49 protein-coding genes (2 of these 49 running past the window's edge) are annotated in these 57,671 nt (G+C 61.1%); 36 read left to right on the forward strand and 13 right to left on the reverse strand.

The genetic code is table 11. The features are described from left to right. From nadB to JFN91_RS06935, 7 genes are all read left to right on the forward strand, one after another. Positions 1-1,422, forward strand: partial view of an L-aspartate oxidase gene (gene nadB, locus JFN91_RS06905; RefSeq protein WP_199388482.1) — the 3' portion only. 174 nt of this gene lie to the left of the window's left edge; the window shows 1,422 of its 1,596 coding nt (coding positions 175-1,596); its start codon lies beyond the left edge, outside the window; it ends in the stop codon at positions 1,420-1,422. A gap of 10 nt (positions 1,423-1,432) precedes the next feature. After that, positions 1,433-1,708: a chorismate mutase gene (locus JFN91_RS06910; protein WP_199388483.1), complete on the forward strand. Its 276-nt coding sequence runs from the start codon at positions 1,433-1,435 to the stop codon at positions 1,706-1,708. Between the two features lie 14 nt (positions 1,709-1,722). Then, the gene (locus tag JFN91_RS06915) at positions 1,723-1,932 is read left to right on the forward strand and encodes a hypothetical protein (protein WP_183346446.1); all 210 of its coding nucleotides are present in this window, start codon (positions 1,723-1,725) and stop codon (positions 1,930-1,932) included. Beyond that, positions 1,932-4,616 carry a [protein-PII] uridylyltransferase gene (gene glnD, locus JFN91_RS06920; protein ID WP_199388484.1) on the forward strand — a complete coding sequence of 895 codons (2,685 nt, stop codon included), beginning with the start codon at positions 1,932-1,934 and terminating at the stop codon, positions 4,614-4,616. Before JFN91_RS06915 ends, glnD begins: the two co-directional genes overlap by 1 nt. Continuing rightward, positions 4,616-5,494, forward strand: coding sequence for a site-specific tyrosine recombinase XerD (gene xerD, locus JFN91_RS06925; protein ID WP_199388485.1), 879 nt, complete (start codon positions 4,616-4,618; stop codon positions 5,492-5,494). Before glnD ends, xerD begins: the two co-directional genes overlap by 1 nt. A gap of 306 nt (positions 5,495-5,800) precedes the next feature. Further along, positions 5,801-7,000, forward strand: a complete 1,200-nt coding sequence (locus tag JFN91_RS06930) for a cofactor-independent phosphoglycerate mutase (RefSeq protein ID WP_199388486.1) — start codon at positions 5,801-5,803, stop codon at positions 6,998-7,000. Between the two features lie 270 nt (positions 7,001-7,270). After that, positions 7,271-8,575 carry an aminotransferase class I/II-fold pyridoxal phosphate-dependent enzyme gene (locus JFN91_RS06935; protein ID WP_199388487.1) on the forward strand — a complete coding sequence of 435 codons (1,305 nt, stop codon included), beginning with the start codon at positions 7,271-7,273 and terminating at the stop codon, positions 8,573-8,575. A gap of 333 nt (positions 8,576-8,908) precedes the next feature. Here the strand turns inward: JFN91_RS06935 and lepB are convergent, their stop codons facing one another. Both lepB and lepA read right to left on the reverse strand, forming a co-directional pair. Then, on the reverse strand, positions 8,909-9,580 hold the full coding sequence (lepB, locus tag JFN91_RS06940) for a signal peptidase I (RefSeq protein ID WP_199388488.1): 672 nt from the start codon (positions 9,578-9,580) through the stop codon (positions 8,909-8,911). Between the two features lie 55 nt (positions 9,581-9,635). Further along, positions 9,636-11,435, reverse strand: a complete 1,800-nt coding sequence (gene lepA / locus JFN91_RS06945; RefSeq protein ID WP_199388489.1) for a translation elongation factor 4 — start codon at positions 11,433-11,435, stop codon at positions 9,636-9,638. Between the two features lie 243 nt (positions 11,436-11,678). Between lepA and JFN91_RS06950 the strand changes: the two genes are divergently transcribed. Then, the gene (locus JFN91_RS06950; protein ID WP_199388490.1) at positions 11,679-12,971 is read left to right on the forward strand and encodes an L-cysteine desulfidase family protein; all 1,293 of its coding nucleotides are present in this window, start codon (positions 11,679-11,681) and stop codon (positions 12,969-12,971) included. Between the two features lie 159 nt (positions 12,972-13,130). On the opposite strand, the gene JFN91_RS06955 is transcribed toward JFN91_RS06950, so the two are convergent. Continuing rightward, on the reverse strand, positions 13,131-14,774 hold the full coding sequence (locus JFN91_RS06955; RefSeq protein ID WP_199388491.1) for a methyl-accepting chemotaxis protein: 1,644 nt from the start codon (positions 14,772-14,774) through the stop codon (positions 13,131-13,133). A gap of 209 nt (positions 14,775-14,983) precedes the next feature. On the opposite strand from JFN91_RS06955, the gene JFN91_RS06960 reads away from it, so the two are divergent. Together JFN91_RS06960 and rocF are read left to right on the forward strand one after the other, a co-directional pair. Then, positions 14,984-16,093 carry a putative NPN-dependent ornithine cyclodeaminase gene (locus JFN91_RS06960; protein WP_199388492.1) on the forward strand — a complete coding sequence of 370 codons (1,110 nt, stop codon included), beginning with the start codon at positions 14,984-14,986 and terminating at the stop codon, positions 16,091-16,093. Between the two features lie 18 nt (positions 16,094-16,111). Further along, entirely contained in the window at positions 16,112-17,002 is an 891-nt protein-coding gene (gene rocF / locus JFN91_RS06965) for an arginase (RefSeq protein ID WP_199388493.1), read from the forward strand. A gap of 192 nt (positions 17,003-17,194) precedes the next feature. Here rocF and JFN91_RS06970 read toward each other — a convergent pair whose 3' ends face one another. The 7 genes from JFN91_RS06970 to rsmD form a co-directional block, all read right to left on the reverse strand. After that, positions 17,195-17,584, reverse strand: coding sequence for a hypothetical protein (locus JFN91_RS06970; protein WP_215907321.1), 390 nt, complete (start codon positions 17,582-17,584; stop codon positions 17,195-17,197). Positions 17,585-17,801: 217 nt separating this feature from the next. Then, a complete protein-coding gene (locus JFN91_RS06975) occupies positions 17,802-18,344 on the reverse strand; it encodes a beta-class carbonic anhydrase (protein ID WP_199388495.1) in 543 nt (180 codons plus the stop codon). Between the two features lie 111 nt (positions 18,345-18,455). Continuing rightward, a complete protein-coding gene (locus JFN91_RS06980; RefSeq protein WP_199388496.1) occupies positions 18,456-20,705 on the reverse strand; it encodes an NADP-dependent malic enzyme in 2,250 nt (749 codons plus the stop codon). A 64-nt stretch (positions 20,706-20,769) separates the two neighbouring features. Next, positions 20,770-21,333 (reverse strand): helix-turn-helix domain-containing protein, encoded by a 564-nt coding sequence (locus JFN91_RS06985; RefSeq protein WP_199388497.1) that lies wholly within the window; start codon positions 21,331-21,333, stop codon positions 20,770-20,772. 550 nt (positions 21,334-21,883) lie between these two features. Further along, on the reverse strand, positions 21,884-22,075 hold the full coding sequence (locus JFN91_RS06990; RefSeq protein ID WP_199388498.1) for a DUF1858 domain-containing protein: 192 nt from the start codon (positions 22,073-22,075) through the stop codon (positions 21,884-21,886). A 100-nt stretch (positions 22,076-22,175) separates the two neighbouring features. Then, positions 22,176-22,667: a pantetheine-phosphate adenylyltransferase gene (gene coaD, locus JFN91_RS06995; protein ID WP_199388499.1), complete on the reverse strand. Its 492-nt coding sequence runs from the start codon at positions 22,665-22,667 to the stop codon at positions 22,176-22,178. Next, on the reverse strand, positions 22,658-23,239 hold the full coding sequence (gene rsmD, locus JFN91_RS07000; protein WP_199388500.1) for a 16S rRNA (guanine(966)-N(2))-methyltransferase RsmD: 582 nt from the start codon (positions 23,237-23,239) through the stop codon (positions 22,658-22,660). The genes coaD and rsmD overlap by 10 nt, the downstream gene beginning before the upstream one ends. A gap of 223 nt (positions 23,240-23,462) precedes the next feature. Between rsmD and JFN91_RS07005 the strand changes: the two genes are divergently transcribed. Then, entirely contained in the window at positions 23,463-24,611 is a 1,149-nt protein-coding gene (locus JFN91_RS07005; RefSeq protein ID WP_199388501.1) for a deoxyguanosinetriphosphate triphosphohydrolase, read from the forward strand. A 119-nt stretch (positions 24,612-24,730) separates the two neighbouring features. Then, positions 24,731-25,138 carry a bacteriohemerythrin gene (locus tag JFN91_RS07010; protein WP_199388502.1) on the forward strand — a complete coding sequence of 136 codons (408 nt, stop codon included), beginning with the start codon at positions 24,731-24,733 and terminating at the stop codon, positions 25,136-25,138. Positions 25,139-25,214: 76 nt separating this feature from the next. Here JFN91_RS07010 and yhbY read toward each other — a convergent pair whose 3' ends face one another. Continuing rightward, entirely contained in the window at positions 25,215-25,511 is a 297-nt protein-coding gene (gene yhbY / locus JFN91_RS07015; RefSeq protein WP_199388503.1) for a ribosome assembly RNA-binding protein YhbY, read from the reverse strand. A 491-nt stretch (positions 25,512-26,002) separates the two neighbouring features. Between yhbY and pyrR the strand changes: the two genes are divergently transcribed. The 11 genes from pyrR (at position 26,003) to JFN91_RS07070 (ending at position 39,756) form a co-directional block, all read left to right on the forward strand. Beyond that, positions 26,003-26,536 (forward strand): bifunctional pyr operon transcriptional regulator/uracil phosphoribosyltransferase PyrR, encoded by a 534-nt coding sequence (gene pyrR, locus JFN91_RS07020; protein ID WP_199388504.1) that lies wholly within the window; start codon positions 26,003-26,005, stop codon positions 26,534-26,536. Between the two features lie 197 nt (positions 26,537-26,733). Next, positions 26,734-27,666, forward strand: coding sequence for an aspartate carbamoyltransferase catalytic subunit (locus JFN91_RS07025; protein WP_199388505.1), 933 nt, complete (start codon positions 26,734-26,736; stop codon positions 27,664-27,666). 173 nt (positions 27,667-27,839) lie between these two features. Continuing rightward, positions 27,840-29,114: a dihydroorotase gene (locus tag JFN91_RS07030; protein WP_199388506.1), complete on the forward strand. Its 1,275-nt coding sequence runs from the start codon at positions 27,840-27,842 to the stop codon at positions 29,112-29,114. A gap of 176 nt (positions 29,115-29,290) precedes the next feature. Next, the gene (gene carA / locus JFN91_RS07035; RefSeq protein ID WP_199388507.1) at positions 29,291-30,415 is read left to right on the forward strand and encodes a glutamine-hydrolyzing carbamoyl-phosphate synthase small subunit; all 1,125 of its coding nucleotides are present in this window, start codon (positions 29,291-29,293) and stop codon (positions 30,413-30,415) included. A gap of 256 nt (positions 30,416-30,671) precedes the next feature. Beyond that, complete coding sequence (locus JFN91_RS07040) at positions 30,672-31,583, forward strand: radical SAM protein (RefSeq protein ID WP_199388508.1); 912 nt, start codon at positions 30,672-30,674, stop codon at positions 31,581-31,583. Positions 31,584-31,732: 149 nt separating this feature from the next. After that, positions 31,733-34,978, forward strand: a complete 3,246-nt coding sequence (carB, locus tag JFN91_RS07045; protein WP_199388509.1) for a carbamoyl-phosphate synthase large subunit — start codon at positions 31,733-31,735, stop codon at positions 34,976-34,978. A gap of 105 nt (positions 34,979-35,083) precedes the next feature. Further along, complete coding sequence (greA, locus tag JFN91_RS07050) at positions 35,084-35,560, forward strand: transcription elongation factor GreA (protein WP_199388510.1); 477 nt, start codon at positions 35,084-35,086, stop codon at positions 35,558-35,560. A gap of 66 nt (positions 35,561-35,626) precedes the next feature. Then, positions 35,627-35,824: a DUF1858 domain-containing protein gene (locus JFN91_RS07055; protein WP_183346418.1), complete on the forward strand. Its 198-nt coding sequence runs from the start codon at positions 35,627-35,629 to the stop codon at positions 35,822-35,824. A gap of 47 nt (positions 35,825-35,871) precedes the next feature. Beyond that, complete coding sequence (gene recG / locus JFN91_RS07060; protein WP_199388511.1) at positions 35,872-38,184, forward strand: ATP-dependent DNA helicase RecG; 2,313 nt, start codon at positions 35,872-35,874, stop codon at positions 38,182-38,184. Positions 38,185-38,203: 19 nt separating this feature from the next. Then, the gene (locus JFN91_RS07065; protein ID WP_236015016.1) at positions 38,204-38,971 is read left to right on the forward strand and encodes an ABC transporter ATP-binding protein; all 768 of its coding nucleotides are present in this window, start codon (positions 38,204-38,206) and stop codon (positions 38,969-38,971) included. Further along, entirely contained in the window at positions 38,971-39,756 is a 786-nt protein-coding gene (locus tag JFN91_RS07070) for an ABC transporter permease (RefSeq protein ID WP_199388512.1), read from the forward strand. Before JFN91_RS07065 ends, JFN91_RS07070 begins: the two co-directional genes overlap by 1 nt. Before the next feature lie 397 nt (positions 39,757-40,153). Here JFN91_RS07070 and JFN91_RS07075 read toward each other — a convergent pair whose 3' ends face one another. Together JFN91_RS07075 and JFN91_RS22255 are read right to left on the reverse strand one after the other, a co-directional pair. After that, positions 40,154-41,206: a threonine aldolase family protein gene (locus JFN91_RS07075; protein ID WP_199388513.1), complete on the reverse strand. Its 1,053-nt coding sequence runs from the start codon at positions 41,204-41,206 to the stop codon at positions 40,154-40,156. A 107-nt stretch (positions 41,207-41,313) separates the two neighbouring features. Next, positions 41,314-42,210, reverse strand: a complete 897-nt coding sequence (locus JFN91_RS22255) for a DMT family transporter (RefSeq protein ID WP_328746085.1) — start codon at positions 42,208-42,210, stop codon at positions 41,314-41,316. A 196-nt stretch (positions 42,211-42,406) separates the two neighbouring features. On the opposite strand from JFN91_RS22255, the gene JFN91_RS07085 reads away from it, so the two are divergent. The 13 genes from JFN91_RS07085 to JFN91_RS07145 all read left to right on the forward strand — a co-directional run. Next, entirely contained in the window at positions 42,407-43,150 is a 744-nt protein-coding gene (locus JFN91_RS07085) for a basic amino acid ABC transporter substrate-binding protein (RefSeq protein WP_199388515.1), read from the forward strand. A gap of 139 nt (positions 43,151-43,289) precedes the next feature. Further along, positions 43,290-44,075, forward strand: coding sequence for an amino acid ABC transporter permease (locus JFN91_RS07090; protein WP_199388516.1), 786 nt, complete (start codon positions 43,290-43,292; stop codon positions 44,073-44,075). After that, on the forward strand, positions 44,062-44,808 hold the full coding sequence (locus JFN91_RS07095) for an amino acid ABC transporter ATP-binding protein (RefSeq protein ID WP_328746088.1): 747 nt from the start codon (positions 44,062-44,064) through the stop codon (positions 44,806-44,808). Before JFN91_RS07090 ends, JFN91_RS07095 begins: the two co-directional genes overlap by 14 nt. Positions 44,809-44,962: 154 nt before the next feature. Further along, positions 44,963-46,273, forward strand: coding sequence for a porin (locus JFN91_RS07100; RefSeq protein ID WP_199388517.1), 1,311 nt, complete (start codon positions 44,963-44,965; stop codon positions 46,271-46,273). A 154-nt stretch (positions 46,274-46,427) separates the two neighbouring features. Beyond that, positions 46,428-47,621: an ABC transporter substrate-binding protein gene (locus JFN91_RS07105; RefSeq protein ID WP_199388518.1), complete on the forward strand. Its 1,194-nt coding sequence runs from the start codon at positions 46,428-46,430 to the stop codon at positions 47,619-47,621. Between the two features lie 452 nt (positions 47,622-48,073). Continuing rightward, positions 48,074-48,934, forward strand: coding sequence for a zinc metalloprotease HtpX (gene htpX / locus JFN91_RS07110; protein ID WP_199388519.1), 861 nt, complete (start codon positions 48,074-48,076; stop codon positions 48,932-48,934). 163 nt (positions 48,935-49,097) lie between these two features. Next, a complete protein-coding gene (locus JFN91_RS07115) occupies positions 49,098-49,850 on the forward strand; it encodes a TerC family protein (protein ID WP_199388520.1) in 753 nt (250 codons plus the stop codon). A gap of 148 nt (positions 49,851-49,998) precedes the next feature. Further along, a complete protein-coding gene (locus JFN91_RS07120) occupies positions 49,999-50,268 on the forward strand; it encodes a hypothetical protein (RefSeq protein WP_199388521.1) in 270 nt (89 codons plus the stop codon). 115 nt (positions 50,269-50,383) lie between these two features. After that, positions 50,384-51,679 carry a TolC family protein gene (locus tag JFN91_RS07125; protein ID WP_199388522.1) on the forward strand — a complete coding sequence of 432 codons (1,296 nt, stop codon included), beginning with the start codon at positions 50,384-50,386 and terminating at the stop codon, positions 51,677-51,679. After that, positions 51,676-52,908, forward strand: coding sequence for an efflux RND transporter periplasmic adaptor subunit (locus JFN91_RS07130; RefSeq protein WP_199388523.1), 1,233 nt, complete (start codon positions 51,676-51,678; stop codon positions 52,906-52,908). The genes JFN91_RS07125 and JFN91_RS07130 overlap by 4 nt, the downstream gene beginning before the upstream one ends. Positions 52,909-52,922: 14 nt before the next feature. Continuing rightward, positions 52,923-56,027 carry an efflux RND transporter permease subunit gene (locus tag JFN91_RS07135; RefSeq protein WP_199388524.1) on the forward strand — a complete coding sequence of 1,035 codons (3,105 nt, stop codon included), beginning with the start codon at positions 52,923-52,925 and terminating at the stop codon, positions 56,025-56,027. A gap of 723 nt (positions 56,028-56,750) precedes the next feature. Continuing rightward, positions 56,751-57,626, forward strand: coding sequence for a branched-chain amino acid ABC transporter permease (locus JFN91_RS07140; protein WP_199388525.1), 876 nt, complete (start codon positions 56,751-56,753; stop codon positions 57,624-57,626). A gap of 5 nt (positions 57,627-57,631) precedes the next feature. Further along, a protein-coding gene (locus JFN91_RS07145; protein ID WP_199388526.1) for a branched-chain amino acid ABC transporter permease crosses the window boundary here: on the forward strand, positions 57,632-57,671 show its 5' portion. The gene runs 860 nt beyond the window's last position; 40 of the gene's 900 nt are visible here — the first part of the coding sequence; it begins with the start codon at positions 57,632-57,634; the stop codon falls past the right edge of the window.

Below are 57,671 nucleotides of genomic sequence, written 5' to 3' on the forward strand. Positions count from 1 at the left end.
TTCGACGCGCACGTGCAGGACACCCTGGTCGCCGGCGCCGGCGTCTGCCACGAGGACGTGGTGCGCATGGTGGTCGAGGAAGGGCCGCAGGTGATCCGCAACCTGATCGACTGGGGGGTGCAGTTCACCAAGAGCGGCGATGCCTATGACCTGACCCGCGAGGGCGGCCACAGCGCGCGGCGCATCCTGCACGCCGAGGACATCACCGGCCGCGAGATCGAGCGCGCCCTGGTCGAGGCGGCCAAGAAGCACGACAACATCACCATCTACGAAAACCACATCGCCATCGATCTCGTCACCGAGTCCAAGGTGATGAAGCAGAAGCTGGAGCACAACCGCTGCCTGGGCGCCCACGTGATGGACAAGGAGTCCGGCGAGGTGAAGACCTTCGCGGCCCGCATCACCCTGCTTGCCTCCGGCGGCGCCGGCAAGGTGTATCTCTACACCTGCAACCCGGACGTCGCTACCGGCGACGGCGTCGCCATGGCCTACCGCGCCGGCGCCACCATCGCCAACATGGAATTCATGCAGTTCCACCCGACCACGCTCTACCACCCCAACGCCCGTTCCTTCCTGATCTCGGAGGCGGTGCGCGGTGAGGGTGCCATCCTCAAGCGCCGCGACGGCACCGCCTTCATGGAGAAGTACCACCACCTGAAGGACCTGGCGCCGCGCGACATCGTGGCCCGCGCCATCGACAACGAGATGAAGACCTACGGCGACGACTGCGTCTACCTGGACATCAGGCACCGCGGCGCCGAGTACATCACCTCGCGCTTCCCCAACATCTACCAGACCTGCCTGGAGTACGGCATCGACATGACTACCGAGATGCTCCCGGTCGTCCCCGCGGCGCATTATCTGTGCGGCGGTGTGCAGGTGGACTTCAACGCCGAGACCGACATCAAGCACCTCTACGCCATCGGCGAGGTCGCCTTCACCGGCCTGCACGGCGGCAACCGTCTGGCCAGCAACTCGCTGCTGGAGGCGGCGGTCTACGCTGGTCGCGCCTATGAGCACGCGGTGCAGGTACTTAAAGATGAAACCTTCTCGTTCCCGCAGATCCCGGAGTGGGACGCCGGTACTGCGACCAACTCTGACGAGATGGTGGTGGTCTCCCAGAACTGGGACGAGATCCGCCGCTTCATGTGGAACTACGTCGGCATCGTGAGAAGCGACAAGCGTCTCGCGCGCGCCATGCGCCGCATCGAGCTAATCCAGGACGAGATCGAGGAGTACTACTGGAACTTCATCGTCACCTCGGACCTGATCGAGCTGAGGAACATCGCCACCGTGGCCCAGCTGATCGTCGCCTGCGCCCAGATGCGCAAGGAATCGCGCGGGCTCAACTACAACATCGATTACCCGGGCGTCGACGACGTGAACTGGAAGCGCGACACCCACATCAAGAAGAAGTTCTGAGGACGCCGCCATGGGCATTGACGACATCAGGAACGAGATCGACCGGCTGGACAGCGAACTTTTGCGCATCTTCAACGAGCGTGCCTCCCTTGCCCTGAAGATCGGGGAGATCAAGAAGGGGCTCGACCTGCCGGTGTACGACCCGGCCCGCGAGAAGCGCATCTTTGCCCGGATGACCTCGGAGAACCATGGCCCCCTGGACGACCAGGCCATCGTGCGTCTCTTCGAGAGGGTGATCGACGAATCGCGCCGCCTGGAGCGCATCATGACCCGCGGCGAACACTAAAGGGAGGTTTGCAGGTGCTGATCGTTATGCGTAAGACGGCCGACGAAAAGGCCCAGGAAGAGATCAAGTCGTTCCTCATCGAGCGTGGCTTCGACATCCACCAGTCCACCGGCGCGAACCGGGTCATCATCGGCGTCATCGGCGACACCGAGAGTCTCCCCGAGGCTGACATCAAGGCCTTCCCGGGCGTCCTGCAGGTAGTGCGTATCGCCAAGGAAGAGTGATGCGCCTCAACATAAACGCATACCTCTCCGAGTCGATGAAGGGGGACGGCAAGAGCTTCGAGGAGAAGCGCGGCGCCTACCTCGCCGCCGCGCGCGAGTTCCTGGAGCATTTCCGCGAGGAGTCCAAGCGCTCGCACCGGGAAGGGGAGGATGGCATCTCGGTGGTGCAGTCCATCACCGCCATGACCGACGCCCTGGTGACGAGGCTGTTCACCGCGCTCTCGGACGACCTGCAGATGCACAAGAGCGGCCAGCTCGCGCTGATCGCCGTGGGCGGCTACGGGCGGCGCGAACTGAACCCGTATTCCGACCTGGACCTGCTCTTTCTCTACAGCGGCAAGGACTCCAAGGTGGTGGAGGAGGCGGCCAATCGCCTGCTCTATTTCCTGTGGGACCTGCGCCTGGACGTCGGCTACTCGGTGCGCACCATCGCCGACTGCGTCGACATGGCTGCCAACGACATCACTGTCAAGACGGCCCTGTTGGACGCGCGCCTTTTGACCGGCAGCCAACACCTCTTTAGCGAGCTGAAGAAGACGATGGTGAGCCAGGTGCTCGCCAAGAGAAGCGACTCCTTCATCAACGAGAAGCTGGAGGAATTGAGGAAACGGCGCGAGAAATACGGCTCCAGCGTCTACATCCTGGAACCCAACATCAAGGAAGGGGAGGGGTGCCTCAGGGACCTGCACACCGCGATGTGGGTTGCCAAGATCAAGTACAAGGTGGATGAGCCGCGCGAGCTGGTCATGAAGGGGGTCCTCTCGGAAGAGGAGCTCGGCATGTACTACAGCTCGCTCTCCTACCTCTGGCGCATCCGCAACGAACTGCACTACCTGGCCGGCCGCAAGAACGACCAGCTCACCTTCGAGGCCCAGACTACCATCGCCCGTTTCTTCGGCTACGAGGACAAGGGGAAGACCCTGGCCGTCGAGCAGTTCATGCAGGACTTCTACCTGCACGCCAACCGCGTCGAGCACTTCAGTTCGCTGCTCATCACCAAGTGCAGCCAGCGCGAGGACTCAACCCGCAAGATACTGGGCTACTTCACCCGCCGCCCGGTGGGGGACGGCTTCTACGTCATGAAGGGGGAACTGGTGGTCCCGGATGAAACGGTGATCGCCAAGGACCCGGTGCGGCTCATCAAGATCTTCGAGCACGCCCAGAAGCAGGGGGTGGCCTTGAGCCTCGCCACCAAGACCCTGATCCGCAACAACCTGGACCTGGTCAACGACAAGTTCCGTCGCTCCAAGGAGGCCAACGCCTCCTTCATCAACATCCTGCAGTCCGAGAAGAAGGTCTACGACACGCTGCAGCAGATGCACCACCTGGGCTTCCTGATCCGCTTCATCCCCGAGTTCGAGCGCATCTACTGCAAGGTGCAGCACGACGTCTACCACATCTATACGGTCGACACCCACACCCTCTTCGCCGTCGAGGAGATTGCCAAGCTGTGGCGCGGCGAGCACAAGGACACCCTGCCGCTTTTGACCCAGCTTGCCATGGAGATCGACAAGCGCTGGCTGCTGCTCCTGGCCGTCATGTTCCACGACATCGGCAAGGGGGGCGGGGGCGGGCACGCGGAGGTGGGCGCCGAGCTGACCAAGACCATCGCCCGCCGCATGGGGCTCATCAAGGAAGATTCGGAGCGGCTGCAGTTTTTGGTGCGTCAGCATCTCCTCTTGGCCCACATCGCCCAGCGCCGCGACCTGCACGACGAGCGCATGATCATCCAGTTCGCCCGCCAGATGGAGAAGAGCGAGAACCTGAAGATGCTCTACCTCCTGACCTACGCCGACATCAAGGCGGTGGGGCCGGAGGTGTGGACCGAGTGGAAGGCGCTTTTGCTGCAGGAGCTTTACGAGAAGGCCTTCACCGTGCTGGAGCGCGGCGACTTCAAGCTGGAGGCGTCCGGGGACCGGGTGCGCCGGGTCAAGCGGACCGTGTTCGATCTGTTGGCGGACGACTACCCGGGGCAGCTCATCAAGGACGAGTTGCAGGCGCTCACCACCAGACACCTGCTCTCCTACACGCCGGAGGTCCTATCCGGGCACGTGCGCACGCTGCTTGAGATGCCCAAGAATCTGTTGGTGCTGCAGTTGTCCCACGAGGTCGAGCGCGGCTACACCAACTGCACCATCTGCACCTATGACATCCCGGGCCTCTTCTCCATGATCACCGGCGTGATGGCTGCCAACGGCATGAACATCCTGGGGGCGCAGATCCACACCAATACCAACGAAAAGGTGCTGGACATCCTGCAGGTGAACTCGCCCCAGGGCTTCGTGATCACCGAGGAAAGCCGCTGGAAGCGTTTTGAGACCGACCTGAGGCAGGTGCTGGAAGGCAAGGTCCGGGTGGGGCAACTGGTGGCCAAGCGCAACCGCCCCAGCATCCTCACCGAGAAGGCGAAGCCGACCGTGCCGGCGCGGGTGGAGATCGACAACGAGGTCTCCTCGGACTACACGGTCATCGACATCTACGCCCACGACAAGGTGGGGCTTTTGTACTCGATCACCAGCACGCTCACCAGGCTCGGGCTCTACATCGGCGTGTCCAAGATCTCCACCAAGGTGGATCAGGTCGCCGACGTGTTTTACGTGAAGAACATCTTCGGGCAGAAGATCTCTGAGCCTGCCAAGCTCGAGGAGATCCGCACCGAGCTGCTCGCCGCCGTGGACGGCTAGTGGACCGCTACCTCGACCTGTTTCTGAATTACCTGGTGGTCGAGAAGGGGGCCGCCGCCAACACCGTGGCCGCCTACAGCAGGGACCTGACCCGTTACCTCGCCTACCTCGGGGAGCGGGAGCCTGCGCAGGTGAAGGCGAGCGACGTCACCGGTTACCTCGCCAGGCTCAAAGGGGAGGGGATCTCGCCCCGGAGCCGCGCCCGGGCGCTCTCGGCGCTTCGGATGCTGCACCGATTCCTGGTGCGCGAGGGTTACTGCGAGGTGAACCCGACTGCCATCGTGGAGGCGCCCAAGGGGCTGCAGAAGCTGCCGGGCGTGCTCAGTTCGCGCGAGGTGGAGGCACTTTTGGCCTCGCCGCTCGACACCGGCGCCATAGAGTTGCGCGACAAGGCGATGCTGGAACTGCTCTACGCCACGGGGCTCAGGGTTTCCGAGTTGGTGGGGCTGAAGATAGGGGACGTCAACATCGACGCCGGCTACCTGATGACCATCGGCAAGGGGGACAAGGAGCGGTTGATCCCGATGGGGGCGAGCGCCTGTCACGCGGTGGGGGAGTACCTGGAGCAGGCGCGCCAGGAGTTGTTGAAGCAGAAGAGTTCGCCGCTGCTCTTTCTGAGCCGGCTGGGCGAGGGGATGACCCGGCAGGCCTTTTGGAACATCATCAAGAAGAGGGCGCTGCAGGCGGGCGTCAGGAGCGGCATCTCGCCGCATACCTTGCGGCACTCGTTTGCCACGCACCTGCTGGAGAACGGCGCGGATTTGAGGAGCGTGCAGATCATGCTGGGGCACGCGGACCTCTCCACGACCCAGATCTACACCCACGTGACCCGGGAACGGCTGAAGCGTCTGCACGAAAAGGCGCACCCGAGAGGGTAACGCAAAGGCGCAAAGATCAAAAAGCCTCAACGCAAAGACGCAAAGGCGCGGAGACGCTAAGAAAGCCTTTTAGGGGGTACACCTTTAGTCGGTTTTGAACTTTGCGCCTCTGCGGCTTGGCGCCTTTGCGTTGATGGTTTAAAAACGAAACAAAAAACACAAACCTATTATTTAACGCAATGGCGCTAAGACGCTAAGAGAACCTTTAAAAGCTTTTGAATTGTTTTACCCTTTGCGCCTTTGCGGCTTTGCGTTAACAATAATGTTTTTAACTCAACCACAGATTACTGATAAAGGATGGATGCTATGAAGTACATTGTGTTGCTCGGTGACGGGATGTCGGACCAGCCGGTCGGGGCTTTGGAAGGAAAAACGCCGCTGCAGGCGGCTAAGACGCCTAACATGGATTTTATGGCCAAGCGCGGCACCCTGGGCCTTGCCCATACGGTGCCGGAAGGCTACGCTCCGGGCTCGGACGTCGCCAACCTCTCCATGTTCGGCTACAACCCGGTCGATTGCTACACCGGCCGCTCGCCGCTTGAGGCTGCCAGCATGGGCGTGTCCCTGGGACCGGACGACGTGGCCTTCCGCCTCAACCTGGTGCACCTGGAAGCGCGCGGCGGCAAGCTGATCATGGAAGATTACTCCGCCGGCCACATCTCCTCCGCGGACGGCCGCGAATTGGTGGAGGACCTGCAGCGCCAGCTGGGCAACGAGGAGTTCTCCTTCCACCCCGGCGTCAGCTACCGGCACCTCATGGTCTGGCACGGCGGCAGGACTCAGATCAAGATGACCCCGCCCCACGACATCTCCGGGCAGTCCGTCACCGAGCACATGCCGTCCGGCGAGGGCGCGGACAAGCTCATCTACCTGATGAACGCATCGCAGATGATCTTCCACAACCACCCGCAGTACAAACGCCGCGCCGCCGCAGGCGAGGTGCCGGCCAACTCCATCTGGCTCTGGGGACACGGCAAGGCCCCGGCCATGGGTACCTTCGACGCACGCTTCGGCCTCACCGGCGCCGTTATCTCGGCGGTCGACCTGATCAAGGGAATCGGCGTCTACGCCGGCCTCGACATCATCAACGTCCCCGGCGCCACCGGCTACCTCGATACCAACTTCGACGGCAAGGCCCAGGCGGCCATCGACGCACTGAAGACCCACGACTTCGTCTTCGTGCACGTGGAGGCCCCGGACGAGGCGTCGCACTCCGGCAAGCTCGCCGACAAGATCAAGGCCATCGAGCTCTTCGACGAGAAGGTGGTGGGGGCGGTGCTGCAGGGGGTGAAACAGTTCGGCGACTACCGCATCCTGTGCGCGCCAGACCATCCCACCCCGATCGCCCTGATGACCCATAGCTCGGATCCGGTTCCCTTCGTGATCTATGCTGGAGAGGAAAAGGAGAAGGCGGGTGTAGCCGGCTACGACGAGATCGCCGCCGCGGCGACCGGCCTCAAAGTGGAGCCGGGGTACAGGCTGATGGAGATGCTGCTGAACCGCTAAGGAGTTCTTTCCTCACTCCGATCTCATCCCCTCCCCCCGGAGGGGGGAGGTCGGGAGGGGGGAGCTTGCATTCGACATCCGTTTCCCCCTCCCTAACCCTCCCCTCCGGGGGAGGGGACTGGTGCTCAACAAAATCAGCGCCACTCCGGCCCCCCTTCACATTAAGCGTTGACAACTGGTTGGCCTCGGGTTTTAATGGCCAGTCTGTTACTTCCTATTCTCATCGGTCCTGCCCTCGGGCATATCACATTAAGCTTCAGGAGGAATTTGATGAATCCATTAGCCGCGGAGTTAAACGAGTCTCTAGCCCAGCACAGCCCCCATGTCCTGGAGATGCTGTCTGATCTCGGCAAGAACCTCTTCTTCCCCAAGGGAATCCTCACCCAGTCGGCTGAAGCCAAAGAAAAAGCAACCAAGTTCAACGCCACCATCGGCATCGCCACCGAGAACGGCGGCCCGATGTACCTCTCCTGCATCCAGGACAAGCTCTCCTCCTTCGACCCGAAGGACATCTATCCGTATGCACCGCCGGCAGGCAAGCCGGAACTGCGCGCCCTGTGGCGCGAGAAGATGCTGCGTGAGAACCCGAGCCAGGTAGGCAAGCACTTCAGCAGCCCCATCGTCACCAATGCACTGACCCACGGCCTCTCCATCGTCTCCGACATGTTCGTCGACAAGGGTGACCACCTGATCCTGCCGGACATGCTCTGGGGCAACTACAACCTCACCTTCGGCACCTGCAGCGGCGCCATCGTGAAGAAGTACCCGACCTTCACCGCTACCGGCGGCTACGATGTCGATGCCTTCAAGGCCACCCTGCAGAACTCGGCGGAAGAGAAGGGCAAGGTCATCGTGCTCCTAAACTTCCCGAACAATCCGAGCGGCTACACCCCGACCGTCGCCGAGGGTGATGCCCTGGTCGCCGCCATCAAGGAAGTCGCCGAGGGGGGCTGCAACGTGGTCGCCATCACCGACGACGCCTACTTCGGTCTCTTCTACGAGGACAGCCTGAAGGAGTCCCTCTTCGGCAAGCTGGCCAACCTGCACCCGCGCATCCTGGCGGTCAAGCTGGACGGCGCCACCAAGGAAGAGTTCGTCTGGGGCTTCCGCACCGGCTTCATCACCTTCGCCGACGGCAACGAGTACGAGAACGCACCGGTGATGACCGCCCTCGAGAAGAAGGCCATGGGCATCATCCGCGCCCGCATCTCCAACTGCCCGCACCCGTCCCAGACCTTCGTCATCGAGGCGCTGCGCTCCCCCGAGTTCCTGAAGCAGAAGGAGGAGAAGTTCCAGATCATGAAGGGGCGCGCGCTGAAGACCAAGGAAGTGTTGAACAGCGGCAAGTACGACGCCGCCTGGGATTACTACCCGTTCAACTCCGGCTACTTCATGTGCCTGAAGCTGAAGACCGTGGATGCCGAGAAGCTGCGTCTGCACCTGCTGGACAAGTACGGCGTCGGCGCCATCTCCACCACCAAGACCGACCTCCGTATCGCCTTCTCCTGCATTGCAGAGCAAGACATCCCGGAACTGTTCGACATCATCTACAAGGGTGTGCAGGACCTGGCTTAAACGGCAGAACCCGTTCAACGTTCAACGTTAGAAGGTTAGAACCTGAAAAACAAAAGCCCCTGACCGCATGCGCGGCAGGGGCTTTTTCTTGTTGCTGATGTCACGGAAAGGCGCAGGCGCAAAGAAAGAACGACAACTAACAGGGATGAAGGGGATTAAAGGGATAAAACAAAAAAACAAGGGGGACAGGCACCTGCGGAGCCAGTCCCCTGGTCGTTATCCCCTTCATCCCCTTAAATAGGATGGGTCACAAAAGGAAAAGGGCACCTCTTGCTGCAGAGGAGCCCTTTTTGAGGAGAGGTCTAACGTCGAACGTTGAACGTTGAACGGCCGTTAGTCGATGAGCTTGCCGATGGCGCCGAAGCGGGGGCGCATCTTGTCCTTGTCCCAGGACCAGTACTTGATGAAGGCCAGACCCTTGATCTTGTCGTTCTTCACGAAGCCCCAGAAACGGCTGTCGTAGGAACGGTCGCGGTTGTCACCCATGACGAAGTAGGAGTTGGGGGGGACCGTGACGGGATCCTTGAAGTCCCTCGGGTTGTACTCCTTGGGAACGGTGTCAGGCTCCTTGTGCACCTCGTGCGGATTGGCGTACAGCTTGCCGTTCACGTAGACGCGCTTGTTCTTTACCTCGACGACGTCGCCGGGGACGCCGATGACGCGCTTGATGAAGTCCTTGGTCGGATCCTCGGGGTACTCGAAGACGATGACGTCGCCCTGCTTCGGGTCGCGGAGCTTGAGGAAACGCCCGTCGAGCCCGGGGATCTTAGTGCCGTAGATGAACTTGTTGACCAGCAGATGGTCCCCGATGGCCAGGGTGTCTTCCATGGAGCCGGAGGGGATCTTGAATGCCTGCACCACGAAGGTGCGGATGACCATGGCCAAAAGCACCGCGATGATGATCGACTCGAGGTACTCGCGGACGATGTGCTTGCCCTGGGCGGGTTTCACTTCTTTGGCCTGTTCGGCTGGTTTATCTTCGACAACGTTCTTGTAATCTTCCATGCGCTGTTGCTTCCTTTTGGGTGGATGGGAGGGCGTATGCCGACCTTGATTACGGCTAACCTTCGACTTTAAGGATGGCCAAAAACGCCTCTTGCGGTAGTTCCACGTTGCCTACGTTCTTCATGCGCTTCTTCCCTTCCTTCTGCTTCTCCAGGAGTTTGCGCTTTCTGGTGATGTCGCCGCCGTAGCACTTGGCGAGAACGTCCTTCCTCATCGCCTTCACGGTCTCGCGGGCGATGACCTTGGTGCCTACCGCCGCCTGGATGGCGATCTCGAACATCTGGCGCGGGATCAGTTCCTTCATTTTGGAGACCAGTTCGCGGCCTCTGTAGTAGGCCTTGTCCTTGTGGATGATGAGCGACAGGGCGTCGACCACCTCGCCGTTGATCATGATGTTGAGGCGCACCAACTCGCTCTGGCGGTAGTCCAACAGTTCGTAGTCGAGCGACGCGTACCCCTTGGTGATCGACTTCAGGCGGTCGTAGAAGTCGAGGACCACCTCGTTCAGCGGCAGCTCGTAGACCACCATGACGCGGGTCGGGGTCAGGTACTTGATCTCGCGCTGCACGCCACGCTTCTCCTCGCACAGTGCCAGGATGCCCCCCACGAATTCGTTGGGGACGTGGATCGAGGCGAGGATGAACGGTTCCTCGACGTAAGCGATCTCCTGGGTCGGCGGGAGCTGGTTCGCGCTCTGGATGTGGGTCATGTTGCCGTCGGTCCCGTGCACGCGGTAGACGACGGTGGGGGCGGTGGTGATCAGTTCAAGGTTGAACTCGCGCTCCAGGCGCTCCTGGATGATCTCCATGTGCAGCAAGCCAAGGAAGCCGCAGCGGAAGCCGAAGCCGAGCGCCAGCGAGGTCTCCGGGTCGTAGGAGAAGGAGGAGTCGTTCAGCTTGAGCTTCGCCAGCGCGTCGCGCAGGCTCTCGTACTGCGAGGTGTCGATCGGGTAGAGCCCCGAGAACACCATCGGCTTCACTTCCTTGTAACCGGGGAGCGCCGCGTCGCAGGGGTTGTGCACCAGGGTGACGGTGTCGCCTACCTTCGCGTCGGCCACTTCCCTGATCCCGGCGATGATGAAACCGACCTCGCCGGCGGTGAGCGCCGCCACTTCGCGCATGTCGGGGGAGAAGACGCCGGCTTTCAGCACCTCGTAGTTCTTCCGGTTCGACATGAGCTGGATCTTGTCGCCTTTTTTCACGGTGCCGTCGACGATGCGCACCAGGATGATGACCCCCTGGTACTGGTCGTACCACGAGTCGAACAACAGCGCCTTGAGCGGCTTGTTGGGGTCACCCTGCGGCGGCGGGATCTTCTTGACGATCTCTTCCAGGATCTCTTTGGTGCCGATCCCTTCTTTCGCGCTGGCGAGCACGGCGTCATGGGTGTCGAGGCCGATGATCTCCTCGATCTCGGCCTTGACCCGCTCCGGCTCGGCGGCGGGGAGGTCGATCTTGTTCAGCACCACGAAGACCTCGAGGTTCGCGTCCAGGGCCAGATACACGTTGGCCAGGGTCTGCGCCTCGACCCCTTGGGAGGCGTCCACCACCAGCAGGCCGCCTTCGCAGGCGGTCAGCGAGCGGGAGACCTCGTAGGTGAAGTCGACGTGTCCCGGGGTGTCGATCAGGTTGAGGACGTAGTCCTTGCCGTCTTCGGCCCGGTAGTTGAGGCGGACGGTCTGGGCCTTGATGGTGATGCCGCGTTCCCGTTCCAGGTCCATCTTGTCGAGGAACTGGTCCTGCTTCTCGCGTGCGGAGAGGGTGCCGGTGAATTCGAGAAGACGGTCGGCGAGGGTGGATTTGCCGTGATCGATGTGGGCGATGATGGAAAAATTGCGGATATGCTCGAGTACCATATTGTCCTTTATCGGGCGGAGATTAACTCATGAAATATATAGATTCGACCTCTGATTGTAAAGTTATTTCTGGGGCTTCGAGCCGTAGCGCCGGCTGTCCTCGCGAGGCTGGTATTTCCACGTTGTTTGGGTGGAAATGCGTTGCTTTTGCCCTCACCTTGCAGGTATAAAGGGAGCCGCAAAGAGCCAGGTCAGTGCTCGCTGAAGCGGTCGGTTTGAACCCGCAGTGCGTTAGGAGAGGATATGGGGATGTATCGAGAAGTGATCAAGCATGAAGTTTTCCCGGCGCTGGGGTGCACCGAGCCGATCGCCGTTGCCTATGCCGCGAGCCTCGCCGCGGCGCAACTGGACGGGGAACTGGAGCGGGTGACGGTGAGCGCCGATGCCGGCGTTTTCAAGAACGGCTTCGCCGTTACCGTCCCGGAGACCGGCGGGGTGAAGGGCAACGTGATCGCGGCCGCGCTGGGGGCGCTGATCGCCCGCCCGGAGCTGAAGATGGAGATCCTGTCCGGGACGCGGCCGGAGTTGTTGCAACAGGCGAAGCTGCTGGTGTCGGGCGGGCAGGCGTCGGTGTCCCTGGCCGAGGCGCAGCGCGGCTTCTACATCGACGTCACCGTGGCAAAGGGGGGGCGGGTGGCACGGGCGGTCTTGGCCGGTGGCCACACCAACCTGGTGCGGCTGGAGCGCGACGGCGCCGTTCTCTTGAGCAGCGAGCAGGAGCAGGGTGGAGAGGATAGTCACCAGTACCGCGCAGCTCTGAAGGCGATGACGCTGGCCCAGTTGGTGGACCTGCTGGCGGACGTGGACCAGGAGGACCTGGCCTACCTGAAGCGGGGCGTGGAGATGAACCTGCGGGTCGCCGAGGCGGGGAAGGCACTCACCAAGGTGGGCTACTACGTCGAGGACCTGGTGCGCAAGGGCTTCCTCCTCTCCGACGTGGTCTCTTCCAGCAAGATCCTCACCGCCTCCGCCTCGGATGCACGCATGGCGGGACTCTCCTACCCGGTCATATCCAGCGGCGGCAGCGGTAACCAGGGCATCGTGGCCATCCTGGTTCCCTATAACGTTGGGCTCTTCTTCCGCATCCCGGAGGAGACCATCTTGAAGAGCATCGCGCTTTCGCACCTGGTGAACGCCTACATCAAGTGCCACACCGGCGACCTCGCGCCCATCTGCGGCTGCGCCATCGCGGCCGGTGTCGGGGCCGCGGTCGCCATCGTGTACCAGCAGGCGGGCAAGGACCTCGCCAAGATGAACCTGGCGGTGAACACCATCATCTCCGACATCGGGGGGATGCTCTGCGACGGCGCCAAGGGGGGCTGCGCCCTGAAGGTCGTCAGCTCGACCGATGCCTCCATCCGCGCGGCCTACATGGCGCTGTCCGGCCACGGCATCACCGAGGAAGAGGGGTTCGTGGGGAGGAGCGCAGAGGAGACCATCCGCAACCTGAGCCGGATCACCGACCATGGCATGGCCTTGGCCGACCAGACCATGCTGCACATCATGCTGGAAAAGCAGGGGGGCGCGCCCACGTAGCACATCCCTGTCACCCTGGTACTCCATCGGCAAAGTTGGAGTGCATAACCAAGGCGCCGGCAACGGTAGTGCCTTCCCAACCCTTGCAACGAAAACAGCGGCCGGATGAGGATCGACTCCCCATCCGGCCGCTGTCTTTCGTGTCAGCCCGTAATTAAATCAGGCCAGCCTGAATTGACCGACCAGGCGCTGCAGGTCCTGCGAGAGCGAAGCGAGGTTGCTGGCGGCGTTGGCGCAGGTGTGGGCGCCGCGCGAGGTCTCCTGCACTACGTCCGTGATCTGCATGATGTTGTTGGTGATCTCGCCGGTGGTCGCGGTCTGTTCCTCGGCCGCGGTGGCGATCTGGTTCACCTGCTCGGTCACTTCGCTGATCTGGCGCAGGATCTCCTGCAGCGACTCGCCCGACTTGGCCGCCTCGCGGGTACCGTTTTCGACCTCGCGCACACCTTCCTCCATGGCACCCACGGCTTCCCGGGTCTCGCTCTGGATCGACTTGATCATCTCGCCGATCTCGCGGGTGGCGCGGGTGGTGCGCTCGGCGAGCGCCCGGACCTCGTCGGCAACCACGGCAAAGCCGCGCCCCTGCTCGCCGGCGCGCGCCGCCTCGATGGCCGCGTTCAGGGCCAGCAGGTTGGTCTGGTCCGCGATGTCCTCGATGGTGCCGATGATGGCGCCGATCTGGTCGCTGCGCTCGCCAAGACCCGCAACCGTGGCCGCCGAGGTCTGCACCTGGGCCGCGATCCGGTTCATCACCTGCACGGTCTGCTCCACGACGGCCCGGCCGGCCTGGGCGCGCCCGGTCGCCTCTTCACCCCCGGAGGCTGCCCGGTGGCAGCTCTGGGCGATGTCGGCGGAGGTGGCAGCCATCTCCTCGCTGGCGGTCGCCACGGTACTGGTCTGGGACGCGACCTCCTCGGCGCCGGTGGCGATCTGCTCCGAGGTGTTGTGCAGGTCGTTGGCCGCCGAGGCGACCTGGAGGCTGTTGGCCACCACCTGGTTCATGGTGTCGTTGAGTTTCTGCGCCATCTCGTTCACTTCCGCCGCCAGCATCCCCATTTCATCGCGGGTCGTGATGCTGGAGCGGGCGGTGAGGTCGCCGCCCGCGACTTGGGCCAGGGTGTCGAAGACCATCTTGAGCGGCTTGCTGATGGAGTTGGCGATGAGCAGCCCGATCACCGCCAGCAGCAGCGCGGCGAGGGCGGTGAGGCCGACCATGAAGATCTGGGAGGAGTGGTATGCGGCGAGGTCCTGCTGGTAGAGGTCCTTGGCGCTCTTTTCGTTGTCGGCCACCAGTTCGCTGATCGCATCAGCCGGCTTCTTGTACAGCGGAGCCACCGAGCTGGTCGCGAAGTTCACCGTGTCCTTGCGCGCCTCCGGGTTGCCTGCCGATTGCTGGGTCAGTTGCTGCAGCTTGGCTCCCTGCATCAGGTACTCGTCGTAGCCCTGCTTGAAGGTCGCGATGAGACTCTTCTCCTTGGCATCAAGCTCGTACTTCAGGAACTTGGCCTGGGTCTCCTCAATGCGCTGCTTCCTTTTTTCCAGGTCGTCCACCCGCTCCTTGATCTTCGCGGGGTCTTCGAGCAGCATCATGTAGACCAGGTCCAGCCTGATGGCCAGCAGGTCGTTCTTCAGGTCGTTGAGCATGCCTACGTGGATGACGGAGATGTTCATGGCCTCCTGGTCATCCGACATGACGCGCATCTTGTGCAGACTGGCCCCGGCAATGACAACCAGCGTGGCCACGGCTATGGCCACAAGACACAACGACTTCGTTTTTACCTTCAGGTTCATCCAAAAACTCATAACAGTCCCCCTGATGCTGTGCTTCTGGTGTAGGAATGTGGCAGATATTGAGCCCTATCGGCCATATTCATACAAACTTTAGGATGTAATCGGTATACTTGATAAAGGCGCGACGAGGTGTGAGCGGGACGTTGTAACCGGTTGGTTGCGTGCTAAAGTTTCCCTTCGTCCTGTCAGTACTCCCACACCCGTTGCCAAGGAGCATGCTCATGTCTCATCATAGCGACGTCATCCCTTCCTATACGCCTCCCGAGTTCCGCCGCCCCAAGCTGGCCGCTGCGCCCGCGGCGACGTTCGTGCCGGCTCCTGCGGACGGCGTCTTGCCCGAGAACTTCCACGCCACCTCCAACCACCCCGAGTACGTGCACCTCGGGGGAGGTGAGTGGCTCCTTGCACCGCAAAGCAGGATGGACTGCGTCATGGTGCTGCGTGGCAGAGAGCTCGACGTGGTGGAGCCGCGCCGGGTGCGCAAGGGGGATATGGTGGCCGTCGGGCGCACCGAGAACGGCGAGGAGGGGATCTACCTCCACATCGGCGGGTTCCTGAACCTGGCCGAGCCCTTCGCCGACAAGTTCTCCTTCCGAAGCCGCGGCACCAGGGAGACCCCCTTTAGCCGCTCCTACGATGAACTGTACCAGGTGCTGCGCCACGACCGCGATCACGGCTACATCGTCTGGGTGCTCGGCCCCGCGGTTGCCTTCGACATGGATTGCAGAAACGCCATGCAGGGGCTCATCGAGTCGGGCTACTGCCACGCGCTTTTGGCCGGCAACGCCCTGGCCACCCACGACCTGGAGGCGGCCCGCTTCCGCACCGGCCTCGGGCAGAACATCTACACCCAGGCCATCATGCCCATGGGGCACTACAACCACCTGGACATCATCAACGAGGCGCGCCAGGCGGGAGGGATCCCGCAGACCATCGAGAAGCTGGGGCTCGACGACGGCATCATGTACGCCTGCAGCAGGAAGAAGATCCCGGTGGTGCTGGCCGGCTCCATCCGCGACGACGGGCCGCTCCCTGAGGTGATCCACGATGCGTACCAGGCCCAGGACGCGATGCGGGTTCATGCCCGGCAGGCGACCGCGGTGCTGGCCATTGCCACCCAGCTGCACTCCATCGCCTTCGGCAACATGGTGCCCAGCTACCGCGTCGAGCCGGACGGACGGGTGCGCCCGGTCTACTTTTACGTGGTGGACATGGCCGAGTTCTCGGTGGACAAGCTGGCCAACCGCGGCTCGGCCCAGGCGGTGGGGCTTTTGACCAACGCGCAGGACTTCGTCGTCAATCTCTGGAACCACCTTAAGAAGCTGGACTGATCGAGGAAGAGGGAAGTCATGGAAAACGGCATCAGGATGATAGGTGTACCGGTCGACCTGGGGCAGGAACAGCGCGGCGTTGACCTGGGGCCGGGCGCGCTGCGCTACGCGGGGCTTTCGGCGCGGCTTTCGGGGCTGGGCTATATCGTGGAGGACATCGGCAACCTGCCGGTGCCGGTGCGCGACGTGCTGGGCGCCGAGCGGGAACTGCGCTACCTCCCCTCGATCCGGCAGGTCTGCGAAACCGTGTACCAGGCCGGGCGCAGCGCCGTCAGCCAGGGCTTCATGCCCATCTTCATGGGGGGGGACCACTCCATGGCGGTAGGGTCCATCGGCGGGGTGACTGACGAGCAGCCCGCGGCGGTGATCTGGGTGGACGCCCACGGCGACTTCAATACGCCCCAGAGCAGCCCCACCGGCAACATCCACGGCATGGCGCTGGCGGCGCTTTTAGGGGAAGGGTTTCCTGAACTGGTCAGCGTGGGGCGCCCCGGACCCAAGCTGCATGCCTCGGACATCATCCTGATCGGCCTGCGCGAGCTCGACCCCGAGGAAAAGCTGCGCCTGCGCGCCTCGGGCATCAAGGGGTACACCATGCGCGACATCGACGAGCGGGGCATGGCCGCCATCGCGCGCGAGGCGCTGGGGCGGCTCGCCCACCGCACCCGCCTGCACGTGAGCCTGGACCTGGACGGGCTGGACCCGCTCGAGGTGCCGGGGGTGGGGACCACCGCGCCCGGGGGGATCACCTACCGGGAGGCGCAACTATTGATGGAGATCATCGCCGACACCGGGCTGTTGCGGTCCATGGATATCGTGGAGATCAACCCGATCCTCGACAACAGTAACCGCACCGCCAAGATCGCCGTGGAGCTGACCGCCTCCGCCTTCGGGGCCTCCATCCTGTAGAGAGGCTGCCGCACCAAATTGAAAACCCGATCAGGCAGGATCTTACGCCCGTTCCCTCTCCCAGAGGGAGAGGGGATTTCGTGCAGCACTGCGAGGCGAACATAAGTCTGGTTCCCGGAATTCCCTGATGAACCAAAAAAAAGCCTGTCCGAGTGCCGGACAGGCTTTTTGCGATTGAGGGGGGGTGCCGTTTTACGAAGCGGGCAGCTCAGCTTTGATGTCGTGGTGCTTCACCACCTTGAGCTTCTCGGCGATGAACATGTACCCGGTGGGGTACTTGGTGAACTTGCCGGTCGCCTCGATCTCGTCGCCGACCTTGGGAGCCTGGGCAGGGTACTTCACCGGGATGAAGAGCTTCTGGCATCCGTTTTTACACTGTGCTTCCTTGGTGTCCATGATGCCGATGACAGCCTTGTCATACGGGGACACGCCGGCCATGACGCCGGTGATGGTGATTTTGTCAGTGTAAAGCTGCGGGTTGGTCCCCACCTCGGCGACGGTGAGCGTCTTTACCTGCCCGACCTTGCCTGCCGTGACGGCAAGCGCCACGCCGAAGACGAGGGCTACCGCGATGATGATCATTTTTTGCACGCTGATTCTCCTAATGAACTAGTGTGGCCCTGCCAGTGTCACGATGCTCACTTTATGAAGTTTCCTTCTTTATTGTCAAGCTGAAAAAACGCCCGATTCAGTCGCGAAAATCCCTGATTGATACAGGGGGGGGAGGTGACAAAAAGCCCGCGTCCCCTAGAGGAGATCGCGGGCCTCTGAAACAGTTGCGGGAGGTGGCGGGGAAGATCTAGTACCCTGCCACCACGACTTCGAGGTGTCCGTCGTTGGGGCAGAAGATGAGTCCGTGCACCGGCACGTCCTTGGGGATCAGCGGGCTGTTGCGGATGATGCCGGTGACCCGCTCCACGTTCTCTTCGGGGCAGCTGAAGGCGCCCACCCACTGGCCCAGGTCCGGGTCCAGGGCCTCGATGGCCGCGGGATCGACGCCGCGCTCCATCATTTTCACCTTGAGTTGTTCAACATCCACGGACCCCATGCCGCAATCCTTGTGGCCGATGACGAAGATCTCCTCGACGCCGAGCAGGAACACGGCCGCCACGAGGCTGCGAATCACGCCGCCGTTGGGATCGACCAGGGTGTTGCCGGCGTTCTTGATCACCTTGGCGTCGCCGCGCTTGACCCCCATGGCCGGTTCGAGGAAATCGACCAGCCTGGTGTCCATGCAGGTGAAGATGGCGAGCTGCTTCTTGGGGTCTTTGGGAAGGGGAGGGAAGGCTCCCGGGCGGACGAATTTTTTATTGTGAGTCAGGACTTTGTCGAGAAGAGTCATGGTTCTCCGTTTCCTTGTGGTTAGATGTGCAAAACGGTTTTTTAAGCCGAAACTCCGCTCAAGTCAAGGAAAAGAGGCCTCCGCCCGGTATACGTGCGGAGGCCTCTCTGTCTAGGCGTTCTGCACGTCCACGACGGCAATGGCGGCCATGTTGACCACGTCGTTCACGTCGTCGCCGCGCTGCAGCACATGCACCGGCTTGTTCATCCCCATCAGGATGGGGCCGATGGCCTCGGCGCCACCCAGGCGGCGCAAAAGCTTGTAGCAGATGTTGCCGGAGTTGAGGTCCGGGAAGATGAGCACGTTGGCCGGGGTCTTCAGCTTGGAGAAGGTGAAGCCGTCCAAAAGCTCCGGCACCACGGCGGTGTCCGCCTGCATCTCGCCCTCGACGATCAGGCTGGGCGCGCGCTCCTTGACCAACTCCACGGCGCGCTTCACCTTCCGGGTCTGCGGGTGGTCCACCGAACCGAAGTTGGAGAAGGAGAGCATGGCGATGCGCGGCTCGATGCCGAGCATGGCGACCTTCTCGGCGGCCAGGATGGCGGTCTCGGCCAGCTCCTCGGCGGTCGGGTCGATGGTCACCGTGGTGTCGGCCAGGAAGTAGACCTCCTTCTTGAACACCATCATGTAGAGACCGTGCACGCTGGAGAGGCCGGCCTGCTTGCCCAGCACCTGCAGCGCCGGACGGATGGTCTCGGGATAGTGGGTGTCGATGCCGCCCAAGAGGGTGTCGGCGTGTCCCTGCGCCACCATCATGGTGGAGAACTGCACCCGCGATTTGCGGCGCATGATGCGCTGGCACTCGGTGAGGGTGAGCCCTTTTCTCTGGCGCCTGCGGTAGAGCTCATGGGCGTACTCCTCGGTGTGCTCGCTCTCGGTCGGGTCGACGATGGGGACGTCGAGATCGAGGTTCAGGTCGTCCATTTTCTGCTGGATCTTCTTCTTGTCACCCACGAGGACCGGCTGGGCGATTCCTTCTTCCACCAGGATCTGGGCGGCGCGCAGGATCTTCTCGTTGTCACCCTCGGGGAAGACGACCTTTTTCGGGTCGCTCTTCGCCTTGTTGATGATCATGCGCATGACCTCTTTGGAACGTCCCTGGGAGGATTCGAGCTGCTCGATGTACTTCGCCATGTCCTCGATGGGCTGGCGCGCCACGCCGGTGTCCATGGCGGCCTGGGCGATGGCCGGCGCCACGTGCAGGAGGACGCGCGGATCGAACGGCTTGGGAATGATGTAGTTCACGCCGAAGGAGAACTTCTCGTTGCCGTAGGCCTTGGAGACCGAGTCGGGCACCTCCTCCTGGGCGAGTTTCGCCAGCGCGTGCACCGCCGCAAGCTTCATCTCCTCGTTGATGGCGGTGGCGCGCACGTCGAGCGCCCCGCGGAAGATGAAGGGGAAGCCGAGCACGTTGTTGACCTGGTTGGGGTAGTCGGAGCGGCCGGTCGCCATGATCACGTCGCCGCGTACCGCGTGCGCCTCCTCCGGGGTGATCTCCGGGTCGGGGTTGGCCATGGCGAAGATGATCGGGTTGGGTGCCATGCTGCGGATCATCTCCGGGGTGAAGGCCCCTTTCGCGGAAAGGCCGAAGAGGACGTCGGCGCCTTTGGCAGCCTCCTCCAGGGTGCGGAACGGGGTGTCGGCGGCGAAGAGCTCCTTGTACTTGTTCATCCCCTCCACGCGTCCCTTGTAGATGACCCCCTTGGTGTCGCACATGATCATGTTGTTGGGTTTGACACCCAGTGCGATGGCGAGCTTGGCGCAGGAGTTGGCCGAGGCGCCGGCGCCGTTCACCACGATGCGGATGTCCTCGATCTTCTTGCCGGTGAGCTGCAGCGCGTTCAGCAGCGCGGCGGAGGAGATGATGGCGGTGCCGTGCTGGTCGTCGTGGAAGACCGGGATGTTCATGGTCTTTTTCAGTTCTTCCTCGATGTAAAAGCACTCGGGCGCCTTGATGTCTTCCAGGTTGATGCCGCCGAAGGTCGGCTCCAGGAGCTGGCACGCCTTGATGATCTCATCCGGGTTCTCGGTGTTCAGCTCGATGTCGAACACGTCGATGTCGGCGAAGCGCTTGAAGAGGACACCTTTCCCCTCCATGACCGGTTTGCCGGCCAGCGCCCCCAGGTTGCCCAGGCCCAGGACCGCGGTGCCGTTGGAAACGACGGCGACCAGGTTCCCCTTGGCGGTGTACTTGTAGGCGTCGTCCGGGTTCTCCTGGATGGCGAGGCAGGGTTCGGCGACACCCGGCGAGTAGGCGAGCGACAGGTCTGCCGCGGTCTGGCACGGTTTGGTGGCAATAACTTCTATCTTCCCTTTTCTACCAGTGGAGTGGTAGTCGAGTGCTCCCAGTTTCTTGCTCATGTACGTCCTCCTTTGACTCATAGGATGAGCGGCTGCCCGCCATTGAATCCATACTGCTGGTTATTTATTTCGTCACGACCACCAGAACCTTTACCTCTTTGCCGTCGTGGCTCAGAAGCCGGTGCCCGATGCTCGATTCGAAATAGAGTGAGTCCCCTTCGTGCAGGGTGATCTTCTTGTCGTCCAGGAGAAAATCGGCGTTGCCCTTCATGACGTAGACGAATTCCTCGCCGTCATGGCTGTAGGTGTTGGCCTCCGGCGCTTTCTCGGTCAGGGTGACCATGAATGCGTCCATCTTCTTGTTCTGCTTGTAGAAGGAGAGGGATTCGTAGAAGTACCCCTGCTTGGTCCCCTCCTTGGAGATGACCCGGGGCACGATGCGCCGTTCGTGTGCGCGCACCACCTCCCACTTGCGGTCATCCTCGTCCTCGCTGAACAATTGGGCCAGCTTGATGTCGAAGAACTTGGCGATCTTGGAGAGGGTGGCTATCGGGGGGGAAACGTTGTCGTTCTCGATCTGCGAGATCAGGGCCGGGGAGAAACCGGTCTCGTTGGCCACCGCCTGCAGGGTCAGCTTTCGGGCCTGTCGCAGTTTCTTCAGTCTCGACCCGATGTTGTACTCTGACATGACGCTGCTCCTGTGGTGAATAATCCACCGTTTTACTTCGGCTAAAATTATTCAGTTTTGGTAAAAAGTCAATTTAAATAGTGAATACAAGAAAAAATTAATGTTACCGGTAAGATCGCGAGGTGACTGAGGGTAGCACGTTCGGAGGCCTCCAGGCAAGGGTGCTTTGGGGGGATGATAAATCACTTCACCCTGTTTTAAAATCACGTTTACTGATATCGAACCGGCGCCTCTGTAGAGGTTCTTTAGAGAGTTCCCGGAGCACGAAGAATGCACCTTGCGCAGCGCCGCACGTGCACCAGTGTCCCCCCCTTTGCGAAGGGGGGGCAGGGGGGATTTGTTTTACTGAGATTGATCTCGTTCCCAAGGTCCACCTTGGGAACGCAAAGCCTCTCCGAAGCTCCAACGTCCCTCGGATGCAAAGCTGGAGCTTTGCACCATATGGGGTTCCCAAGCTGGAGCTTGGGAACCAGGAGCTTGGGAACCAGGAAATACCAGCAGCATTCTAATAGAGCCTTGAGAAAGGGGGGGCGGGGGGGATTGGACGCCTTCAGGAGATGCTCTTGTTCAGCTCCTCGAGCAGGGCCTTGAGATCGGCCTTGTGCACGGTAGCGCCATGCTCCAACTGCTCGAAGTCGGCGATCTGGCAGTCGAAGCAGTCCAGGCCGTAGCGCTCGAAAATGGGGAGGGTTTGCGGGTAACGCCTGAGGATTTCGCTGATGGTCATGTCCTTGCTGATCATACGGCCTCCTGTGACAGTCCTGCGGGGATGAAAAAAGGCGCTGCTATCCGCATGCGCCTTTCCTTGTTATCGAACGTGATCTCCCTGGCAGCCGGCCATGTCAGCGGCCCAGCCTGAACTTGGCGTCCAGGGCGCTCTTCACCAGCGGCGGCACCAACTTGTCCACCGGGCCGTTCAGGTGGCTCACTTCCTTGACGATGGAGGAGGAGAGGTAGCTGTAGGGGACCGAGGTCATCATGAACAGCGTCTCGACTTCGCGGGTGATGTTGCGGTTCATCTGCGCCAACTGGAACTCGAATTCGAAGTCGGAGACGGCGCGCAGGCCGCGGATGACGACGGTGGCACCGGCGCGGCGCACGTAGTCGACGAGGAGCCCCTCGAAGGTCTCCACCCTGGCCTGGGGACGGTCCTTCAGGATCTCGGTGAGCATGTCGATCCGCTCCTGGACGGTGAACAGGGCGTTCTTCTCGGAGTTTCTGGCCACGGCCACGATCACGCCGTCGAAGATCTTGAGGGCACGGTCGATGATGTCCAGATGGCCGTAGGTTACGGGATCGAAGGAGCCGGGATAGACAGCCACTCTCAAGGGCACGGTTCACCTCTGTCAGAAAGGGTCAGGAAGGAAAGGGCGGTGTCGCCGTAGACGCGGCGCTCGCTTTCAGCCAGCCTGCCGAAACGCGTTGGTACATCCTCTTTGGCGGAGAACTCGGCGACCACGGTGGTGCCGGCATCGATGAGCGGCGAGGTCGAGAGTAACTCCAGTAACCTTTGCGTGTGCCCCTCGGCGTAGGGAGGGTCGAGGAACACCAGGTGGAATGCGGCCTCGCCGCGGGAGAGCCAGCGCAGCGCCGCGGCGGCTTCCTGCACCACGACCCTGGCCCGGTCGGCGAGCCTGGTCACTTCCAGGTTCTTGCGGATCAGTTCCGCGGACTCCCGGTGCGAGTCGATAAAGACCGCGCTATCCGCGCCCCGGCTGAGTGCCTCGATGCCGAGGTTGCCGGTGCCGGCGAAGACGTCCAGCACCCGCATCCCGGAAAAGTCGCCCAGGCGGCTCACGAGGATGCTGAAGAGCGCCTCCTTGACGCGGTCCGCGGTCGGGCGCACCCGCTGGTTTTTCGGGGCCAGCAGCTGCCGGCCGCGGGCGCTTCCCGCGATCACCCGCATGAAGAGCATCTCCGGTGTAGGTACGTCATAAAAAGAACAACTCCCTCTTCTGCACAGGACTTGAGCCTGTGGCAGCGTGTCGGGCGGCAGGTGTGTATGACATTGCGCCGCAGGCTGCTCTATTAGCACGATGCATGGATAAGGTCAATCAAGTTTGCTGTTGACAGGGTTGGCGGCCAGTATATAAATTACCTACTTTTAACTGACTTGAGCAGGGGGGCGGATGAAAGAGGGCAATGCCTTGGAGCGCAGTGATCTCGCCGGCTACGCGGCCACCAGCGCCACATCCCGGGGACGCAAGTACCACGAGGAATTCAGGGACCATCGTCCCGCTTTCGAGAGGGATCGCGACCGCATCATTCACTGCGCCGCGTTCCGGCGCCTGGAGTACAAGACCCAGGTCTTCGTCAATCACGAGGGGGATTATTACCGCACCCGCCTCACCCATTCCCTGGAAGTGGCACAAATAGGGAAGGGGATCGCGAGGAGGCTCGGGCTGAACGAAGAGCTGACCGAGGCCCTGGCCCTGGCCCACGACCTCGGGCACACCCCCTTCGGCCATACCGGCGAGGAGGTGCTGAACCGCCTGATGGAAGGGTGCGGCGGCTTCGAGCACAACCTGCAGTCGCTGCGCGTGGTGGACGAGTTGGAGGAGCGCCATCCCGGCTACAACGGCCTCAACCTTTCCTGGGAGGTGCGCGAAGGGATCGCCAAACATTCCTCCCCCTACGATTCCCCCGCACCCATCTTCGCCGAGTTCCTCCCCGGGACGGTTCCCACCGTCGAGGCGCAGCTGATCAACTTCGCCGACGAGATCGCCTATAACAACCACGACATTGACGACGGCCTCAAGTCGGGCTACATCAACCTGAGCCAGCTCAAGAAGGTGGACCTCTGGAACGAGGTGCACGAGGGAATCGTGGCCCACTACCCCGATATCGACGTGGAGCGCGGCGTATGCCAGACCGTGAGCGCCCTGATCGGCGTGCTGATCAACGACCTGGTGCAGACCACGGCCGAGAATCTCGCCAAGCTGAAGATCGAGACCCAGGATGACCTGAGAAGGGTGAACGTCCCGGTGGTCTCTTTCAGCCCGGCCATGACCGAGCGCAACGCCCAGCTCAAGCGCTTCCTGTTCCAGAACCTGTACCGCCACTACAAGGTGGAGAGGATGCGGGTCAAGGCGGAGCGCTACCTGGCCGAGCTGTTCGAGGTCTACCTGAAACACCCGACGCTGCTCCCCATGAAGCACCAGATGAAGATGGAGCGCGAAGGGCGGGAGCGGGTCATCTGCGATTACATAGCCGGCATGACCGACCGTTTCGCCCTGGACGAGTTCAAGAGACTGTTTGAGCCGTACGAGAGGGTCTGACACAGAAACGGGCGGCACTGTTTCTGTAAACAAAAAAGTGTAATTCTGTGACTTGATCCTTAACTAAAAGCTGTGATAATTACGCGCTCAGGGAAAACAATACTGTAGAGGTGATCGGGATGGCTTATCTTGAATGGAATGATGCACTGAGCGTGAAGGTGAAGGAGATCGACGACCAGCACAAGAACCTGGTGGACATGCTGAATGCGTTGCACGACGCGCACATGGCGCGGGCAGGGAAGGAGGCGCAGAAGGAAATCGTCGCCTCCATGGTGAAATACGTGGCCAGCCACTTTCAGGCCGAAGAGGCATACATGCAGAAGTACCAGTACCCGGAATTCGTGGCGCACAAAAGAGAGCACGACGAGTTCGCCGCCAAGGCCCTGGACCTGCAGAACCGGGTCGACAACCAGGGGCTCATCTTCACCGCCGAGATCCTGGAGTTTCTCAAGCGCTGGCTGCAGGACCACATCATGGGAACCGACATGAAGTACTCGGCCCTGTTCAACGCGTCCGGGCTGCGTTAGCAGGTCCCTCTTTGAAATTTAAAAAGCCTCCCCGGCAGGTCCGGGGAGGCTTTTCTCGTTGTGGCAGCGGTTAGGCTTACTTCCCCTTGGGAAGTTCCAGCTTGGGCTCCTTGGCCGCCTTGTAGAGCAGCAGGGTGCGTCCCAGCACCTGCGCCAGTTCCGCCTCGCAGGCGGTGCAGAGTTCTTCGGCAACGCTGTGGCGGTCCATGAGGCAGCTCTCCAGCACCTTCACCTTGATCAGTTCGTGGCTGGCCAGCGCCTCCACGGTCTCCTTGATCAGCGCCTCGCTGACGTCGCTCTTGCCCACCTGAATTACCGGCTTCAGGCCGTGGCCGAGCGCGCGGAGAAATCTCTTCTGTTTTCCTGTCAACATCACTTCTTCCTTTGTGCTCCATGCAGGGTGGCGGGAGAAGCCTGCCACGCTCTACAAAAAGTCTTCATTATTCCGAGAACGGTGCGAGCTTTATAGCATTTTGGTCCCGCTATGGCAAGGACGGCGAAGGTGATGCGGCCGAGAGCGTGACAGAGCCGGAAGCGCGCCTGCTTTGGTATCTCATCAGGGGGCTTTGGGGTGGCTGATTCTACTGGTCGGTTGTGAGTGAAACTTAATCGTATTCTGCCTGTTCCAGTCTTGCTTTTCCTTGACTCTGCCAAGGCTCAATGCTATTTTGTCTCAAATTTATTCGTTGCCTTTTAAATTAGCCCCGTGAGGTTAGCAAAGGTGAAGCATAAAGCACTCTTTTACTATCTAAAGAAAGAGCCTTTTCGCCCACTTGCGCGGAAAGGCTCTTTTTAATTACGCGCCCGGGCGCGAGACCAAAACCGATTCACCACAGGCGCTTACGCCGATGACAGGGGGTTATTATGGCTGAAAACACTGTGATACTGGATGGCACCGGCGTAAAAAGGGCCTTGACCAGGATAGCCCACGAGGTGCTCGAGAAAAACAAGGGAGTCGAGGGGCTGGTGCTGGTCGGCATCAGGACCGGCGGGGTGCACCTGGCCCAGGAACTGGGCGCCCGCCTGAGCGAGATCGAAGGGGTCGACGTCCCCGTTGGTGCCGTTGACATCACCATGTACCGCGACGACATCAAGGGGCACCACGAGCACCTGCCGGTCGGCAAGACCGAGCTTCCCTTCTCCGTGGAAGGCAAGAAGGTGGTGCTGGTGGACGACGTCCTCTTTACCGGCCGCACCATCCGCGCCGCCATGGACGCCATCTTCGACCAGGGACGTCCTTCCTGCATCCAGCTGGCCGTGCTGGTAGACCGCGGGCACCGCGACCTTCCCATCCGTGCCGACTTCGTGGGGCGCAACGTGCCGACCAGCCGCAGCGAGAACATCATGGTCGCCTTCGACGCCGACAACAAGCCGACCGAAGTGATCCTGCAGAAGTAGGGGCGAGTAACCACAACTCCTTCCCCCGGAGGGGGGAGGTTGGGAGGGGGGCGCAGCGCGGCCTAGTCAGCTTACCCCCTCCCTGACCCTCCCCCTCCTGAGGAGGGGATAATTTTGATGCACTTGCAATCTGTCTTGATCGTTTTCAACGCGCCACGTAACGGTGCGTGGCGCAAAACTAGTTTCTGGGGGGGACCATGGGTTTCAGGCACAAAGACATCATCGCCCTGAAGGATCTGACCAAAGAGGAGATCGAACTGCTCCTCGACACGGCGGACAACCTAAGCGAGATCAACCAGCGGGACATCAAGAAGGTGCCGACTCTGCGCGGCAAGACGGTGATCAACCTTTTCTACGAGGCCTCCACCAGGACTCGTACCTCCTTCGAGATCGCCGCCAAGCGGTTATCCGCCGACGCCGTCAACATCACCGCGTCGACCAGTTCCGTCGTCAAGGGTGAGACCCTCTCCGACACCGCCGCCAACATCCTCGCCATGAAGCCTGACATCATCGTCATGCGCCACTCGGTCTCCGGCGCCCACGAGTACCTCGCCAAGCGCGTCTCCTGCTCGGTGATCAACGCCGGTGACGGCGCCCACGAACATCCCTCCCAGGGGCTCCTGGACATGCTCACCATGCGCCAGAAGTTCGGCAAGCTCGCCGGTTTGAAGGTCGCCATCGTCGGCGACATCACCCACAGCCGCGTGGCCCGCTCCAACATCTACGGCCTCACCACCATGGGCGCCCAGGTCTTTTTGGCCGGCCCGCCGACCATGATGCCCCCCGGCATCGAGCGGCTGGGCAACGTGACCGTCTGCAAGGACATGCGCGAGGCGGTGGATCAGGCCGACGTGGTCATGATGCTCAGGATCCAGCTGGAGCGCCAGGGCAAGACCCTGCTCCCCAGCATGCGTGAATACTCCCGCTACTTCGGCCTCAACCCCGCCGTGTTGGCCCTGGCCAAAAAGGACGCCATCGTCATGCACCCCGGCCCGATCAACCGCGGCGTGGAGCTTGCCTCGTCGGTCGCCGACTGTGACCAGTCCGCCATCCTGAAGCAGGTCGAGAACGGCGTCGCGGTCAGGATGGCGATGCTGTACCACGTCTGCGGCGGAAAGCCGGTGGAATAGGCGAGAGGCCGTTCAACGTTCAACGTTCGATGTTTAGCTCATCGCTTCGGATGGACGCTGGACCCGAGTAAATCCTGCTGTGAACAAGCCGTTCCACGTCGGATGCCACAGGCAGGGCGGCAACTTGAACGTTGAACGTTGAACCTTTTAACGGGTTTTAGGAGGGGTTAAAGATGAATCTTCTGATAAAAGGTGGGCGCGTGATCGATCCTTCGCAGGGGATCGACGAAACCATGGATGTGCTGATTGCCGACGGTGTGGTCCTCGAGCTGGGACAGGGGATTGCGGCACCGGAGGGAACCCAGACCATCGACGCCTCCGGGCTCCTGGTCACCCCGGGCCTGATCGACATGCACGTGCACCTGCGCGATCCGGGCCTCGAGTACAAGGAAGACATCGCCACCGGGAGCCGCGCCGCTGCGGCAGGCGGCTTCACCTCGGTGGCCTGCATGCCCAACACCTCGCCGGTGATCGACAACAAGGCAGTCGCCAGCTACGTGGTCAACAAGGCCAAAAGCGAGGCGCTGGTCAACGTGTTCCCGGTCGGCTCCATCACCAAGGGGAGCAAGGGGGACAGTCTGGCAGAGATGGGCGACCTGAAAGAGGCCGGCTGCGTTGCGGTCTCCGACGACGGCAAGCCCGTGTGCAACTCCGAACTGATGCGCCGCGCCCTCGAGTACGCCAAGGGGATCGGCATCACCGTGATCTCCCATTCCGAGGACCTCGCCCTGGTGGGTGAGGGGGTGATGAACGAAGGATTCGTCGCCACCGAACTCGGGCTCAAGGGAATTCCCTGGGCGGCCGAAGATATCGCGGTGGCCCGCGAGGTCTACCTCGCCGAGTTCGCCTGCGCCCCGGTGCACATCGCCCACATCTCCACCGCCGGTTCCGCACGCATCATCCGCAACGCCAAAGCACGCGGCGTGAAGGTGACCTGCGAGACCGCGCCGCACTACTTCACGCTTACCGACGATGCGGTGCGCGGCTACAACACCAACGCCAAGATGAACCCGCCGCTCAGAGGCGAGTCCGACGTGGCGGCCATGAAAGCGGCCCTTGCCGACGGGACCATCGACGCCATCGCCACCGACCATGCTCCGCATCACCTGGACGAGAAGGATGTCGAGTTCAACGTGGCGCTGAACGGCATTGTCGGCCTGGAAACCTCCCTGCCGCTCTCCTTGAAGCTGGTCGAGGAAGGGGTACTGGATCTTAAAGGGCTGGTTTCGGTGATGTCGTGCAACCCTGCGAAGATCCTTGGGATCGACCGCGGCACACTGAGGGTCGGCGCGTTCGGCGACGTCACTGTTATCGACCCGTGCAAGGAGTGGCAGGTCGAGGCGGCCAAGCTGGAGACCAAGTCGAAGAACTCGCCCTTCCTTGGCTGGAAGATGAAGGGGAAGGCGGTGTACACCGTGGTCAAGGGCCAGGTGGTGTACCAGGCGTAGTACTCCTCCCCCTGGAGGGGGGAGGTCGGGAGGGGGGATGCTTATAACGAGACGCTTCGCTCCCCCTCCCTGTCCCTCCCCCTCCGGGGGCGGGGACGTGGTTCCAGCGGTTTGGGAAATGTGATTGATACGCGCGTGACGCGCGGCAGAAATATAACGGATTCGGGAGAAGATACATGAAAGCAGTGCTTGCTCTGGCGGACGGCCGGATTTTCAAAGGGAAGGCCTTCGGCGCAACGGGCGAAACCAGCGGCGAGGTGGTGTTCAACACCGCCATGTCGGGCTACCAGGAAGTGCTCACCGACCCCTCGTACAAGGGGCAGATGGTGACCATGACCTATACCCAGATCGGCAACACCGGGATCAACCCGGAGGACATCGAGAGCAACCAGCTCTACCTCTCCGGCTTCATCGTGCGCGAGTACCTCGACTGCTACTCCAATTACCGCGCCACCATGAGCCTGGACGCCTACTTGAAAGAGAACGGCGTGGTGGGCATCCAGGGGATCGATACCCGCGCCCTGACCCGGCACCTGCGCGACAAAGGGGCGCAGAACGGCATCATCTCCACCATCGACTTCGATCCGGAGAGCCTGGTGAAAAAGGCCCGCGCCATCCCGTCCATGAGCGGCCTCGACCTTGCCACCGGCGTCACCTGCTCCGCCCCCTACCACTGGACCCAGGGACTGTGGGACCTGCAGACCGGCTACCCGAACGTCGACAAGCGGGACCTGAAATACAAGGTGGTCGCCTACGACTTCGGCATCAAGCTGAACATCCTGCGCTGCCTGGTCTCCGCCGGCTGCGACGTGACCGTGGTACCGGCTACCTTCCCGGCCGAGTCCGCGCTGGCCATGAACCCGGACGGCATCTTCCTCTCCAACGGCCCGGGCGACCCGGAGCCGATGAAGGAAGTCATCGAGAACATCAAGAAGTTCGTGGGCAAGAAGCCGATCTTCGGCATCTGCCTCGGCCACCAGCTCCTGGGCCTCGCCCTGGGCGGCCGAACCATCAAGCTGAAATTCGGCAACCACGGCTCCAACCTGCCGGTCATGGACATCGCCACCAAGAAGGTGGAGATCACCGCGCAGAACCACGGTTTCTCGGTTGACATCCTGTCGCTCTCGAACGTGGCCGGTCTCGCCCACGAGAACCTGAACGACCAGACCGTCGAGGGGATGGCGCACAAGACGCTCCCCATCTTCTCGGTGCAGCACCACCCCGAAGCGTCCCCCGGGCCGCACGACTCGCACTACCTGTTCAACAGGTTCGTGGAGATGATGGAGAAGCATAAAGCATAGTAAACCTTCCCCCCTCCCAGCCTCCCCCCTCCGGGGGGAGGAGCTGAAGAGTTCCCGCCCCCGGAGGGGGAGGGTTAGGGAGGGGGAAGAGGTTTCTGGTTCCCAAGCTCCAGCTTGGGAACCAACTGCAGCGCAAAGCTCCAGCTTTGCATGTCTAAGTCGAAGCAGGAGCTTCTGGCGCTTTGCGTTCCCAAGCTGGAGCTTGGGAACGAGAAAAGAGGTTTGGTCGCTGGTTGAAGGGTGTGGCAGTAGGCAGATGAAATATCTAGAGCTTTATGAAAACGGCGAACTGAGCCGGCGCATCAAGGAAGCCTACCGCCGCCTGGCCGCCTGCGACCTCTGCCCCCACGCCTGCGGTGTGAACCGCTTGAAGGGGGAGACGGGGCTGTGCGAAAGCGGCAAAGAGGTGCGCATCGCCTCGGCCAACGTGCATCGCGGCGAGGAACCGCCTATCTCCGGCACCAAGGGGTCCGGTACCATCTTCCTGTCGGGCTGCACCCTGAACTGTAAGTTCTGCCAGAACTTCCCGATCAGCCAGCTCAGAAACGGCACCGACCTGACGGTTGGGCAGTTGGCCGACAAGATGGTGGGGCTGCAGAAGAAGGGCGTGCACAACATAAACTTCGTCACGCCGACCCACTTTACGCCGCAGATCCTGGCCGCACTTTACCTCGCCATCCGCAAGGGATTCAGGATTCCCATCGTGTGGAACACGAACGGCTACGAGAGCCTGGAGACGCTGGCCCTGCTGGACGGCGTGGTGGACATCTACCTGCCGGACATGAAGTACTGCAATAACGATGTGGCGGTAAAGCTCTCCGGCGCCAAGGGTTACACCGAGGTGAACCGGCGGGCCCTGCCCGAGATGCTGAGGCAGGTGGGGCACCTGGAATGTGACGACGACGGCATCGCGGTGCGCGGGCTCATCGTGCGTCACCTGGTGCTGCCGGAAGGGCAGGCGGGGAGTCCCGACACGCTGGCATGGATCGCGGAAAACCTCGGGTCGGCAACGCACATCGCCCTGATGAGCCAGTATTTTCCCGCCCACGCTGCCGCGCAGACGCCCGGGATAGAAAGAAGGATCACCAGCGACGAGTACGCCGAGGCGGTCGAGGCGCTGGAAGAGTTGGAGCTGGAAAACGGGTGGGTGCAGGAAGAACCGGAGTGAGACCCCGTTCAACGTTCAACGTTCGACGTTAAAACCAGTCTTACCATGGTCTTTGGGCACAAGCGGCGCCGACCTACATTTCGAAGTGACATAACGCAGAACGTTGAACGTTGAACGTTGAACGTTTTTAGATTAAGAGGGAGATTTAAATGCCTAAACGCACAGACATCAAGAAGATCCTCATCATCGGCGCGGGCCCGATCGTCATCGGCCAGGCGTGCGAGTTCGACTACTCCGGCACCCAGGCCTGCAAGGCCCTCAAGGAGGAGGGATACCAGGTTGTCCTCCTCAACTCGAACCCGGCGACCATCATGACCGACCCGGACTTCGCCGACGCTACCTACATCGAGCCGGTGACCCCGGAGGTCCTGGCCAGGATCATTGAGAAGGAGCGCCCGGACGCGGTGCTGCCGACCCTGGGCGGCCAGACCGCTCTCAACACGGCGGTCGCGGTGGCCGAGAACGGCACCCTGGAGAAGTTCGGGGTCGAGCTGATCGGCGCGAAGCTCCCGGCCATCAAGAAGGCCGAGGACCGCACCCTGTTCAAGGAGGCGATGGTGAGGATCGGCCTCGATATCCCGAGGTCCGGTCTGGCGCACAACTACCAGGAGTCCATGGACGTGATCAAGCACGTCGGCTTCCCGGCCATCATCCGTCCTTCCTTCACCCTGGGCGGCACCGGCGGCGGCATTGCCTACAACATGGAAGAGTACGAGCGCATGTCCATGGCCGGCATCGAGGCTTCCCCGACCGACGAGATCCTGGTCGAGGAGTCGCTGATCGGCTGGAAGGAGTACGAGCTCGAGGTCATGCGCGACACGGCTGACAACGTCGTGATCATCTGCTCCATCGAGAACTTCGACGCCATGGGCGTGCACACCGGCGACTCCATCACCGTGGCACCGGCGCAGACCCTGACCGACAAGGAATACCAGATCCTGCGCGACGCTTCGCTCAAGATCATCCGCGAGATCGGCGTCGACACCGGCGGCTCCAACATCCAGTTCGGCATCAACCCGAAGAACGGCCGCCTCATCGTCATCGAGATGAACCCGCGCGTCTCCCGCTCCTCGGCGCTCGCCTCCAAGGCGACCGGCTTCCCGATCGCGAAGATCGCCGCCAAGCTCGCCGTCGGCTACACCCTGGACGAGATCACCAACGACATCACCAAGGAGACGCCAGCCTGCTTCGAGCCGACCATCGACTACGTGGTGACCAAGATCCCGCGCTTCACCTTCGAGAAGTTCCCGGCAGCCGACGCGACCCTGACCACCCAGATGAAGTCGGTGGGCGAGGTCATGTCCATCGGCCGCACCTTCAAGGAGAGCTTCCAGAAGGCGCTCCGCTCCCTGGAAATCGGCTCCTGCGGCTTCGAGTCCCGCTTCTTCGGCGTGGGCGGCGACACCCGTCGGGCGCTCACCGAGAAGGAGCGTAACCTGCTTCTCGATAAGCTCAGGACCCCCAACTGCGACCGTCTCTGGTACGTGGGCGACGCCTTCCGCTGTGGCATGACCGTGGAGGAGATTTACGCCCTGACCGCCATCGATCCCTGGTTCCTGCACAACATCCGCCAGATCATCGAGATGGAAGAGTGTCTGAAAGAGGCCGACGTGAAAGCGGGTGGCGAAGTGCTGCGCGACACCCTCTGGGACGCCAAGCGCTACGGCTTCTCCGATAAGTACCTGGCCCAGCTCTGGAAAATCACCGAAGGCGAGGTGCGCGAACTGCGTCTGGCCAACGGCATCAAGCCCGTCTTCAAGCGGGTCGACACCTGCGCCGCCGAGTTCGTGGCCCACACCCCGTACCTCTACTCGACCTACGAGGAGGAGTGCGAGGCCGAGCCGACCGACCGCAAGAAGATCATCATCCTGGGCGGCGGACCGAACCGCATCGGGCAGGGGATCGAGTTCGACTACTGCTGCGTGCACGGCGTTTTCGCCCTCTCCGAGGACGGCTACGAGACCATCATGGTCAACTGCAACCCGGAGACCGTCTCCACCGACTACGACACCTCGGACCGCCTCTACTTCGAGCCGCTCACCTTCGAGGACGTACTGAACATCGTGGACGTGGAGAAACCGACCGGCGTGATCGTGCAGTTCGGCGGGCAGACCCCGCTGAAACTTGCCGTGGCCCTGGAGAAGGCCGGCGTGCCCATCATCGGCACCTCGCCCGACGCCATCGACCGCGCCGAGGACCGCGAGCGCTTCCAAGAGATGCTGCAGAAGCTCAAGCTGCGCCAGCCCGAGAACGGCACCGCCCGCTCCTTCGAGGAGGCCGAGGCCGTCGCCGACCGTATCGGGTACCCCGTCGTGGTGCGTCCTTCCTACGTCCTGGGCGGCCGCGCCATGGAGATCGTGTACGACGTCGACAACCTGCGCCGTTACATGCACACCGCGGTGCAGGCGTCGCCTGAGCACCCGATCCTGATCGACAAGTTCCTGGACGAGGCGATCGAGATCGACGTTGACGCCCTCTGCGACGGCAACATCGCCGTCATCGGCGGCATCATGGAGCACATCGAGGAGGCGGGCATCCACTCCGGCGACTCGGCCTGCTCGCTGCCGCCGTACTCCATCTCTCCGGAGATCGTGGAGGAGATCAGGCGCCAGACCAAGGTGATGGCGCTGGAGCTGAACGTGAAGGGCCTGATGAACGTCCAGTACGCCGTCAAGGACAACCAGATCTACATCATCGAGGTCAACCCGCGTGCTTCCCGTACCTCGCCCTTCGTCTCCAAGGCGACGGGGAGGCCGCTGGCGAAGATCGCGGCCCGCGTCATGGCCGGCAAGACCCTGACCGAACTGGGCGTCACCGAGGAGATCATCCCCGAGCACATCTCGGTGAAAGAGTCCGTCTTCCCGTTCGCCAAGTTCCCGGGCGTGGACACCATCCTCGGACCGGAGATGAAGTCCACCGGCGAGGTCATGGGCATCGGCGAGACCTTCGCCCAGGCCTTCGCCAAGGCCCAGATGGGTGCCAATGTGAAGCTGCCGACAACCGGTAAGGTCTTCATATCAGTGAAAGACTTGGACAAAAAACATATTGTCAGCGCGGCAAAAAGACTGTATGATCAGGGCTTCGAATTGATAGCCACGCGCGGTACGGCAACCTACCTGCAGGAAAAGGGCATTCCCGTCCAGGTGATCAACAAGGTGCTCGAAGGGCGTCCCCACATCGTGGATGCGATCAAGAACAACGAGATCTGCATGGTGATCAACACCACCCACGGCGCGCAGGCAGTGGCGGATTCCTACTCGATCCGCAGGAACACCCTGATCAACAACGTCGCCTACTACACGACGGCATCGGGGGCACGGGCCGCGGTCGACGGCATCATCGCCACGGCGCAGTCCAAGCTGGAAGTGAAGTCCATCCAGGAATATCTGAAGTAACCGACCGGGGAGCGCCGCACAAGGCGCTCCCTTTCCAAATCCAGCACATGCAGCACAGCGGGGGGCCTCCAGGCCCCCCTATAAGTTCATCAAGGAGCAAAACCGATGTCTCAGACAGTTCCATTGACCAAGGAAAGCTACGAGGCCCTCCAGGAGGACCTTAAACGCCTTATTAAGGAAGAACGCCCCAAGGTGATCCAGGATATCGCAGAGGCCAGGGCACACGGCGACCTTTCTGAAAATGCGGAGTACGATGCGGCCAAGAACCGTCAGGGTTTCATCGAGGGGCGCATACTGGAGCTGCAGGACAAACTGGCGAGGGCCTACGTGGTCGACCTCTCCAACCTGAAGCCGGACAAGGTGGTTTTCGGCGCCACCATCACCGTGTACGACACCGCGACCGAAGAAGAGATCACCTACAAGATCGTCGGCGAGGACGAGGCCGACATCAAGCTGGGCAAGATATCCTGCACCTCGCCGGTAGGCAAGGCGCTGATCGGGCACAAGCTGGACGACACCGTCCGCGTCAGTGTTCCTTCCGGTATGAAGGAATACGAGATCATCGAGATCCGCTACGAATAACAGCAGCACCCACACGTTTCGCACCACAACCAACATGCGCGCCAGCGCGTGACCAGGAGGATTTACATGGCTCAGGTAACCAAGGACATGACTTTTGCCGCAGTGATGAGGATGCACCCGGACGTCGTCAAGGTGCTCGCTAAATACAACCTCGGCTGCATCGGCTGCATGGGTGCTCAGAACGAGTCCCTCGAGCAGGGCTGCGCCGCCCACGGCATCAGCGTGGACGACATCGTCGCCGACCTCAACAAGATCTTCGAATAACACGACCGGCGCCCGGAGCAAGCTTCGGGCGCCTTTCTTTTTCTCCCATGCCGATCATAACGCTCGCGCCAGACGGGTCGCTCAAGCTTCCGGAACAGCTCAGGGAATCCCTGCAGCTCGCTCCCGGCGACCAAGTCAGCGTCGACATCGTCGACGGCACCCTCCGCGTTTCCAGGCACGTCCCTCCCGCTCCTGCAAAGAACGTCAAACCAGTTAAGCCCGCACCAGCCATCGTCGTTTCCGTCCCCGAGGAACTGAAGACCCCGATGACCGCCATCAAGGGGGTGGGGCCCAAGCTCGCCGAGATATTCGCCAAAAAGGGGATCGCGACGGTCGAGGATGCGCTCTACATCCTCCCCAACCGCTACGAGGACCGGCGCCAGTTGAAACGCATCTCGGAACTGCGGCCGGGCAACTCCGAGGCGTTCTTCGCCACGGTGGTCTCCGCGGAGGCCCAGGTGACCAAGGGGGGGCGGCGCTATTTCGAGGCCATCGTCAAGGACGAGACCGGCAGCCTGCCGCTCAAGTGGTTCAACTTCCATCCCAACTTCCTCAAGAAGCAGTTCTATGCCGGCAGGCGCGGCATCTTCATCGGCGACGTGGCCCAGTTCGGCTTTCAGCGCGAGATGCATCACCCCGAGGTGGAGTGGGCCGGCGAGGGGGAGGAGATCGAGCAGGTTATGGCGCGCGATCCGGAGAACTTCGGCCGGATTCTCCCGGTATATCCGCTGACGGAAGGGGTGAGCCAGAAGGTGATGCGCCGCATCATGCGCGACACGGTGCCCCGCTACAGCCGCTACGTGAAAGAGGCCCTCCCGGAGGAGCTGTTACGCAGGCATCACCTCCTGAGCCTCCCGGTGGCGCTCAGGGAAGCGCACCAGCCTGATCCCTCCAGTTCGCTTGCCGATCTCAACAACGGGCGCTCTGCGGCACATCGCTCGCTCGCCTTCGACGAGCTGTTCTTTCTGCAGCTTGGGCTGGCCATGAAGAAGCGCGGCATCGCGCTTGAGGACGGCATCAGCTTCCACGTCACTCACCGCTACACCAAAGAGTTGCTGAAACTCCTCCCGTTCAGCCTGACCGGCGCACAGAAGCGCGTCCTCTCCGAGATCAAGGAGGACATGATCGCGCCGCACCCGATGCACCGCCTGGTGCAGGGGGATGTCGGCTGCGGCAAGACGCTGGTGGCGCTCATGGCAGCGCTCATCTGCGTGGAGAACGACTACCAGGTTGCCATCATGGCGCCGACGGAACTGTTGGCCGAACAGCACTACCTGAACATCCACGGCTACTGTGAGAAGCTCGGCATCTCGGTCGCGCTTCTGACGGCAAGCATCAAGGGGAAGAACGACACCCTGGAGAAGATTGCGTCGGGAGAGACACGCATCGTGGTCGGCACCCATGCCATGATCCAGGACAAGGTCGAATTCCACCGGCTGGGGCTGGGCATCATCGATGAGCAGCACCGCTTCGGCGTGGTGCAGCGCGCCCTTTTGAAGAAGAAAGGGAGCAACCCGGACATCCTGGTCATGACCGCGACCCCAATCCCCCGGACCCTTTCCATGACCGTATTCGGCGATCTCTCCCTCTCGGTGATCGACGAACTGCCGCCGGGGCGGACGCCGATAGAGACGCGCATGGTGCGCGAGTCGCGCCGGCGCGAGGTCTACTCGCTGGTACGCGAGGAGGTGGGGAAGGGGAGGCAGGCTTACGTCATCTATCCGCTGGTTGAGGAGTCTGAGAAGATCGACTTGAAGGCCGCGGTGCAGATGGCCGAGCACCTGGCCCAGGACGTCTTTCCGGATCTGCGCGTGGCCGTGCTGCACGGCCGGATGAGCGCCGCCGAGAAGGAAGCGGTCATGAAGGGGTTCAAGGCGGGCGAGACCGACATCCTGGTTTCCACCACCGTCATCGAGGTGGGCATCGACGTCCCCAACGCCACCGTGATGGTGATTGAGCACGCCGAGCGTTTCGGACTCTCCCAGTTGCACCAGTTGCGGGGCAGGGTTGGGCGCGGCAGTGAGCGTTCCCGCTGCATCCTGCTGGCGGGCGATAAGCTCTCCGAGGACGGTCAGAAGCGGCTGGAGGTCATGGTGAAAAGCTCGGACGGCTTCGTCATCGCCGAGGCCGACCTGCAGATCAGAGGTCCCGGCGATTTCCTGGGCACCCGCCAGGCGGGCATGCCGGAGTTGCGCGTAGCGGACATCCTGCGCGATGGCGGTGTTCTGGAGCAGGCCCGCAAGGACGCCTTTGCACTCGTTGAGAAGGACCCGGTGCTGGAGCAGCCGGGGCATGAAAGGCTGCGTGGAGAGTTGATGCTGCGCTGGGGCGGGAGGCTGGAACTGGCCTCTATTGGGTGAGAAACGGGAGAAATATAATTTGAGTGGACCCGATACAGACATGGTCACCGTCGACGGCGTCTCCTTTTTGGGGCTCAAGGCTGATGGGGGCGCGGTCAAGTTGCTGGACGGCATTTCCTTTGCCGCCAAGGCAGGGGAAATAACGGCCATTATCGGGCCGTCCGGGGGCGGGAAGAGTACGCTGATCCGCCTGATCAACCGGCTCACGGACCCAAGCGCGGGGCGGATCACCATCGGGGGCACCGACATCGCCACGATGGATCCACTTGAGTTGCGCCGCCTGGTGGCACTGGTGCCGCAGAAGCCGTTCATGTTCGAAGGGACGGTGCTCGACAATCTGCAGATGCCCTTTCGCTACCGGCACGTACCTCCCCCTGCAGCGCAAAGCGCGGAGGTAACCGAGGTGCTGGCGCTGGCGCGGCTGGACCGGGACCTATTGGAACGGGACGCACGATCCCTGTCGCTCGGTCAGCAGCAGCGGGTAGGCGTGGCGCGGGCTCTCATCACCAAGCCCCAGGTGCTCCTGTTGGATGAACCGACCAGCGCCTTGGACCGCAGGACGTCTGACGAACTCGCCGCCACCCTGCGCGAGATTTGTCATGGCAGGAAACTCACCATGATCATGGTGACTCATGACCTGCGCCTGACGGGAAAGGTGGCAGATTATTGTTTTTACCTGGAAGCGGGGCGAATACTGGAGCAGGGGAGGGCGGCCGAGTTGTTGGCGCACCCTGCGAGCGTGGAGCTCAAGAGGTTTCTTTCTGAACCTTCGGACCAGGAGGTGTGATGGATAATCAAGGGTTGGTGAATCTCGGTATCCTCGACCTCGTTGTCGCCTACGCTCTGGTGCTGGTTGCGGTGGGCCTCGCGAAGTTGAAGCGCATCGGCCAGGAAGCGCAGATGCTGTGGGCTTCGCTGCGGATGGTGTTCCAGTTGCTCGCGGTTGGTTACCTGCTGCATTTCATCTTCGCCGTGCAGCATCCTCTGCCGGTTCTGGCCATCCTGCTGGTCATGGGGGGCTTTTCGCTGCAGGTGATAGGCGCCCGTATCAAGCGCAAGATGCCGCGCTTCTACCAGGTGGTGGGGACGGCGCTCTTGGTCGGTTGCGGGGGCGTCACCTTCGTCTTCTGTTCCCTGGTGGTGCACTATTCCCCCTGGTACGATCCCCGTTACCTGATTCCCCTGGCGGGGATGATCATCGGGAACTCCATGAATGGCGCTAGCCTTGCTGCTGAGCGCTTGGGAGCGGAGATGCGGGAGCGGCGCGAGGAAATAGAGACAGCGCTGTGCCTTGGTGCCAGCGCGCGCCAGGCGGCGAAACCGGCGCTCAGAAACGCCTTCCGCGCTGCCATCATGCCGACCGCCAACACCATGGCCGCCATGGGGATAGTCTCACTTCCCGGGATGATGACCGGCCAGATCCTCTCCGGCACCGAGCCGATGGTGGCGGTCCGTTACCAGGTAGCCATCATGTGCGCCATTACCGGCGCAGTTGCGATTACGGCTTATCTGATCGTGATGCAGGGTTACCGGCGCTACTTCACGAAGGCCCAGCAATTGGAGCCATGGTAGGTTCACGAGAGTTGAGCAGCTCGCAAGGAGACTTGCGCAACTTGCGACGAGACTTGATCAAATTATGACGAGAGTTGAGCAACTTGCGATGAGACTTGCGCAACTCGCGACGAGACTTGTGCAACTCGCGACGAGACTTGACCAAGTTATGACGAGACTTGAGCAACTCGCAAGGAGACTTGAACAATTCGCGACGAGAGTTGTGCAAGTCTTGTTGGAAAATCGTGAAATTTTGATGAAACTTCAAGATGGAGGGGAAAGGCTCCGCCAGGTGCCTGTCCCCTTAGTCGTTTGAGGAAGGTGGCTGAGCTGAAAGGGGCGTTCCGCTAGAGGGACAGGCACCTAACGGAGCCTGTCCCTTCTGCCGTGGGAGGGCTGCAACTGCACATGCAGCATGCTAAACCACTGCTTTGATGTCAGCCACCAGGTTGGCGACTTCCTCAACCTTGGTGTCCCAAGAGCACATGAAGCGGGCGCCGCCCGAGCCGATGAAGGTGTAGAAGTGCCAGCCGCGCGCTCTCAACGCTTCCAGCGCCTCCGGAGCCATCTCCAGGAAGACCGAGTTGGCTTGGCTTTCGAACATGATGCGGACCTGGGGTATTTTCTTGATCTCGTTGGCCAAAAGCCGGGCGCAGCTGTTGGCGTGCGCCGCGTTTCTGAGCCATGCGCCGCTTTCCAGCATGCCGATCCAGGGGGCGGTGAGGAAACGCATCTTGGAGGCCAACTGACCCGCCTGCTTGCAGCGGTAGTCGAACTCGTAGGCGAGCTCCTTGTTGAAGAAGACCACTGCTTCACCCACGGCAAAGCCGTTCTTGGTGCCGCCAAAGGTGAGCACATCGACCCCCGCCTGCCAGCTGATCTCCTTGGGCGCCACATTCAGGGCTGCCACGGCGTTGGCGAAACGCGCCCCATCCATGTGCACGCGCAGGTCGAACCGCTTCGCCAGTTCCCCGATCGCCTGCAACTCCTCAACCGAGTACAGCGTGCCCAGCTCGGTGGCCTGGGTGATGCTCAAGGCGCGCGCCTTGGGGTAGTGGATGTCGCTGCGCTTGGTGATGGTGTGCTCGACTGCGTCGAGGTTGATCTTGCCGTTGTCGCCGGGCACCAAAAGCACCTTGGTGCCGTTGGAAAAGAACTCGGAGGCGCCGCACTCGTCGGTCTCTATGTGCGCCATCTCGTGGCAGACGATGGAATGGTAGGACTGGCACAGCGATGCCAGCGCCAGCGAGTTGGCAGCGGTGCCGTTGAAGACGAAGAACACCTCGCAATCCTTCTCAAAAACTTCACGGATCTTCTCGCACGCCTGGGCCGTCCAGCGGTCGTCGCCGTAGGAACTCGCCAGTCCGCTGTTGGCCTCCGCCATCGCCTGCCATGCCTCCGCGCAGATCCCTGCGTAGTTGTCGCTGGCGAAATGGTGCTTGAGCTCGCTGTGGTGTCCTGTGTTTATCATCGCGTCCCCTTTTTGGCGCGGCTTTGCGCCCTGTGTGCGTGTGCCGGTATGGCTAGATCGAAAAAATTATTATAAGGAGAAATCGGTGTCAACCGATAACTTACCGGTCACCCTTCGGCGGCGATGCTCACGCTCGCTTCGCTCTCGGTGCCATCCGGCAGCAGTTCGGAGAAGACCATGCCGGCAAGGATGAGAACGGCACCCAGCAGGCCGAGGGCGCCCAGCCTCTCGTCCGCCGCGTAGTAGGCGTAGAGTGCGGCAAAGACGGGCTCGGTGCAGAAGATCAGCGCAGTGTGGGCGGGGCTGATCCACTTCTGCATGGTGGTCTGCACCAGGAAAGCAAAGATGGTGGCGATCAGCACGCAGACCACCAGGGTCCAGAGCAGTTCCGGGTGCCAGACGAAGACCTGCTGGCCACGCGCCTGCGCCGAGGCAAGGCTCAAGACGCCAACCACCGACAGTTGCAAGGTGGTCAGCAGGTAAACGTCGCTGTCGGCATGCCGGGCGAAATGGCTGGTGTAGAGCAGGTGCAAGGCGACGCACGCCCCGCAGATGGCCCCCAGGATATCGCCGATGTTGAAGCTCAGGCTGCCGTCGGTGCAGAGCAGGAACAGCCCCGGAGTGGCCAAGCCCACCCCCCACTTGATGCCCGTTCCCACGCTATGTCGGAAGATGACGGCCCCAAAAAGCGGCACCAGGAGGACGCTGAGCCCGGTAAGAAAGCCGGTGTTGGACGCGCTTGTGTACTTCAGGGCGACGGTCTGGAAGGCGTAGGATGCAAATAAGAGAATTCCAAGAATGGATCCGTGTGTGAGTAGTTTTATTTTTACTCTGTTAGTGCGTGTTAAAGCGATGGGTAACATGATTGCAGCTGCGATTAGAAATCTTTGAGATAGGAAAACGAATACGTCTACCTTGCTGATGGCGTCCTTCACCACAGTGAAAGTGACACCCCAGAAGAACGTCGTTATCAAAAGAAGTATACCTGCGCGAATTTTTTTCACAGATCCCAAAGTAATTTTGACCTCATAAAACCTTGAATTTCCTAAATTGTGGTATGACAAGTTAACATGGGCTTAAAACGAGCGCAACGCCAAATTAATAAGTGGTTGACAAGAGGCTGGAATAGCTTTAAAAGTATGCGGCGATAAGCTGAATGGTGTATTCCGTTTAATATTAAAGACAATTTATGGAGGAAGCATGAAAGCACTTCGTACTCTGACTGCAGTTTTGGCTTTGGGACTCTGTTTTGTGTCCGCGGCTTTCGCCGCACCGAAGGCGATCACCGTCGCGTCCGACGCAACCTGGCCGCCGATGGAATTTGTTGACGCCAACAAGAAGATCGTGGGCTTCGACATCGACTTCATGACCGCTGTCGCCAAAGAGGCCGGCCTGCAGGTCACCTTCAAGAACACCGCTTGGGATGGCATCTTCGCCGGCGTTGAAGCAGGCCAGTACGACGCCATCATCTCCTCCGTCACCATCACCCCGGAGCGTCAGGCCAAATACGATTTCACCAATCCGTACGTCCAGATCGGCCAGATCCTGGTCGTGCCCAAGGCTGAGAAGGGGAGCAAGATCGCTGACCTGAAGGGCAAGAAGGTCGGCGCCCAGATCGGCACCACCGGCGCCATGGAAGTCAAAAAGGTTGCCGGCGTCGAGCTGAAGACCTATGACGAAGTCGGCCTGGCCTTCGAGGACATGGCTGCCGGCCGCATCGCCGGCGTCGTCTGCGACGAGCCGACCGCAATCACCTACGCTCTGCAGAAGAAGGAGTACAGCTCCAAGTTCAAGATCGTGGGCAAGTCCTTCACCAAAGAGGCCTACGGCATCGTGGTCAAGAAGGGCAACAAGGACCTGGTGGCCCAGCTGAACAAGGGGATCGCAGCGGTTCAGAAAAAGAAGATCGACGTACAGCTCAAGAAGAAGTGGCAGCTTAAGTAACACCTCAAAGCTCCTGCAGAACGGAACGCTACCCGACAGTAGTAACCGATTCTGCAGGAGCTTTCTTTAAACAGAAACCGCAGCACAGCAGCACATCAACAAAAGCCGGTACACCGGCCCGGGACGGTCACAAGAAAGCATGAGTACTGAAGCAAAAAAGCAGATCATCGATGTAGGGGACGGCGCCGCCATTCCCCGTAAAAGCGACCGCGGCCTGTTCACCGCCTGGCGCATAGCGTTCTTTGGCGCCATCGGCACCATTGCCTACCTGGTCTGGAACAGACCGGATCCGTACCTCAACATTCTCAAGTTCGTTCCCGATGGCATCGCGGTAACCTTCCAGGTGACCCTCGGGGCGATACTCCTGGCCATCGTCATCGGCCTCATCACCGGCCTGGGCCGGATCTCCAAGAACCGCTTCTTCAACGGCGTCGCCTCCCTTTACGTGGAGGTCATCCGTGGCATCCCGCTGCTGGTGCAGATCTTCTACATCTACTACGCACTGGGCACCATCGTGAAGGTTCCGGCCATCCTTTCCGCCATTATCGCCATGGCGGTCTGCTATGGCGCCTACATGGGCGAGGTGGTGCGCGCCGGGATCGAGTCGATCGCCAAGGGACAGCGTGAGGCTGCCCTCTCCCTGGGGATGAACGGTCGCCAGACCATGATTCACGTCATCCTGCCGCAGGCGGTGAAGGTGATCCTGCCGCCGGTGGGCAACGAATTCATCGCCCTTTTGAAAGATTCCTCGCTGGTCTCCATCATCGCTGTCGCCGATCTTCTGCGCCGCGGCCGTGAGTACGCTTCCGAGTCCTTCACCTATTTTGAGACCTACACGGTCATCGCGCTGATCTACCTGATCATCACCTTGTTCTTCTCGAAGATCATCGGCGTAATGGAGGAGCGTGTCAGTGTCAATAAATAGCCGCAGGAAAATGGTAGAGGCGAAAGAAATCATCAAGGTTTACGGATCCTTCCGTGCCCTTGACCGCGTATCGCTGGATATCTATGACGGGGAGAAGGTGGTCATCATCGGTCCTTCGGGTTCCGGCAAGTCGACCCTGTTGCGTTCCATCAACAGGCTCGAGGAGATCGACCGCGGCACCATCGTCGTGGACGGCATGGACCTCTACGACCCGAAGACCGACATCACCAAGGTGCGCGAGGAAGTGGGGATGGTGTTCCAGTCCTTCAACCTCTTCCCGCACAAGACCGTCCTGGAGAACCTGACGCTGGCGCAGATCGTGGTACGCAAGCGCTCGAAGCATGAGGCCGAGGAGAAGGCCATGATGCTTCTTGAGCGCGTGGGCCTCGCCGCGAAGGCAAAGTCGTACCCGGGCAAGCTTTCCGGTGGCCAGCAGCAGCGCGTCGCCATCGCCCGTTCGCTCGCCATGGACCCGAAGCTCATGCTGTTCGACGAGCCGACTTCCGCGCTCGACCCCGAGATGATCGGGGAGGTGCTCGACGTCATGAAGGATCTCGCCAAGGACGGTATGACCATGGCCGTGGTCACGCACGAGATGGGTTTCGCGCGCGAGGTGGCCGACCGCGTCATTTTCATGGACGCGGGCCGCATCGTGGAGGAGGGCACTCCAGAGCACTTCTTCACCGCGCCCACGCACGAGCGCGCCAAGTTGTTTTTGAGCCAGATATTGTAGTTCATCGCTGGCCCCTGCGTCAGCAGGGGCCAGTTCTGTATCTGCAGTTTGTAAATTCCATAAAAGGAAAGGGGGGACAGATTCTTCTCTGTTTGACCGGGCAACACAGTTGTAAAAATGCTGTAATGCAATTACTACACAACGAGGAGGCAGTATGAAAAAAAGCAACAAAAAGCTGTTAGTAGTAGCCATCGCAACCGCACTCACCGCAGCATCCGCAAGCTCCGCTCTCGCTCTCGAGAACCAGTTCAGCGGCGCATTCACCACGTTCTTTGACGTGGGCAACTTCGCCGGCACCGGCGTGGTTGAGAAGGATGCGGCAACCAACAACTATTTTGTGCAGCGTTTCCGTCTCGGCTACACCGCCAAGGCAGATGACCACGTCAAACTCGTTACCAAGTTCGAGTTCGACTACAACTTCTGGGGCAACAGCTCTTATGAGAATGCCCGTGGTGGCGGCGGCGCCCTCGGTGCCGACACCGTCAACATGGAAACCAAGCACATCTACCTCGACCTGAACTACCCGCAGATCAACGCCAAGATCGGTATGCAGCCGTTCAACGATTCCTTCAAAGGCATCCTGTTCGACGCCGACATGGCCGGTGTCCTGCTTTCCCACGATTACTCCAACGCCAGCATCAATGCCGGTTACTTCCGTTTCCATGACTCCGCCGATGCAGGCAAGGCAGGCAACGTCCTCGGCAAGAACACCTTCGATATGTACGCCCTCGACGGCAAGTACAACATCAGCAAGGATCTTTCCGTTGGTGCTGCTTACTACTTCATTCGCGACCAGCACACCCCGGGTCTACTCACCGTGTTCCCTGACGCCAAGGTGCACACCTTCGGTGTGAACGCTGCCGGCAACTTCGGTCCGGTCTCCGTGAACGCCTTCATCGCCAAGCAGGCCGGCGAGATCACCACCGATGTGGATGCCAAAGGTTACGCTTTCAACGTCGGCGCCAAGATGCCGCTGGCAGGCGGCACCGCCCGTACCGAGTTCATTTACGTTGGCGGCGGCAAGAATGCCTGGTACGTTCCCGCCTCCGACAGGGGCTTCACCGAAGGCGGCCAGTTCTACGACTCCGAGATGATCATGCTGGGCCGCGACAAGTACGCGACCACCATCGACAACGCCATCATCTACGACGTGAACAACAACAACGAAGGCGTCATCATGGGCACCCTCGGCTACGACTACACCTTCAACGACAAGGTATCCGCCAGCGCCAACGCCGGCTTCGCTGCCGTTGCTAAGGACCTCCAGGCTCGTAGCGCCAACGGCGACAGCAAGTACCTCGGCACCGAGATCAACGCAGAAGCTTACTACAAGCTGACCGCTAACGTGACCCTGGGCGCTCGCGCCGGCTACCTCTTCCTCGGTGACCACTTCAAAGGCATCAGCGCCGGCGAAGATGCTGACAACCCGTGGGATGCAAAACTCATTGTGAAGTACAACTTCTAAGACAGATACCTTCTCCTCCCCGGTTCAACCAGAACCGGAGAGGAGAAATTCAGTGCCACTGTCTTGACAATCGAGTAGTGACCATTAATATCTGTTGACGAACTAGGGCTGTACCTAACAATGTGATACATCAATCCCTAAGGAGGTAGTCTGCATGAGCTTTAAGAAGATCAGCGCGCTGCTGCTCGTGGCAGTGCTCGCCGCCGGCGTATTCGGCTGCAAGAAGAAGGAAGAGGCTAAAGAGGGCGCAGCTCCGGCCGCCGCTCCGGCGGGCAACACCATCAAGATCGGCTTCCTCGGCGCCCTCACCGGCGACGTAGCGATGTTCGGCAAGCCGACCCTCGAAGGCATGAAGATGGCTGCCGACGAGATCAACGCTGCCGGCGGCATCCAGGGCAAGAAGATCGAGATCGTCGAAGCCGACAACCGTGGCGACAAGCAGGAAGGTGCTTCCGTAACCCAGAAGTTCATCTCCCGTGACAACGTCACCGCCATCGTTGGCGACCCGACCACCGGCATCACCAAGGTTGCCGCTCCGATCGCTCAGAAAGCCGGCGTCGTGCTCCTCTCCGCAGGCGCAACCGGCCCGGGCGTCGTCGAAGTAGGCGACTTCATCTTCCGCGACACCCTGCTCGACTCCATCGCCATCCCGGCCTGCATCGAGTACTTCGCGAAAGACCTCGGCTTCAAGAAAGTCGCCATCGTGACCTCCGACAACAACGACTACTCCGTCGGTCTGTCCCAGACCTTCCGCGACGCAGCCGCCAAGGTTCCGTCCATCAAGATCGTTGCCGACGAGAAAGTCAAAGACGGCGACAAGGACTTCTCCGCTCAGATCACCAACATCAAGAGCAAGAAGCCGGACGTCATCCTGTTCTCCGGTTACTACACCGAAGGCGCTCTCATCATGAAAGAGGCCCGCAAGCAGGGTCTGAAGGCTCCGATGTTCGGCGGCGACGGCCTGTTCTCCCCGAAATTCATCGAGCTGGGCGGCCCGGCCGTCGAGGGCTCCATGTCCGCTCTGGGCTTCTCCACCGAGCAGGCTGCTCCTGCTACCGCCAAGTTCATCGAGGCGTTCAAAGCCAAGCACAACGGCGAGCTCCCGGGTCTGTTCGACGCCCAGGGCTACGACGCTGTGATGCTGCTGGTCGACGCTATGAAGCGTGGCAACAGCGTTGACCCGAAAGTCTTCAAAACCGCTCTGGCACAGACCAAGAAGTTCGAAGGCGTTTCCGGCACCATCAGCATGCAGGCTAACCGCGAGCCGATCAAGAGCCCGCTGTCCCTCCTGTCTGTCAAGGACGGCAAGTTCGTCCTCAAGGCAAAAGTACCCGTCAAGATGGACTAATGCCTGACTTTTGCAGTACCAACGGCCCCTGTTTCGGCAGGGGCCGTTTTTTTTTGCCAACAGCCCGAAAGGCTTTTAACGCAAAGGCGCAAAGCCGCTAAGGCGCAAAGTCAGCATCTGGTTAAAACCCAAGACTCTTTTCTTTGCGTCTCTGCGGCTCCGCGTCTTTGCGTTGAGTCTTCTGTCTTTGCTTGACCGTTTTGACGTTCCGATTCCCCTTGACAACTCTGATAGGAGAAATTATATTTCGAATCGTTAAAGGGGAGTAGTTATCGGCTAGAGAAAAGGCCGACCCGGACTTCGTCAATACGGTCGCAAGACCCGGAGCCGGGACAGTTAACCTGTCAACAAGACCTTTATCCTGGTAACTATGTGCCGAGGGTAAAGGTCTTTTTATTTACCCTCGGCCGAAACTAGTCCTTCGGGACACAACACTCGTAGAGGTAAATGTTATGCAAAGACTGAAAACAACTTTCCTGTTAGCTCTTCTCACCGTGCTCATGGTGACCATGGGCCAGGCCCTCGGCGGCCGGTCCGGCATGATGATGGCTTTCGTCCTCGCCCTGGGCATGAACTTCTTCTCCTACTGGTTCTCCGACAAGATCGTGCTCAGCATGTACGGCGCCCAGGAGATCGGCCCGCAGGACCACCCCATGTTCTACAACCTGGTGGGGAACCTCGCGGCCCGGGCCGGGCTCCCCATGCCCAAGGTCTACATCATCCCCTCGGACAGCCCCAACGCGTTTGCTACCGGCCGTAACCCGGAACACGCCGCGGTTGCCGCAACGGAAGGTATCCTGCGCATCCTGTCCCCCGAGGAACTGGAAGGGGTGATGGCGCACGAACTGGCGCACGTGCAAAACCGCGACATCCTCATAGGCACCATCGCCGCCACCTTCGCAGGCGCCATTTCCATGATCGGCAACATGCTGCAGTGGGGCGCCATGCTCGGGGCCGGCCGCGGCGACGACGAGGAGGGTGGCGGCATCGGCGGCCTGGTCGGTTCGCTCGCCATGGCCATCATCGCACCCCTCGCGGCGATGCTGATCCAGATGGCGGTATCGCGGTCCCGCGAGTTCCTGGCTGACGCCACCGGCGCCGAGATCTGCGGACGTCCGCTGGCGCTTGCTTCGGCGCTCAGGAAGCTGCACATGGGCTCGCAGGCGCTGCCGATGCAGGAGGCGCGACCCGCCACGGCACATATGTTCATCGTGAATCCCTTGACCGGCGGAGGCGTCATGCAGCTCTTCTCGACCCACCCGCCGATGGAGGAGCGCATCGCGCGGCTGGAGCAGATGGCGGTGCGGCACTGATGACGACTTGCTCCTCTCTCGTCCATTGCTCCTCCCCCCGGAGGGGGGAGGCTGGGAGGGGGGAATAGCCGGCATTTTCCCCCTCCCTGTCCCTCCCCCTCCGGGGGAGGGGACCTAGAGCGGCGGGCATATTTACTACTGAACTACGAAGGAGAACCTTTAAATGGACTGGCTTACCGACCCGCAGGTCTGGATGGCCCTGGTTACCTTGAGCGCGCTGGAGATCGTGCTCGGCATCGACAACATCATCTTCATCTCCATTCAGGCCAGCAAACTCCCGGCGGCCCAGCAGGAGAGGGCGAGACTGACAGGCCTCGGCCTCGCCATGTTCATCCGCGTGGCGTTACTGTTCTCGCTCGCCTGGCTCATGGGGCTTACGACGCCGCTGTTCAGCATCTTCGGCAACGATATTTCCGGCCGCGACCTGATCCTCATCTCCGGCGGCCTCTTCCTGATCTGGAAGAGCACCATGGAGATCCACGAGAAGCTGGAAGGGGAAGAGGTGGTGCACGCGGCCAAGGTCGGCGCCACCTTCGGCGCTGTCATCGTGCAGATCCTGTTGCTGGACATAGTATTCTCGCTGGACTCCATCATCACCGCCATCGGCATGGTCAGCCAACTCTTCATCATGGTTGCCGCCGTGGTCATCGCCGTGGCGTTCATGATGCTCTTCTCCGGCAAGATCAGCGCTTTCGTTGAGAGGCACCCGACCATCAAGATGCTGGCCCTGAGCTTCCTGTTGCTGATCGGCGTCTCGCTCATCGGAGAGGGCTTCGGGATGCACATTCCCAAGGGGTACATCTATTTCGCCATGGCTTTCTCGGTCATGGTGGAGATGCTCAATCTGAGGATGAGGCGCGGCAAGCCGGTCAAACTGCATGAGCCCCACCTTGACACTGAGACAAGGGGCGAATAATCGCCCCTTTTGTCTTGACACTTTCTGCACTCATTCGTTATCTTCGCCAAGCATGCGCAAGTCATTCCCCGTAAAATTTTTCTCTTTCCTGCTGCTGTCAGTGATCTTCTGCACCCTTGTCAGTGGCGCCTGTGACAATGCGCACGCCTTGGAACGCTGCGGTACGGTCGCCGACTGCGTGCAGGCCGCTTCCCATGTTGATCGGGGCTGCGACACCCCCGATTGCCCCTTGCAGGACGACGCCGGCCACGATGACTGTGACTTCTGCTGTGACTGCGCCTGCCACCTCTCGCTAAGCGTTGGTCATTTCTCCCTCGACTACAATCCTGTTTTCGCCGCACTACAGAGTTTCGACCGTTTCACCTTCCTACCCGAAGTATTCCTCTCCAAGTTCGTTCCCCCTCAGTTGCGCGCCTAACACCCCTTTCAAGTCCGTAGTACGTCCTTTGCCGGAGCCGGTTCTCCCGGCATAGTCGTGCCGTGGTCTGCCCTGTTTTCTTCGCCTTTCCAAAATTGCATTCAGGAGGTTTTTCTTGGCAACAAACGCCTTCAGGCGCGCGCGCCTAGCCGTGGCCGTCGCCTTGTCTCTATTGGCAGCCGTACCCGTATTTGCCGAGCCTCAGCCACTTTCGCTTCAGCAAGCAGTGGCAGCAGCGCTCACCAACAACCCGGAGCTCGTCTCTTTGCGCACAGAGGCCGGTGTCTTCGACGCCGCCGCTGTGCGTGCCGGCGTGATCCCCAATCCTACGCTGGAACTGGAAGCCGCCACCGGTGCTCTTACTGGCAGCAGCGACGACAGCAACCTCTCCCTGGGCATCTCGCAGGAGTTCCTGCTGGGGGACAAGCGCCTCAAGCGCCGCGCCGTGGCGGAGCGTGATCTCGCTGCCTACCGGTGGCAGGTGGCGGACCGCGAGCGCGTTGTCAAAGAGCTGGTGCAGGCCGCTTTCTGCGACGTGATACTCGCCCGGGAGCGGGTCGGCCTCGCTCATCATTCCATCGATCTCAACAAGCAACTGCTCCAGGTGGCGGTGGATCGCCTCGCGGCGGGAGACATCCCTGAACTGGAGATGTACCTGGTCCGCGTCGAACTGGTCCGCAGCGAGGGCAACCTGATCGAGCTGCAGCGGAGCCTGCTGGACAGCAGGGCGAAACTGTTCGCGCTCATGGCCCTCCCGCCGACGGAGTCGCCGGTTTTGAGCGGGGATTTGAACGGCAACGACGTTCGCGTCAAGACGCTTGGGGATCTGAAGCAGGTCGCCATGCAGAGCCGTCCCGATCTCAAGGCGCTGCACGCGGCGATGCAGAAGAGCGACGCCGAGGTCACGCTGGCCGAGGCGGAAGGCGTCCCCAACCTCACCGCCGGGATCGCGCTGAGCCGCGACACCTCGTCCATGGAGATCGGTGGGGTCGAGGGACGGGAAACCGCGTACACCATTGGGCTCAAGCTTTCCATGCCGATCCCGGTCTTCGACAGGAACCAGGCCGGGCAGCAGGAGGCAAGGGCGAAACGTTCCAGCGCCGAGGTCCGGCTGCAGGGCGCGGCCGCGAGCGTGGAGCGCGAGGTGGAGAGCGCCCATGCAAGCATCGCCAATGCGGACAAAGTGCTGTCCCTCTATCGTTCCGACATCCTGCGTCAGCTCGACGAGAACCTGAAGCTGACCCAGGAAGCGTACCGGCTGGGTGAAGTAGGCATCCTGGCGGTAATCGAGGAACAGAAGAAATACTTCGAGGTAAGCGACAGCTACCTGGCCGCCCTGCACGCGAGGCTACTAGCTTTCAATAAACTGGAATCGGCAGTCGCCGCTGACAACAACGGAGGTGCGCAGTGAACAAGAAAGGAATCATCATCGGACTGGTTCTGACCATAGCACTCGGGGGCGGCGTCGCCTACCGGCTGATCAATACAGCGGGCAGCGGCGGACACGCTGAACATGGCGAGGCCGGGCACGCAGAAGAGAAGGGCGGCCATGTTGAGGGAAAGGAAGAGAAGGGGCACGACGGGCACGGCGAGAAGCTCGTCAAGATGGCCGTCGAGGTCCAGAAGCAAAGCGGTGTTGCGGTGGCTGCGGCAAAGAAAGCGCAGATGCCCGGCGTGATCAGCGCCACCGGCAAAGTCGAGGCCAATGCCGACAGGATCGCGCACGTCTCGCCGCGCATCTCCGGCAAGATCGTGGCCGTAAAGGCATCTCTTGGTGAGGGCGTGGGGGCAGGGCAGGTGCTGGCAACCTTGGACAGCGTCGAGCTGGGTGAGGCGTTGAGCCGCTACCACCAGTCCAAGACGCGGCTCACTCTGGCCCAGTCCAACATGGAACGGGTAAAGACCCTGGTTGACAAGAAGATCGCGGCCAGGAAGGAGATCCTCCAGGCCGAAACGGACTTCAAGACGGCGCAGACCGAACTGCACACCGACCAGGAGCGGCTTTCCCTTTACGGTGTTTCGGCCGCGGACCTGAAGGCGGACCGGAGGCCGCTGCTCCCGGTGCGGGCACCGATAGGCGGTGTCATCACCGAGAAACATGCCATCGTCGGCGAACTTTCCGACCCGGCCAAGAGCCTGTACACCATCGCCGATCTCTCCTCCGTCTGGGTGCTGGTGGACATCCACGAGAAAGACATTGCCAAGGTGCGCCGTGGGCAGAGCGCGACGGTGTCGGTTACCGCTTTCCCGGAGACCAGGTTCCGTGGCCGTATCACCTACTTGGCTGACGTCGTCGACCAGGCGACCCGCACCATCAAGGCGAGGGTGGAGGTTGCCAATCCCGGCCGCAAGCTGAAGCCGGAGATGTTCGCCACCGTGGAACTCGCTACCGCGGTGGATACAGCGCCGGTCCTGGCCGTGCCCGAAGAGGCGGTCGTGGAACTGGAGGGAAAGAAGCTCGTGTTCGTCGCTGAAGGCGATGCCGCTTTCGAGCCACGCAAGGTGGAGCTGGGGCGCGCTTCCGGTGGCATGGTTGAAATCCTCTCGGGCCTCAAGGAAGGCGAGCGGCTGGCGGTGAAGGGGGGCTTCGTCCTTAAATCGGAACTGCAGAAGGGCGAAATAGAGGGGCACGACCACTAAGGAGATCAGCACCGATGCTTGAAAAAACAGTTGCATACATGCTGAAGCAGAAGGGGATGGTCATCTTCGCTGCGCTGGTGATCGTCGTCTTCGGCTTCTATTCCTATCAGAAACTCCCGATCGACGCGTTCCCTGATGTCACCAACATCCAGGTCGAGGTGGTGAGCCATGCCGACGGCCTCTCGGCAGTCGAGATCGAGAGAAACGTCACCTATCCAATCGAGATGGCGATGCGCGGGCTCCCCGACATCGAGCAGCTCCGCTCGGTTACCAAGTTCGGCCTTTCCATCGTCACCGTCGTCTTCAAGGACAACGTCGACATCTACTTCGCCAGGCAGCTGGTGTTCGAGCGGTTGGCCGAGGCGCGCGAGCAGGTCCCCAAGGGGGTCGAGGTCGCCATGGGGCCGATCGGCACCGCCATGGGGGAGATCTACCAGTACACGCTGGAAGGGAAGGTGCCCCAGGAACCGGATGCGAAACGGGCCTACCTGACCAACCTGCGCACCGTCCAGGAATGGGTGGTGACCCCGCAGTTGAAGAGCGTCCCGGGCGTCAACGAGATCAACTCCTTCGGCGGTTACTTCAAGCAGTACCAGGTGGAGGTCTCACCGGACAAGCTGCTCAAGTACGGCGTCACGGTGGCGGAGGTGCACGATGCCATCGGCAGCAACAACAGCAACGTCGGCGGCAACGTGCTGGAGCGCGGCTCCGACCAGTACATCGTGCGCGGCGTGGGGCTCATCCAGACCACCGGTGACATCGAGACCATCGTCCTGAAATCCCAGGGCGGGACCCCGGTCTACCTGCGTGACGTGGCCCAGGTAAAGGTCGGCGAAGCGGTACGCATGGGCGCCGCCGTCAAGGACGCAGCCGGAGAAGCGGTAGGTGGCATCGTGATGATGCTGCGCGGCGAAAACAGCCGCGACGTCGTGGCCCGGGTGGCCGCCAAGGTGAAGGAGATCAACGAAAACAACATGCTCCCCGACGGCGTGAAACTCGTGCCGTACTACGACCGCAGCGACATCGTCAAGGCCAGCGTGGGCACGGTCAACAAGGCGCTGGTCGAGGGGGCGATACTGGTCCTCATCGTGCTTTACCTCCTACTGAACAGCATCCGCGGCAGCATCGTGGTGCTGCTGGCGCTCCCCTTGTCGCTTCTGGCCACCTTTATCGTCATGAAGCTGACCGGCATCACCGCGAACCTCATGTCCCTGGGCGGTCTCGCCATCTCCATCGGCATGATCATCGACACCACCATCATCCAGGTGGAGAACGTGCAGCGTCATTTGAGCGAGGCGGGTGAACGGGAACCGAAACTGAAGACCGTGTTGAAGGCCGTGATGGAAGTGCGCAAGCCGAGCATCTTCGGTGAGCTGATCATCGCGCTCACCTTCATCCCGATCCTGACCCTGGAGGGGATCGAGGGGAAGATGTTCGGCCCCCTGGCCATCACCGTCGCAATCGCGCTTTTGGCATCGCTGCTTCTCTCCATCTTCATCATCCCAGTGCTCTGCAGCTTCATCCTGAAACCTCAGCCCGAGAAGGAGAGCCGGATCATGGTTTGGGCCAAGGAGCAGTACCTGCCGCTCCTGGAGTACGCGCTGAACCGCAGGAAGGTCGTGCTCGGCATCGCGGGCGGGCTGCTGGTCTTCTCGCTGTTCCTGGTCACAAGGCTCGGCACCGAGTTCATGCCTATCATGGACGAGGGCTCTTTCGATATGGATATTGCCATGCTCCCCGGCGTTTCTCTCGCCAAGGCGCTCGAGGTGAACCAGCAGGCCACCGCTAAGCTGAAGAAGTTCGACGAACTCGACGTGGTGGTGGGGCGCATCGGACAGACCGGCGTCGCACTCGATACCCGCGGCCCCGACAAGACCGGCTATGTCGGCGTGCTCAAACCGAAGGAACAGTGGAAGCGCGACATCTCCAAGGAGGAACTGACCAACGAGATGAGGGAGGCACTGGAGACCATCCCCGGCATCAGTTTCGGATTCAGCCAGCCGATCCAGTGCCGCATTGACGAACTGGTCGCGGGAACCAGGGCGCAACTGATCGTGAAGCTCTTCGGCGATGACCTGGACGTGCTGCGCGACAAGTCCGCTCAGATCGCCAAGGTACTCTCGACCGTACGCGGCGGGACCGACCTTAACACGGAGAAGGTGTCCGGGCAGCCCTATCTCACCGTCACCATTGACCGCGCCAAGATCGCCCGCTATGGACTCAACATAAGCGACGTGCAGAACGTCATCGAGATCGCGGTGGCAGGGAAGGCCGCTTCCACCTTCTACGAATCCAACCGCAGCTTCGACATCACGGTGCGCCTGCCCGAGGAGAAGAGGAACTCGCTGGAGGCGATCCAGAACCTGCTCATCTCCACGAAATCGGGGATGAACATCCCGCTGGAGCAGCTCGCCGAGGTGAAGATGGTGGAAGGGCCGGTGCAGATCAGCCGCCAGGACGGGGTGAGAAGGATCGGTATCGAGATGAACGTGAGCGGCAGGGATATCGGCAGTTTCGTCGCCGAGGCGAAACAGAAGATCAAGGACCAGGTCAAGCTCCCCTCCGGCTACTACCTCACCTGGGGCGGCCAATTCGAGAACCAGCAGCGCGCCATGAACAAGCTGATGATTATCGGCCCGGTTGCGGTCGCCCTGATTCTGCTCCTGCTCTACGTCACCTTCCGCTCCATCCGGCTGGCGCTGCTGGTGCTTTCGAACCTGCCCTTTGCGCTGATCGGCGGCATCTTCTCGCTGTTTCTGTCCGGGCAGTACCTGTCGGTGCCCGCCTCGGTCGGTTTCATCGTCCTCTTCGGCGTCGCGGTATTGAACGGGCTGGTGCTGGTATCGAGGATCGCCCAGTTGCGCGAGGAGGGGCTCGGATTGGGTGAGGCGGTGCGCCAGGGTGCCATGGACCGGTTGCGGCCGGTACTCATGACGGCATCCATCGCCATCTTCAGCCTGATGCCGATGCTCTTTGCCGGCGGGACGGGATCGGAAATTCAGAAGCCGCTGGCCACGGTGGTGGTGGGCGGGTTGATCACTTCGACACTTCTCACTCTCTTGATCATTCCGGCCGTCTACGACTGGTTTGAGAAGAGAAAACCTGAACCTGAAATGTAGAGAGACAGAAAGAGTACGGACTTTGATCTCGTTCCCAAGGTCCGCCTTGGGGACGCAAAGCATCTCCGAAGCTCTAACTTCCCTCGGATGCAAAGCTGGAGCTTTGCGCGCCATATGGGGTTCCCAAGCTGGAGCTTGGGAACCAGGAAAAGCAGTTGGAGGGATAGAACGCTTGCTATGTTATTGTGCCGTGGTCGATCCTCCTCCGGCCACGGCACCTTTTTAACTGCGAAGGAGGGGACTGGCTCCGCCAGGTGCCTGTCCCCTTGGGGCTTTGGTAAGGTGGCTGAGCGGAATGGAGCGTTCCGCTAAAGGGACAGGCACCTGGCGGAGCCAGTCCCTTCTGCTACCACCGCGAGAAATTCAGCCACTGTTTTAAAACGATGAATATGAAGATATTCGGTAGCGGCGCCGTGATTTGCGGGGTCGTTTTTTGCGTTAATCAAAAGTTTAAGATTGCGAAACAGTTCCAGCTGTTGTAAAGTGTCGCGCGGTCGAGGGTCAGGCCACTCATTAGAGGACCTGCTCTTGTTTTATTTTCGGTGCCTGCTCGGTTTTGCCGACTACATCTCGTTTACCAATAGCTTGCTTATTTCCAAGTGCTTATGGTATACGTCTTAAGCTATTCCTGTGTTTTATTTTGAGAAAATTTTAACCTGAAATCCGACCCGGCAGCGGGACGCGGGCTTTTGGTCAGACAAATCCAGTCGGAAGGAAGTCGACATGTTCTTACAACAGCTAGTAAACGGCGTGGCTCTGGGGAGCGTCTATGCGCTCATCGCCCTCGGCTACACCATGGTCTACGGGATCATCACCCTGATCAACTTCGCCCACGGCGAAATCTTCATGGCGGGCGCCTTCATCGGCCTGCTCCTGGTCTCCGCCTTCAAGGTGAACGTGTTCGTCGCCATGGCAGGTGCCATGGTCTTCTGCATGCTCATGGGCGTGATCATCGAACTGATCGCCTACCGCCCGCTGAGGAAGTCCTCCCGCCTGTCCGCGCTCATCTCCGCGATCGGCGTTTCCATTTTCCTCTCCTCGCTGGCGCTCATGGTGTTCGGCGCCGACGCAAAGGGTTTCCCCGACGGCGCTTTCCCGGTGCGGCAGATCAAAGTGGGGACCGCTGACATCTCCACCCTGCAGATCCTCATCATCGGCGTCTCGGCAGTCCTCATGATGGCGCTCGAGTTCATCGTCCAGAAGACCAAGATCGGCAAGGCGATGCGCGCTACCTCCGAGGACTACAACACCTCGGCCCTCATGGGCATCAACGTGAACCGCGTCATCTCCTTCACCTTCGCCCTCGGCTCCGCTCTCGCGGCCGCCGGCGGCGTGCTGGTCGGCGTCCTCTTCAACGCGGTCTCCTTCAACATGGGCCTTATGGCCGGTCTCAAGGCCTTCGCCGCCGCGGTCCTGGGCGGGATCGGGTCCATCCCCGGCGCCATGCTGGGGGGGCTGCTCTTGGGCGTCTCCGAGGTCTTCGGCGTTGCCATCGGCTACTCGTCCTACCGTGACGCCATCGCGTTCACCATCCTGGTGCTGGTGCTCCTCGTCAAACCGACCGGTCTCCTCGGCCAAAAAATTACAAAGAAGGTATAGATTCGATGGCAGACTTCCTGAACAGCTTGGTCGGCTCGATCGACC

It is taken from the genome of Geomonas anaerohicana (assembly GCF_016458305.1).
In the GTDB taxonomy this organism is placed as follows: Bacteria; Desulfobacterota; Desulfuromonadia; order Geobacterales; family Geobacteraceae; genus Geomonas; species Geomonas anaerohicana.

Coding starts and splice junctions, on each gene's coding strand:
- JFN91_RS06910 (WP_199388483.1), top strand. CDS start 1,433: ATGGGCATTGACGACATCAGGAACGAGATCGACCGGCTGGACAGCGAA.
- glnD (WP_199388484.1), top strand. CDS start 1,932: ATGCGCCTCAACATAAACGCATACCTCTCCGAGTCGATGAAGGGGGAC.
- JFN91_RS06930 (WP_199388486.1), top strand. CDS start 5,801: ATGAAGTACATTGTGTTGCTCGGTGACGGGATGTCGGACCAGCCGGTC.
- JFN91_RS06935 (WP_199388487.1), top strand. CDS start 7,271: ATGAATCCATTAGCCGCGGAGTTAAACGAGTCTCTAGCCCAGCACAGC.
- lepB (WP_199388488.1), bottom strand. CDS start 9,580: ATGGAAGATTACAAGAACGTTGTCGAAGATAAACCAGCCGAACAGGCC.
- lepA (WP_199388489.1), bottom strand. CDS start 11,435: ATGGTACTCGAGCATATCCGCAATTTTTCCATCATCGCCCACATCGAT.
- JFN91_RS06950 (WP_199388490.1), top strand. CDS start 11,679: ATGGGGATGTATCGAGAAGTGATCAAGCATGAAGTTTTCCCGGCGCTG.
- JFN91_RS06955 (WP_199388491.1), bottom strand. CDS start 14,774: ATGAGTTTTTGGATGAACCTGAAGGTAAAAACGAAGTCGTTGTGTCTT.
- JFN91_RS06960 (WP_199388492.1), top strand. CDS start 14,984: ATGTCTCATCATAGCGACGTCATCCCTTCCTATACGCCTCCCGAGTTC.
- rocF (WP_199388493.1), top strand. CDS start 16,112: ATGGAAAACGGCATCAGGATGATAGGTGTACCGGTCGACCTGGGGCAG.
- JFN91_RS06970 (WP_215907321.1), bottom strand. CDS start 17,584: ATGATCATCATCGCGGTAGCCCTCGTCTTCGGCGTGGCGCTTGCCGTC.
- JFN91_RS06975 (WP_199388495.1), bottom strand. CDS start 18,344: ATGACTCTTCTCGACAAAGTCCTGACTCACAATAAAAAATTCGTCCGC.
- JFN91_RS06980 (WP_199388496.1), bottom strand. CDS start 20,705: ATGAGCAAGAAACTGGGAGCACTCGACTACCACTCCACTGGTAGAAAA.
- JFN91_RS06985 (WP_199388497.1), bottom strand. CDS start 21,333: ATGTCAGAGTACAACATCGGGTCGAGACTGAAGAAACTGCGACAGGCC.
- JFN91_RS06990 (WP_199388498.1), bottom strand. CDS start 22,075: ATGATCAGCAAGGACATGACCATCAGCGAAATCCTCAGGCGTTACCCG.
- rsmD (WP_199388500.1), bottom strand. CDS start 23,239: ATGCGGGTGATCGCGGGAAGCGCCCGCGGCCGGCAGCTGCTGGCCCCG.
- JFN91_RS07005 (WP_199388501.1), top strand. CDS start 23,463: ATGAAAGAGGGCAATGCCTTGGAGCGCAGTGATCTCGCCGGCTACGCG.
- JFN91_RS07010 (WP_199388502.1), top strand. CDS start 24,731: ATGGCTTATCTTGAATGGAATGATGCACTGAGCGTGAAGGTGAAGGAG.
- yhbY (WP_199388503.1), bottom strand. CDS start 25,511: ATGTTGACAGGAAAACAGAAGAGATTTCTCCGCGCGCTCGGCCACGGC.
- pyrR (WP_199388504.1), top strand. CDS start 26,003: ATGGCTGAAAACACTGTGATACTGGATGGCACCGGCGTAAAAAGGGCC.
- JFN91_RS07025 (WP_199388505.1), top strand. CDS start 26,734: ATGGGTTTCAGGCACAAAGACATCATCGCCCTGAAGGATCTGACCAAA.
- JFN91_RS07030 (WP_199388506.1), top strand. CDS start 27,840: ATGAATCTTCTGATAAAAGGTGGGCGCGTGATCGATCCTTCGCAGGGG.
- carA (WP_199388507.1), top strand. CDS start 29,291: ATGAAAGCAGTGCTTGCTCTGGCGGACGGCCGGATTTTCAAAGGGAAG.
- JFN91_RS07040 (WP_199388508.1), top strand. CDS start 30,672: ATGAAATATCTAGAGCTTTATGAAAACGGCGAACTGAGCCGGCGCATC.
- carB (WP_199388509.1), top strand. CDS start 31,733: ATGCCTAAACGCACAGACATCAAGAAGATCCTCATCATCGGCGCGGGC.
- greA (WP_199388510.1), top strand. CDS start 35,084: ATGTCTCAGACAGTTCCATTGACCAAGGAAAGCTACGAGGCCCTCCAG.
- JFN91_RS07055 (WP_183346418.1), top strand. CDS start 35,627: ATGGCTCAGGTAACCAAGGACATGACTTTTGCCGCAGTGATGAGGATG.
- recG (WP_199388511.1), top strand. CDS start 35,872: ATGCCGATCATAACGCTCGCGCCAGACGGGTCGCTCAAGCTTCCGGAA.
- JFN91_RS07070 (WP_199388512.1), top strand. CDS start 38,971: ATGGATAATCAAGGGTTGGTGAATCTCGGTATCCTCGACCTCGTTGTC.
- JFN91_RS07075 (WP_199388513.1), bottom strand. CDS start 41,206: ATGATAAACACAGGACACCACAGCGAGCTCAAGCACCATTTCGCCAGC.
- JFN91_RS07085 (WP_199388515.1), top strand. CDS start 42,407: ATGAAAGCACTTCGTACTCTGACTGCAGTTTTGGCTTTGGGACTCTGT.
- JFN91_RS07090 (WP_199388516.1), top strand. CDS start 43,290: ATGAGTACTGAAGCAAAAAAGCAGATCATCGATGTAGGGGACGGCGCC.
- JFN91_RS07100 (WP_199388517.1), top strand. CDS start 44,963: ATGAAAAAAAGCAACAAAAAGCTGTTAGTAGTAGCCATCGCAACCGCA.
- JFN91_RS07105 (WP_199388518.1), top strand. CDS start 46,428: ATGAGCTTTAAGAAGATCAGCGCGCTGCTGCTCGTGGCAGTGCTCGCC.
- htpX (WP_199388519.1), top strand. CDS start 48,074: ATGCAAAGACTGAAAACAACTTTCCTGTTAGCTCTTCTCACCGTGCTC.
- JFN91_RS07115 (WP_199388520.1), top strand. CDS start 49,098: ATGGACTGGCTTACCGACCCGCAGGTCTGGATGGCCCTGGTTACCTTG.
- JFN91_RS07135 (WP_199388524.1), top strand. CDS start 52,923: ATGCTTGAAAAAACAGTTGCATACATGCTGAAGCAGAAGGGGATGGTC.
- JFN91_RS07140 (WP_199388525.1), top strand. CDS start 56,751: ATGTTCTTACAACAGCTAGTAAACGGCGTGGCTCTGGGGAGCGTCTAT.